The organism is Thermomonas sp. (genome assembly GCF_025993755.1).
GTDB lineage: Bacteria > Pseudomonadota > Gammaproteobacteria > Xanthomonadales > Xanthomonadaceae > Thermomonas.
The window spans coordinates 1-55530 of the sequence record NZ_JAMQHN010000149.1; the positions used below are offsets into that span (position 1 = coordinate 1).

55 protein-coding genes are annotated in these 55530 nt (G+C 68.3%); 25 read left to right on the forward strand and 30 right to left on the reverse strand.

Annotation, left to right across the window (positions count from 1 at the left end; all coding sequences use genetic code 11):
• The 3 genes from pilO to Q0X16_RS10615 form a co-directional block, all read right to left on the reverse strand.
• Nucleotides 1–457 (reverse strand): type 4a pilus biogenesis protein PilO (pilO, locus tag Q0X16_RS10605; RefSeq protein WP_297834003.1); only part of this gene is annotated, 457 nt, incomplete at its 3' end.
• Nucleotides 454–1080: a PilN domain-containing protein gene (locus Q0X16_RS10610; protein WP_297834005.1), complete on the reverse strand. Its 627-nt coding sequence runs from the start codon at nucleotides 1078–1080 to the stop codon at nucleotides 454–456. The genes Q0X16_RS10610 and pilO, both read right to left, overlap by 4 nt.
• Nucleotides 1080–2138: a pilus assembly protein PilM gene (locus Q0X16_RS10615; protein WP_297834007.1), complete on the reverse strand. Its 1059-nt coding sequence runs from the start codon at nucleotides 2136–2138 to the stop codon at nucleotides 1080–1082. Before Q0X16_RS10615 ends, Q0X16_RS10610 begins: the two co-directional genes overlap by 1 nt.
• Nucleotides 2139–2378: 240 nt before the next feature.
• Between Q0X16_RS10615 and Q0X16_RS10620 the strand changes: the two genes are divergently transcribed.
• Entirely contained in the window at nucleotides 2379–4904 is a 2526-nt protein-coding gene (locus Q0X16_RS10620) for a penicillin-binding protein 1A (RefSeq protein WP_297834010.1), read from the forward strand.
• 83 nt (nucleotides 4905–4987) lie between these two features.
• Nucleotides 4988–5650, forward strand: coding sequence for a hypothetical protein (locus Q0X16_RS10625; protein ID WP_297834011.1), 663 nt, complete (start codon nucleotides 4988–4990; stop codon nucleotides 5648–5650).
• Nucleotides 5651–5669: 19 nt separating this feature from the next.
• On the opposite strand, the gene Q0X16_RS10630 is transcribed toward Q0X16_RS10625, so the two are convergent.
• From Q0X16_RS10630 to Q0X16_RS10670, 9 genes are all read right to left on the reverse strand, one after another.
• On the reverse strand, nucleotides 5670–6959 hold the full coding sequence (locus tag Q0X16_RS10630) for a citrate synthase (RefSeq protein WP_297834013.1): 1290 nt from the start codon (nucleotides 6957–6959) through the stop codon (nucleotides 5670–5672).
• A 232-nt stretch (nucleotides 6960–7191) separates the two neighbouring features.
• Nucleotides 7192–7434 carry a type B 50S ribosomal protein L31 gene (locus Q0X16_RS10635; RefSeq protein WP_297834015.1) on the reverse strand — a complete coding sequence of 81 codons (243 nt, stop codon included), beginning with the start codon at nucleotides 7432–7434 and terminating at the stop codon, nucleotides 7192–7194.
• Nucleotides 7435–7564: 130 nt separating this feature from the next.
• Nucleotides 7565–8698, reverse strand: coding sequence for an FAD-dependent oxidoreductase (locus tag Q0X16_RS10640; RefSeq protein ID WP_297834055.1), 1134 nt, complete (start codon nucleotides 8696–8698; stop codon nucleotides 7565–7567).
• 10 nt (nucleotides 8699–8708) lie between these two features.
• Nucleotides 8709–9227, reverse strand: a complete 519-nt coding sequence (locus tag Q0X16_RS10645; RefSeq protein WP_297834058.1) for a sulfur transferase domain-containing protein — start codon at nucleotides 9225–9227, stop codon at nucleotides 8709–8711.
• 27 nt (nucleotides 9228–9254) lie between these two features.
• Nucleotides 9255–9722 (reverse strand): OsmC family protein, encoded by a 468-nt coding sequence (locus tag Q0X16_RS10650; protein ID WP_297834060.1) that lies wholly within the window; start codon nucleotides 9720–9722, stop codon nucleotides 9255–9257.
• Entirely contained in the window at nucleotides 9719–12970 is a 3252-nt protein-coding gene (locus tag Q0X16_RS10655; RefSeq protein ID WP_297834062.1) for an efflux RND transporter permease subunit, read from the reverse strand. Before Q0X16_RS10655 ends, Q0X16_RS10650 begins: the two co-directional genes overlap by 4 nt.
• Nucleotides 12963–14075 (reverse strand): efflux RND transporter periplasmic adaptor subunit, encoded by a 1113-nt coding sequence (locus Q0X16_RS10660; RefSeq protein WP_297834064.1) that lies wholly within the window; start codon nucleotides 14073–14075, stop codon nucleotides 12963–12965. Before Q0X16_RS10660 ends, Q0X16_RS10655 begins: the two co-directional genes overlap by 8 nt.
• 14 nt (nucleotides 14076–14089) lie before the next feature.
• A complete protein-coding gene (locus Q0X16_RS10665; protein ID WP_297834069.1) occupies nucleotides 14090–14308 on the reverse strand; it encodes a DUF2892 domain-containing protein in 219 nt (72 codons plus the stop codon).
• A gap of 50 nt (nucleotides 14309–14358) precedes the next feature.
• Nucleotides 14359–15648 carry an FAD/NAD(P)-binding oxidoreductase gene (locus tag Q0X16_RS10670; RefSeq protein WP_297834072.1) on the reverse strand — a complete coding sequence of 430 codons (1290 nt, stop codon included), beginning with the start codon at nucleotides 15646–15648 and terminating at the stop codon, nucleotides 14359–14361.
• A 179-nt stretch (nucleotides 15649–15827) separates the two neighbouring features.
• Between Q0X16_RS10670 and Q0X16_RS10675 the strand changes: the two genes are divergently transcribed.
• Nucleotides 15828–16142, forward strand: a complete 315-nt coding sequence (locus Q0X16_RS10675) for a metalloregulator ArsR/SmtB family transcription factor (RefSeq protein WP_297834172.1) — start codon at nucleotides 15828–15830, stop codon at nucleotides 16140–16142.
• Nucleotides 16143–16157: 15 nt separating this feature from the next.
• Here the strand turns inward: Q0X16_RS10675 and recG are convergent, their stop codons facing one another.
• The 4 genes from recG to rpoZ all read right to left on the reverse strand — a co-directional run bounded on the left by recG (nucleotide 16158) and on the right by rpoZ (nucleotide 21320).
• On the reverse strand, nucleotides 16158–18245 hold the full coding sequence (recG, locus tag Q0X16_RS10680; protein ID WP_297834074.1) for an ATP-dependent DNA helicase RecG: 2088 nt from the start codon (nucleotides 18243–18245) through the stop codon (nucleotides 16158–16160).
• Between the two features lie 21 nt (nucleotides 18246–18266).
• The gene (locus Q0X16_RS10685) at nucleotides 18267–18665 is read right to left on the reverse strand and encodes a RidA family protein (RefSeq protein ID WP_297834076.1); all 399 of its coding nucleotides are present in this window, start codon (nucleotides 18663–18665) and stop codon (nucleotides 18267–18269) included.
• Between the two features lie 69 nt (nucleotides 18666–18734).
• Nucleotides 18735–20921, reverse strand: a complete 2187-nt coding sequence (locus Q0X16_RS10690) for a bifunctional (p)ppGpp synthetase/guanosine-3',5'-bis(diphosphate) 3'-pyrophosphohydrolase (protein WP_297834080.1) — start codon at nucleotides 20919–20921, stop codon at nucleotides 18735–18737.
• A 99-nt stretch (nucleotides 20922–21020) separates the two neighbouring features.
• Nucleotides 21021–21320: a DNA-directed RNA polymerase subunit omega gene (rpoZ, locus tag Q0X16_RS10695; protein WP_297834083.1), complete on the reverse strand. Its 300-nt coding sequence runs from the start codon at nucleotides 21318–21320 to the stop codon at nucleotides 21021–21023.
• A gap of 244 nt (nucleotides 21321–21564) precedes the next feature.
• On the opposite strand from rpoZ, the gene Q0X16_RS10700 reads away from it, so the two are divergent.
• The 3 genes from Q0X16_RS10700 (at nucleotide 21565) to Q0X16_RS10710 (ending at nucleotide 24288) form a co-directional block, all read left to right on the forward strand.
• The gene (locus Q0X16_RS10700) at nucleotides 21565–22155 is read left to right on the forward strand and encodes a TetR/AcrR family transcriptional regulator (RefSeq protein WP_297834087.1); all 591 of its coding nucleotides are present in this window, start codon (nucleotides 21565–21567) and stop codon (nucleotides 22153–22155) included.
• A 132-nt stretch (nucleotides 22156–22287) separates the two neighbouring features.
• Nucleotides 22288–22941 (forward strand): protein-L-isoaspartate O-methyltransferase, encoded by a 654-nt coding sequence (locus Q0X16_RS10705; protein ID WP_297834090.1) that lies wholly within the window; start codon nucleotides 22288–22290, stop codon nucleotides 22939–22941.
• A gap of 18 nt (nucleotides 22942–22959) precedes the next feature.
• Complete coding sequence (locus Q0X16_RS10710) at nucleotides 22960–24288, forward strand: TolC family outer membrane protein (protein ID WP_297834092.1); 1329 nt, start codon at nucleotides 22960–22962, stop codon at nucleotides 24286–24288.
• Here Q0X16_RS10710 and waaA read toward each other — a convergent pair.
• Nucleotides 24285–25595, reverse strand: coding sequence for a lipid IV(A) 3-deoxy-D-manno-octulosonic acid transferase (gene waaA / locus Q0X16_RS10715; protein WP_297834094.1), 1311 nt, complete (start codon nucleotides 25593–25595; stop codon nucleotides 24285–24287). The genes Q0X16_RS10710 and waaA overlap by 4 nt on opposite strands.
• 41 nt (nucleotides 25596–25636) lie before the next feature.
• Here waaA and lpxL point away from each other — a divergent pair, with 41 nt between their 5' ends.
• Nucleotides 25637–26542 carry an LpxL/LpxP family Kdo(2)-lipid IV(A) lauroyl/palmitoleoyl acyltransferase gene (lpxL, locus tag Q0X16_RS10720; protein WP_297834097.1) on the forward strand — a complete coding sequence of 302 codons (906 nt, stop codon included), beginning with the start codon at nucleotides 25637–25639 and terminating at the stop codon, nucleotides 26540–26542.
• Here lpxL and Q0X16_RS10725 read toward each other — a convergent pair.
• The 6 genes from Q0X16_RS10725 to Q0X16_RS10750 form a co-directional block, all read right to left on the reverse strand.
• Nucleotides 26533–27810 carry an O-antigen ligase family protein gene (locus Q0X16_RS10725; protein WP_297834099.1) on the reverse strand — a complete coding sequence of 426 codons (1278 nt, stop codon included), beginning with the start codon at nucleotides 27808–27810 and terminating at the stop codon, nucleotides 26533–26535. The genes lpxL and Q0X16_RS10725 overlap by 10 nt on opposite strands.
• Entirely contained in the window at nucleotides 27807–28931 is a 1125-nt protein-coding gene (locus Q0X16_RS10730; RefSeq protein WP_297834102.1) for a glycosyltransferase, read from the reverse strand. The genes Q0X16_RS10725 and Q0X16_RS10730 overlap by 4 nt, the downstream gene beginning before the upstream one ends.
• Before the next feature lie 40 nt (nucleotides 28932–28971).
• Nucleotides 28972–29175 carry a zinc-finger domain-containing protein gene (locus Q0X16_RS10735; RefSeq protein WP_297834104.1) on the reverse strand — a complete coding sequence of 68 codons (204 nt, stop codon included), beginning with the start codon at nucleotides 29173–29175 and terminating at the stop codon, nucleotides 28972–28974.
• A gap of 91 nt (nucleotides 29176–29266) precedes the next feature.
• Nucleotides 29267–29971, reverse strand: coding sequence for a pirin family protein (locus Q0X16_RS10740; protein ID WP_297834106.1), 705 nt, complete (start codon nucleotides 29969–29971; stop codon nucleotides 29267–29269).
• Between the two features lie 7 nt (nucleotides 29972–29978).
• Nucleotides 29979–30695 (reverse strand): YceI family protein, encoded by a 717-nt coding sequence (locus tag Q0X16_RS10745; RefSeq protein ID WP_297834109.1) that lies wholly within the window; start codon nucleotides 30693–30695, stop codon nucleotides 29979–29981.
• A gap of 100 nt (nucleotides 30696–30795) precedes the next feature.
• The gene (locus Q0X16_RS10750) at nucleotides 30796–31386 is read right to left on the reverse strand and encodes a malonic semialdehyde reductase (RefSeq protein ID WP_297834112.1); all 591 of its coding nucleotides are present in this window, start codon (nucleotides 31384–31386) and stop codon (nucleotides 30796–30798) included.
• An 82-nt stretch (nucleotides 31387–31468) separates the two neighbouring features.
• Here Q0X16_RS10750 and Q0X16_RS10755 point away from each other — a divergent pair, with 82 nt between their 5' ends.
• Nucleotides 31469–32434, forward strand: coding sequence for a mitochondrial fission ELM1 family protein (locus Q0X16_RS10755; RefSeq protein ID WP_297834114.1), 966 nt, complete (start codon nucleotides 31469–31471; stop codon nucleotides 32432–32434).
• 36 nt (nucleotides 32435–32470) lie between these two features.
• On the opposite strand, the gene Q0X16_RS10760 is transcribed toward Q0X16_RS10755, so the two are convergent.
• The 3 genes from Q0X16_RS10760 to glnE all read right to left on the reverse strand — a co-directional run bounded on the left by Q0X16_RS10760 (nucleotide 32471) and on the right by glnE (nucleotide 36675).
• Nucleotides 32471–32890: a hypothetical protein gene (locus Q0X16_RS10760; RefSeq protein ID WP_297834116.1), complete on the reverse strand. Its 420-nt coding sequence runs from the start codon at nucleotides 32888–32890 to the stop codon at nucleotides 32471–32473.
• Nucleotides 32891–33012: 122 nt separating this feature from the next.
• Nucleotides 33013–33642 carry a hypothetical protein gene (locus Q0X16_RS10765; protein ID WP_297834118.1) on the reverse strand — a complete coding sequence of 210 codons (630 nt, stop codon included), beginning with the start codon at nucleotides 33640–33642 and terminating at the stop codon, nucleotides 33013–33015.
• A 252-nt stretch (nucleotides 33643–33894) separates the two neighbouring features.
• Nucleotides 33895–36675 carry a bifunctional [glutamate--ammonia ligase]-adenylyl-L-tyrosine phosphorylase/[glutamate--ammonia-ligase] adenylyltransferase gene (gene glnE / locus Q0X16_RS10770; protein WP_297834121.1) on the reverse strand — a complete coding sequence of 927 codons (2781 nt, stop codon included), beginning with the start codon at nucleotides 36673–36675 and terminating at the stop codon, nucleotides 33895–33897.
• A gap of 42 nt (nucleotides 36676–36717) precedes the next feature.
• On the opposite strand from glnE, the gene Q0X16_RS10775 reads away from it, so the two are divergent.
• The 3 genes from Q0X16_RS10775 to Q0X16_RS10785 all read left to right on the forward strand — a co-directional run bounded on the left by Q0X16_RS10775 (nucleotide 36718) and on the right by Q0X16_RS10785 (nucleotide 39008).
• Complete coding sequence (locus Q0X16_RS10775) at nucleotides 36718–38205, forward strand: AAA family ATPase (RefSeq protein ID WP_297834124.1); 1488 nt, start codon at nucleotides 36718–36720, stop codon at nucleotides 38203–38205.
• A gap of 99 nt (nucleotides 38206–38304) precedes the next feature.
• A complete protein-coding gene (locus Q0X16_RS10780; protein WP_297834127.1) occupies nucleotides 38305–38808 on the forward strand; it encodes a YetF domain-containing protein in 504 nt (167 codons plus the stop codon).
• Nucleotides 38809–38876: 68 nt separating this feature from the next.
• Nucleotides 38877–39008 (forward strand): entericidin A/B family lipoprotein, encoded by a 132-nt coding sequence (locus Q0X16_RS10785; RefSeq protein WP_297834129.1) that lies wholly within the window; start codon nucleotides 38877–38879, stop codon nucleotides 39006–39008.
• Nucleotides 39009–39044: 36 nt separating this feature from the next.
• On the opposite strand, the gene Q0X16_RS10790 is transcribed toward Q0X16_RS10785, so the two are convergent.
• Complete coding sequence (locus tag Q0X16_RS10790; protein WP_297834132.1) at nucleotides 39045–39920, reverse strand: hypothetical protein; 876 nt, start codon at nucleotides 39918–39920, stop codon at nucleotides 39045–39047.
• Nucleotides 39921–40133: 213 nt separating this feature from the next.
• On the opposite strand from Q0X16_RS10790, the gene Q0X16_RS10795 reads away from it, so the two are divergent.
• The 4 genes from Q0X16_RS10795 (at nucleotide 40134) to xth (ending at nucleotide 44817) form a co-directional block, all read left to right on the forward strand.
• A complete protein-coding gene (locus Q0X16_RS10795) occupies nucleotides 40134–41456 on the forward strand; it encodes a tryptophan--tRNA ligase (protein ID WP_297834135.1) in 1323 nt (440 codons plus the stop codon).
• A 124-nt stretch (nucleotides 41457–41580) separates the two neighbouring features.
• Entirely contained in the window at nucleotides 41581–42729 is a 1149-nt protein-coding gene (queG, locus tag Q0X16_RS10800; RefSeq protein ID WP_297834138.1) for a tRNA epoxyqueuosine(34) reductase QueG, read from the forward strand.
• A gap of 105 nt (nucleotides 42730–42834) precedes the next feature.
• Nucleotides 42835–43989 carry a Fic family protein gene (locus Q0X16_RS10805; RefSeq protein ID WP_297834141.1) on the forward strand — a complete coding sequence of 385 codons (1155 nt, stop codon included), beginning with the start codon at nucleotides 42835–42837 and terminating at the stop codon, nucleotides 43987–43989.
• 24 nt (nucleotides 43990–44013) lie between these two features.
• On the forward strand, nucleotides 44014–44817 hold the full coding sequence (xth, locus tag Q0X16_RS10810; protein WP_297834144.1) for an exodeoxyribonuclease III: 804 nt from the start codon (nucleotides 44014–44016) through the stop codon (nucleotides 44815–44817).
• A gap of 11 nt (nucleotides 44818–44828) precedes the next feature.
• Here the strand turns inward: xth and Q0X16_RS10815 are convergent, their stop codons facing one another.
• On the reverse strand, nucleotides 44829–45077 hold the full coding sequence (locus Q0X16_RS10815) for a GlsB/YeaQ/YmgE family stress response membrane protein (RefSeq protein WP_297834147.1): 249 nt from the start codon (nucleotides 45075–45077) through the stop codon (nucleotides 44829–44831).
• A gap of 176 nt (nucleotides 45078–45253) precedes the next feature.
• Here Q0X16_RS10815 and rsmG point away from each other — a divergent pair, with 176 nt between their 5' ends.
• The 9 genes from rsmG (at nucleotide 45254) to rpmG (ending at nucleotide 51938) form a co-directional block, all read left to right on the forward strand.
• A complete protein-coding gene (gene rsmG, locus Q0X16_RS10820) occupies nucleotides 45254–45901 on the forward strand; it encodes a 16S rRNA (guanine(527)-N(7))-methyltransferase RsmG (protein ID WP_297834148.1) in 648 nt (215 codons plus the stop codon).
• Between the two features lie 54 nt (nucleotides 45902–45955).
• Nucleotides 45956–46750 (forward strand): AAA family ATPase, encoded by a 795-nt coding sequence (locus Q0X16_RS10825; RefSeq protein ID WP_297834151.1) that lies wholly within the window; start codon nucleotides 45956–45958, stop codon nucleotides 46748–46750.
• A complete protein-coding gene (locus tag Q0X16_RS10830) occupies nucleotides 46747–47682 on the forward strand; it encodes a ParB/RepB/Spo0J family partition protein (protein ID WP_297834153.1) in 936 nt (311 codons plus the stop codon). Before Q0X16_RS10825 ends, Q0X16_RS10830 begins: the two co-directional genes overlap by 4 nt.
• 4 nt (nucleotides 47683–47686) lie before the next feature.
• Nucleotides 47687–48418, forward strand: a complete 732-nt coding sequence (locus tag Q0X16_RS10835; protein ID WP_297834156.1) for a glycosyltransferase family 2 protein — start codon at nucleotides 47687–47689, stop codon at nucleotides 48416–48418.
• 20 nt (nucleotides 48419–48438) lie between these two features.
• Entirely contained in the window at nucleotides 48439–48762 is a 324-nt protein-coding gene (locus Q0X16_RS10840) for a lipid-A-disaccharide synthase N-terminal domain-containing protein (protein ID WP_297834175.1), read from the forward strand.
• Between the two features lie 49 nt (nucleotides 48763–48811).
• Nucleotides 48812–50602: a DUF885 family protein gene (locus Q0X16_RS10845; RefSeq protein WP_297834158.1), complete on the forward strand. Its 1791-nt coding sequence runs from the start codon at nucleotides 48812–48814 to the stop codon at nucleotides 50600–50602.
• Between the two features lie 19 nt (nucleotides 50603–50621).
• Complete coding sequence (locus Q0X16_RS10850; RefSeq protein WP_297834161.1) at nucleotides 50622–51356, forward strand: CPBP family intramembrane glutamic endopeptidase; 735 nt, start codon at nucleotides 50622–50624, stop codon at nucleotides 51354–51356.
• Between the two features lie 167 nt (nucleotides 51357–51523).
• On the forward strand, nucleotides 51524–51760 hold the full coding sequence (rpmB, locus tag Q0X16_RS10855; protein ID WP_297171525.1) for a 50S ribosomal protein L28: 237 nt from the start codon (nucleotides 51524–51526) through the stop codon (nucleotides 51758–51760).
• Nucleotides 51761–51773: 13 nt separating this feature from the next.
• Nucleotides 51774–51938: a 50S ribosomal protein L33 gene (gene rpmG / locus Q0X16_RS10860; RefSeq protein WP_114960770.1), complete on the forward strand. Its 165-nt coding sequence runs from the start codon at nucleotides 51774–51776 to the stop codon at nucleotides 51936–51938.
• A gap of 128 nt (nucleotides 51939–52066) precedes the next feature.
• Here the strand turns inward: rpmG and Q0X16_RS10865 are convergent, their stop codons facing one another.
• On the reverse strand, nucleotides 52067–52930 hold the full coding sequence (locus tag Q0X16_RS10865; RefSeq protein ID WP_297834164.1) for an undecaprenyl-diphosphate phosphatase: 864 nt from the start codon (nucleotides 52928–52930) through the stop codon (nucleotides 52067–52069).
• Between the two features lie 200 nt (nucleotides 52931–53130).
• On the opposite strand from Q0X16_RS10865, the gene glnA reads away from it, so the two are divergent.
• Entirely contained in the window at nucleotides 53131–54540 is a 1410-nt protein-coding gene (glnA, locus tag Q0X16_RS10870) for a type I glutamate--ammonia ligase (RefSeq protein WP_297834167.1), read from the forward strand.
• Nucleotides 54541–54561: 21 nt separating this feature from the next.
• Here the strand turns inward: glnA and Q0X16_RS10875 are convergent.
• Nucleotides 54562–55530: GGDEF domain-containing phosphodiesterase (locus Q0X16_RS10875; protein WP_297834170.1), on the reverse strand; the 969-nt coding region annotated here is incomplete at its 5' end.

Below are 55530 nucleotides of genomic sequence, written 5' to 3' on the forward strand. Positions count from 1 at the left end.
ACGCGCCGAACTGGTGGTAGGTTCCGACCATCCGCAGGGTGATGGGCTTTTCGGCGTAGAACTCCTGCTTGGTTTCCGGGCCCGGCTGGAACAGGTCGGTCTGGATGCCGGTCGCAAGAGCGGTCTGGGAAATGTCGACGATCAGGTCGGGCATTTCGGTCTTGCTGGGGAGCTGGCGCAGCATCTGCTGCAGCTGCTGTTCCATCTGCGCAAGCTGCTGCTTGAGCGGCTCGAGATTGGCCGCGCGCCCCTGCTTGGTCTCGAATTGGGACTTCAGGTCGGCTTCCTGCGACTGCAGCTGGCCCAGTTCATCCTGCTGACCGCGGATCACCACCCACCAGCCCAGCAGCACGATCACCACGGCGACGATCGCGCAGAAGCCCAGCTGCGCCTTGCGCGGCCAGCTGCCGATGTTGTTGATGTCCAGTTCGCGCAAATTGATCTTCTTGTCGTTCACGACGCGGACCCTCCTGCAGCCGGTGCCGGCGCGGCGGCGGGCGCCGCATCCCCGTCCTCGCTGTCCTCATCCTTGGGCGCATTGGGATCGGCAAGCGTCACCTTGAGCGTGAACTCGTAAGGCAGGCCGGGATTGCCGTCCTTGGCCTCGATCACGTCGAGGTCCGGATGAGTCATCCAGCCCGAGCTCTCCAGGCTGCGCATGTAGGTCGAGACCCGCGCGTTGGACTGCGAGCGCCCGGTCAGGGTCAGGATGTTGCCTTCCTGCTTGATCGCGGACAGCGCCACGCCGTCGGGAATGGTGCGTACCAGCGAATCGAACAGGTGCACCATCTGCGAGCGGTTGGACTGCAGTTGCTCGATCACCTGCTTGCGCTGCAGCAGGTTGGCCTTCTTGGCGTCGAGCTGCTCGATCTCCTTGATCTGGGCGTCGACCTGGGTGATCTGGTCCTGCAGGTAGGCGTTGCGGCTGTTCTGGTTGGCGATCCGGCCGCTGTACAGCGTGTAGATCAGGCCGGTCAGCAGGATGCCCGCCAGCACCGACAGCACCAGCATGCCGACGAATTCCTTCTGGCGCGCCTTGCGACGCTCTTCGCGCCACGGGAGCAGATTGATCTTTGCCATCAGTCGAAGCTCCTCAGTGCGAGCCCGCAGGCAATCATGAGTGCCGGCGCGTCCTGCGCCAGCGCATGCGCCTGCACGCGCGGCCCCAGCGTCATCTGCGCCAGCGGATTGGCGACCACGCTCGGAATGCCCAGCTGTTCTTCGACCATCGCGGCGATGCCGGGGATCGAGGCACAGCCGCCGGCCAGCACGATCTGGTCGACGCGGTTGAATTCGCTGCCGGCGTAGAAGAACTGCAGCAGGCGGCTGACCTGCTGGACCATCGCTTCCTTGAACGGATCCAGCACTTCGATTTCGTAGCTTTCCGGCAACCCGCCCTGACGCTTGGCCAGACCGGCTTCTTCGTAGCTCAGGCTGTAGCGGCGCATCACCTCGTCGGTCAGCTGCTTGCCGCCGAACACGTTCTCGCGGGTGTACAGGCTGCGGCCGCCACGCAGGACGTTCAACGTGGTCATGGTCGCGCCGACATCCACCAGCGCCACCAGACCGTCGCGCGGCACATTCAGGCTGCCGGCCATCAGCGCGAACGCGTTTTCGATTGCGAACGCCTCGACGTCGATGACCTTGGCGGTCAACCCGCCCAGTTCCAGCGCGGAAGCGCGCATCTCGACGTTCTCCGAGCGCGATGCCGCCAGCAGCACCTGCACCATCTCGGCGTTGCCGGTGACGGGCCCGAGCACCTCGAAGTCGATGTTCACTTCCTCGACCGGATACGGGATGTAGTTCACCGCCTCCAGTTCGATCTGCGATTCCATCTCGTCCTCGCTGAGCGAGCCGGGCATCGTGATCAACTTGGTGATCACCGACGAGCCGGACACCGCCGCAGCCGCCTGCTTGAGCCGGCTGCCGGAGCGGGCGACCGCGCGACGGATGGCTTCGCCCACGGCCTCGACCTGAACCAGATTCTTCTCGACCACCGCGTTCGGCGGCAACGGCTCGACCGCGTAGTGCTCCACGCGGTAGCGATCGCCGGTCCGCGCCAGCTGCAGCAGCTTGACGGCGGTCGAACTGATGTCAACGCCGATCAACGGCGATTGCGTCTTTGTCCCCAGACCCACGGTATCTCCCCTTCCCACGGGTGCTTGCAAGCACCATGCGCTGTATTACATGAATAACGGACTTTTCACGTATTGGCAACCCATCCGGCAAAATTTTCTTGCTCCCGGGTTCCGGACGCGCCCCTTCGCGTCCCGTCCCCGCCCCTTGGAGTCCTGCCGGCGCCCCTATCCTAACCGACTGTCGGCATCACGCCTACTCTATACTCCGCAGCTTCGCCCGCTGCAATCCACCCCGTCCCGATGGCCCGTTTTTTTCGCCTGCTGCGCAGGCTCCTGTTGATCGCATTCGTGCTGGGCCTGCTGGGCTTGGCCGGGGTTGCCGCGCTCGTCTACTCGGTCAACGCCAGGCTGCCGGACGTCCAGGTGCTGCGGCACGTCGAAATGCAGGAGCCGATGTACGTCTACGCGCGCGACGGCAGGCTGATCGGCATGTTCGGCGAGAAACGCCGCTATCCGGTTGAAATGTCGCAAGTTCCACAGCGGGTTCGGCAGGCCTTCCTGGCGGCCGAGGACGCCCATTTCTACCAGCACCACGGGGTCGACGTGAAGGGCGTCACGCGCGCGGTGTGGCTGCTCATCCAGACCGGCGGGCAGGAGCGCGTGGCCGGCGGTTCGACCATCACCCAGCAGGTCGCCAAGCAGTTTTTCCTCAGTTCCGAATACAGCTTCCGCCGCAAGTTCGAGGAAATGCTGCTGGCGATGAAGATGGAGCGCGAGCTCAGCAAGGACGAAATCTTCGCGCTCTACCTGAACAAGAGTTTCTTCGGCAACCGCGCCTACGGCATCGGCGCCGCGTCCGAGTACTACTACGGCAAGCCGCTCGACCAGTTGACGGTCGATGAAGCCGCGACCCTGGCCGGCATCCCCAAGTTTCCGACCAGCGGCAACCCGATCACCAATACCGAGCGCGCCCGCCAGCGCCGCGACAACTACATCCTGCCGCGCATGTTCGAACTGGGTTTCATCACCCGCGCCGAACTGGACGCGGCCCGCGCCGCACCGATGCACGCCGCCCCGCACGAGCGGCCGATCGAGGTCTATGCGCCCTACGTTGCCGAGATGGTGCGCAAGGAAATGATCGACCGCTACGGCGAGGATGTCCTGAACCAGGGCTACCACGTCACCACCACCATCGATCCGGCCCTGCAGGCCGCCGCCCAGGCCGCCGTGGTGGACGGATTGCGCGAGTACGACCATCGCCACGGCTGGCGCACTCCGACCGAGACGGTCACGATCCCGGCCGGCGCCGACGTCGCCGCCATCGGCCTCCTGCTGCACGCCATTCCGCCACAGGGCGGCCTGCTGCCCGCCGTCGTCACCGGCAGCCAAGGCGGCGCGCTCAATGTCGTGCTTGCCGACGGCACGCCGCTGGCGCTGTCCGGCAAGGCGATCGCGTGGACCCAACGATCCGCCTCGGCGCTGGCCAAGCCCGGTGACGTGGTGCGCGTGCGCCGGCTGCCGGCCGCCCAGCCCGATGCGCCGCCGGCGTGGGAGCTGGACCAGCTTCCCGCCGCCCAGTCGGCGCTGGTTTCGCTGGATGCCGACACCGGCGCCCTGCGCGCCCTGGTCGGCGGCTTCAGTTTCGCCGGCAACAAGTTCAACCGCGCCACCCAGGCCCGACGCCAGCCCGGCTCCAGCTTCAAGCCGTTCCTGTACGCGGTGTCTTTCGAGCGCGGATTCAATCCGGCCTCGATCGTGCTGGACGCGCCCGTGGTGTTCCGTGACCGCGGCGGGCGGGTCTGGCGGCCGCAGAACGACGGCGGCTCGTTCTCCGGCCCGATGCGACTGCGCGAAGCCCTGGTGCGATCGAAGAACCTGGTGTCGGTGCGGCTGCTGGACGCGATCGGCGTGGACTACGCGCGCAAGGCGATCACCCACTTCGGTTTCGACGAGGCCAGCCTGCCGCCGAACCTGTCGATGTCGCTGGGCACCGCGTCGCTGACCCCGCTGTCGGTGGCGCGCGGCTACACCGCCTTCGCCAACGGCGGCTTCCTGACCACGCCATGGTTCATCGACAGCGTGCGCGACCGCGACGACAAGGAAATCTTCAAGGCCCAACCGCCGTCCGCCTGCCCGGGCTGCGCCGGCATCGGCTCCGCGGCAGGCGGAGGCCAGCAGCCGACTTCGGCGCCGACACAGATCGATGGCTTCGACCTCAGCCCGGCCAGCCCGGACGCGCCCACCTCCGGCACAACCGCAAAACCCGGCACGGGCAAGCCGGCCAAGACCAGCCCGGACGTCGCTCCCAGCGCGCCGCCGGCGAACATGGTCGTGGCGCCGCTGGCGATCGATCCGCGCGTGGCCTTCCAGATCCGTTCGATGATGCACGACGTGATCCAGCGCGGCACCGCCACCGCCGCCCGGGTGCTCAACCGCGACGACATCGGCGGCAAGACCGGTTCGACCAACAACTACCGCGACGCCTGGTTCTCCGGCTACGGCGGCCCCTACGTGACGACCGTCTGGGTCGGCCGCGACGACTTCAAGACGCTGGGGCGTGGCGAATACGGCGGCCGCGCCGCACTGCCGATCTGGATCAACTTCATGCGCGTGGCCCTCAAGGATCAGCCGCAGCGCGTGGTCGAACCGCCGCCCGGCATGGTCCAGGTCAGCGTCAGCGCCGGCGGGCGGCTGGTTCCCGGCAGCGGCGGGATCACCGAGTGGGTGAAGGTCGAAGACCTGCAGCAGATGGAAAACGAATCCGAAGCCGGCTACGGCGGCGAGGATTCCGCCACGCCCAGCGAAGAGGCGTTCGACATCTTCTGACCGCGGGTTCGGGAAGCGCGGGTGCACGCCCGCCCCGGCTCGGGTACAGTCCCCTACTGTGTGTGGCCACAGGAGGGAGCGCGATGCCGGAAGCCCGCCCGTTCGTCCACGCCCAGGTGCACGCGCAAACCCGGACCCGCGAGCGCCGCCAGCGGCTTGCCCACGAGGCCGCCCGGTTGATGGCCGAGGACGGGATCCGCGACTTCCATCAGGCCAAGCTCAAGGCCGCGCGCCGGCTGGGGTTCCCAGGCGACGCCGCGCTGCCGCGCAACCGCGAGATCGAGGACGCCCTGCGCCAATACCAGCGGCTGTTCCGCGCCGACGACCAGCCCGGCCAGTTGCACCGCCGCCGCGAGGCCGCGCTGCACGCCCTGGAATTCTTCGCGCCGTTCTCCCCGCGCCTGGTCGGCCCGGTGCTGGAGGGCACCGCCGACGCGCACGCGCCGGTCGGCCTGCACCTGCACAGCGACGATCCCGAAGCCGTATCGCGCTGGCTCGCCGAGCACCGGATTCCCGCCGAAGCGCGCAGCCGCCGGCTGCGGCTGGATCGCCAGCGCGACCACGACGCCCCGGTCTGGCTGTTCACCGCCGAGGATCTGAGCTTCGACCTCACCGTGCTGCCGCTGGACTGCCTGCGGCAAGCCCCGCTGTCGGGCATCGACGAGCGCCCGCAGCGGCGCGCCTCGGCGGCGCAGCTGCGCGCGCTGCTGACCGAATCGGAAATCGCCGGCTACGACCGCGGCTGAGCCACAGGGGGTCGCCGCTTCAGCGCCCGTCGATCCCCACGTAGTCGCGCCGGACCGAACCGGTGTAGATCTGCCGCGGCCGGCCGATCCGCGCCTCGGGATCGTTCTGCTGCTCCAGCCAGTGGCTGACCCAGCCCGCCGTGCGCGCGATGGCGAACATCACCGTGAACATCTCCACCGGGATCCCCAGGGCCTTGTAGATGATGCCGCTGTAGAAATCGACGTTCGGGTACAGCTTGCGCTCGACGAAGTAGTCGTCCTTGAGGGCGGCCTCCTCGAGTTTGAGCGCCACGTCGAGCAGCGGGTCGCTGACCTTGAGCGCGCCCAGCACGTCGTGGGTCATCTTGCGCACCAGCGCCGCGCGCGGGTCGTAGTTCTTGTAGACGCGATGGCCGAAGCCCATCAGGCGGAAGCCCGAGGTCTTGTCCTTGGCGCGGTCGATCGCCGACTGCACGTTGTCCGGACGCCCGATCTCGGCCAGCATCTTCAGCACCGCCTCGTTGGCGCCGCCGTGCGCCGGGCCCCACAGCGCGGCCACGCCGGCGGCGACGCTGACGTAGGGATTGGCGCCGGTGGAACCGACCAGACGCACGGTCGAGGTCGAGGCGTTCTGCTCGTGGTCGGCGTGCAGGATGAACAGCAGATCGAGCGCCTTGGCCACGATCGGATTCAGGTTCAGCGGCTCGCTGGGCACTTCCCACATCATGTGCACGAAGCGGTCGGTGAACGGCAGGTTGTTGCGCGGATAGCGGATCGGCCAGCCGACCGAATAGCGGTAGCAGGCGGCGGCGATGGTCGGCACCTTGGCGATCAGCCGGATCGCGGCCAGACGCCGCTGCACCTGATCTTCAAGGTTGAGATCCTTGTGGTAGAAGCTGGCCAGCGAGCCGAGCATCCCGGTCAGCATCGCCATCGGGTGGGCGTCGTGGCGGAAACCGTACAGGAAGGTACGGAACGCCTCGTGCATCATCGTGTGATGCGTCACCTCGCCTTCGAACTCGGCCAGCTGCTGTGCATTGGGCAGTTCGCCGTGCATCAGCAGATAGGCGACTTCGGTGAAGCTCGAATGCTCGGCCAGCTGTTCGATCGGATAGCCGCGGTAGAGCAGCACGCCGGCGTTGCCGTCGATGTAGGTGATCGCCGATTTGCAGCTGGCCGTGGCCCCGAAGCCCGGGTCGTAGGTGAAGCAGCCGGTTTCCTTCGGCAGTTTCGCGATGTCGACGCAGGACTGGCCCAGGGTGGGGTGGAGCACCGGCAAGACCACCGACTTGTCGCCGGCGCTCAGGTTCATCTGATCGAATTCGGACACGTTGCAACTCCTGTGGGGCGCGCCGGCCGGACCGCAGTCCATGCGCCAGCGCATGTTGAACGGGCATTATCGCATAGCGCCCGTGGGCGCCATGTCCGACCAAGGTCCGATGCGCGGAGGCACCGGCCCGGAAAACGCGACGGCCGCCCCATGGGCGGCCGCGGCATTCGACACTCCGGCGGACTTCGGCGCCGACGCCCGACATGGGGCGGCAGCCGCACCAGAACCGGGATTACTTCTGGTAGCGCTTGCGGAACTTGTCCACCCGACCGGTGGTGTCCACGATCTTGTGCTGCCCGGTGTAGAACGGGTGGGTCGAAGACGACACTTCCACCTTGATCAGCGGGTATTCGTTGCCGTCTTCCCACTTGATCGTGTCCTTGCTGGACATGGTGGAACGGGTCAGGATCTTGAAGTCCGAGGTGACATCCTGGAAAACGACGTCGCGATACTCGGGGTGGATGCCGGCTTTCATGGTGTGCAACCTGCGTTGAAGCGGTAGTGAGCCGCGTATTCTAGCCACTCGACGGCCATCAGTGCAAGCTGCTGCTGAGCCTCTTCGGCTCTGGGCCGGGATGTGCCCCGACGCACCGCGCGGCGCAAAGTCAGCGATAGCGGCGCAGGTAGCGCTTCTCGAACGCCGCCTTGGCCCAGTGCGCGAACACGGTCGGCCGCATGGCCCGGGTCCGGCCTTCCTTGCGCGACACCAGCAGACCTCCATCGAGCGAATCGATGATGCACAGCAGTTCCGACTTGAAGGTCTCCTCGACCGGCTCGCCGGCCAGCGCGCGCAGCAGGTTGCGCGCCGCGACCTCGGCCTGCAGGTCGGCCTGGTGGGCCTGCTTGGGCATCCAGTCGGGACCGGGGAAACTGCCGCCGTCGCCGGCGACGAACGTGCAGGAGACCCCCGGCACCCGGCACTGGGCATCGCCCTGCACCAACCCGCCGGACGAACGCGGCAGTGCGGTGTTGTCCAGCCACGCCGGTCCGGTCAGTCCCGGCATGAACAAGGTCAACTGGCTCTCGATCCGGGTGCGTTCCAGCACCACGGCGTCGGCATCGATCCGCTGCGGTTTTTCGCCGAGCACGGTGTCGATCCCGCGCCGGCGCATCTCGTCAAGGATCATTTCCACCGCGCGCTCGCCCAAGCGCTGGCCTGGCGCCTGCGAGCGGCTGAAGAACACCAGCCGGAACCGGTCGCGGCGCTTCTGCCGGCGCAGCAGGGTATCGATGCCGAATACGTACTCGAACACCGGGCCGCCGCGCATGGCGATCGGCTCGTTGGGATTGGTGCCGAAGCCGAAGCAGAGGGTGCCGCCGTCCAGCGCGGCCAGCCGGTCGCGGATCGCCTCGCCGGCGGCGACGCCTTCGCAGGGAATGACGGCATGCTCGATGCCGGGCAGCTTGCGCAGGAAACGCGCGCCGCTGGCGATGATCAGGCCGTCGTTTTGGACATCGCCCGCGTCGGTGCGGAGCAGGCGCCCGTCTTCCGAAAGCCCGGTGGCACTGGCCTGGTGGAAACGGATCCGGTTGCGGCGCAGGAAGTTGTCCAGCGGCAGGATCAGGTCTTCCCGGCGGCGCTTGCCCGAGGGGATCCAGATCGTGCCCGGAAGGTAGTGCAGCTCGGCCCTGGGTGCGACCAGGGTCAGCTCGACCTCGCGCGATTGCTTGCGCAGGGCGCGCAGCGCGGTCAGTCCGGCAAAGCCGGCACCCACCACCGTGATGCGATCGGTCCCCATCCCGCCTCCCTCAGGGCGCAATGCCCAGCGCGCGCTGCAACACCGGTTCCATCTTGGTGACGCCAGCCCTGCGCCCCAGTTCCAGCGCCGCCTGCGGCGCCAGTCCGTCGAAATCCGCCTGTTCCAGGGCCAGCAGCGCACCGGCGCGGTTGCCGCTGGCGCAATGCACCAGCACGCCGCCACCGTGACCGGGAGCGAGCGCCGCGTGCAGCAGGCGCGCGTTGTCCACGTTGATGGCGGCGGCATCGGCCACCGGAATGTCGAGATAGCGCATCCCGGCGGCGCGCACCTCCGTCGCCTCGTCGCGGCCCGCCTCTTCCTCCGGCGCGCGCAGGTTGATCACGGTGCGCACGCCCAGCGCGCGGATCGCGGCCCAGTCGGCCGCAGCCGGTTGGCCGGCGGTGTACAGCCCCGGCAGCGGCTGCATCAGCTTGACCGCGGGCGCGACGGCCGACGGCGACGGCGCATGCGCGCAGCCGGCTGCCAGCATGGACAGCAGCAGGGCAGCAGCGGTCGTGATCCGGCGCACGCGGGGTCTCCTGTCGAAATGGTGCATTCAACCACTCGCGCCAGCCGGGTGCGCAACGCCGTTGCCGTCGATGACCTCCACTTCGACGGCGATGCCTTCGCGCACGCTCTGGGTGACGGTGCAGAACTGCTCGAATTGCGCCAGCACACGGTCGAACCGCTCGATGCCCGCGGCCGGCTCGGCAAGGCGGATCGACACCCTGGCGCGCGGAATGCGCAACCGGCCCTCGGCATTGCGCTCGGTGGCGGCGCTGATCTCGGCGCGGATCGGCGCCGGCGCATTCTTGAATTTGCGCAGGGCGAACAGCAGGCTGGCCGACAGGCAGTTGGCAATGCTGGCCAGCAGCAGTTCGCTGGGATTGGGGCCCTCGCCCGCGCCCAGCGGCGGCGCCTCGTCGCTCCGCAGCGACGCAAAGGCGGCGCCCTCGAAATCGATCCGGAACGCGTAGGGGCCCTGCTGTTCAAGAACGACGTGCAGCGGGTGTTCACCACTCATGTTTCAGCCTCCCGATGGCCGCCCCGCAGGCGCGAGAGCAGCGTGACGTACAGCAATGGAATCACGACCAGCGTGAGGATCGTGCTGACGAGGATGCCGAAGATCAGCGAAATGGCCAAGCCATTGAAAATTGGGTCGTCGAGAATGAACAGCGCGCCCAGCATCGCCGCCACGCCGGTGAGCACGATGGGTTTGGCGCGCACCGCGCAGGCGTCGATCACGGCATCGACCAGCGGCACGCCGCGCGCGGTCTCCTGCTGGATGAAATCCACCAGCAGGATGGAGTTGCGCACGATGATGCCCGCCAGCGCGATCATGCCGATCATCGATGTGGCGGTGAACTGCTTGCCCAGCAGCGCGTGCCCGGGCATGACGCCGATCACCGTCAGCGGAATCGGCGCCATGATCACCAGCGGCACCAGGTAGCTGCGGAACTGCGCCACCACCAGCAGGTAGATCAGCACCATACCGGCGCCATAGGCGATCCCCATGTCGCGGAAGGTTTCGTAGGTGATCTGCCATTCGCCGTCCCACTTCACCGCATAGCCGCTGGTATCGTCGGGCTGGCTGATGAAGGTTTGCGCCAGATGTTGTCCAGCCACCGCGTGATCACGCAACTGCGCGACGATGCTGAACATCCCGTACAGCGGGCTGTCGAGCTTGCCGGCCTCGTCGGCCATCACATAGACCACCGGCAGGCCATCCTTGTGCTGGATCGCGCCTTCCCAATGCGCCTGCTCGACGGTCACCAGTTCGGACAGCGGCACCAGCGCCCCGTGCGCCGAAAGCACCTGGAGCGCCAGCAGCGACGACAGCGCGGCCTGGTCCTGCGCCGGCAGGCGCAGCCGCACCGGGCGCGGGTATTTCGAGGCGCCATCGTGGACATAGGTGGCATCCAGTCCGGCTACGCCCATCGCGACCGCGTCGGCAATGTCTGACGACGACACGCCCAGCCGCGCGGCGCGATCGCGGTCGATCACGATGTGTTCGCGCGGCGCATCGGCCTCCACGCTGGTATCCAGATCGACGATCCCGGGCGTGGTGGCGAAACGCTCGCTGGCCAGTGCCATCGCCACCTTGCGCTGGCCGGCGTAGTCCGGACCGTAGACTTCGGCCACCAGCGGCGAGAGCACCGGCGGGCCGGGCGGCACCTCCACCACCTTCACCGAAGCGCCGTATTTCCTGCCGATCTGCGCCAGCATCGGTCGCATCGCCAGCGCGATCTCGTGGCTCTGGCGCCTGCGCTGGTGCTTGTCCACCAGATTGACCTGCAGGTCGCCGACGTTGTTTCCGCTGCGCAGGAAATACTGCCGCACCAGCCCGTTGAAATTGATCGGCGCAGCGGTGCCGGCATAGCCCTGATAGTCGAGCACTTCCGGCACGGTATCGACCTTGGCCGCCAGTTCCATCAGCAGCGCGTTGGTCTGCTCCAGCGTGCTGCCCTCGGGCATGTCGACGACCACCTGCACTTCCGACTTGTTGTCCAGCGGCAGCATCTTCAGTACCACCAGCTTGAACACCGCCAGCGAGGCCGCCAGCACCACCAGCGCGGCCATCCCCGCAAACAGCAGCCCGCGCCTGCGGCCCGCCCGCTTGCCGGCGAGGAAGGGCGTCATCAGCCGTTCGAACAGCCGGTGCAGCCGGCTCGCCTGCTTTTCCTCGGCGCCGTGCCCATGCTCGCCCTCGCCGGCGCTGCCGTGCCGCGCCAGCAGCTTGAGCGACAGCCACGGCGTGACGGTCAGCGCGATCCCCAGCGACAGCAGCATGCCCACCGACGCATTGATCGGGATCGGCCGCATGTACGGGCCCATCAGCCCGGACACGAACGCCATCGGCATCAGCGCCGCGATCACCGTGAAGGTGGCGAGGATGGTCGGCCCACCGACCTCGTCCACCGCCGGCGGAATCGCCTCGAACAGGGTCTTGCCGCCGCGCGCCATGTGTCGGTGGATGTTCTCGACCACCACGATGGCGTCGTCCACCAGGATGCCGATCGAGAAAATCAGCGCGAACAGCGAGACGCGGTTGAGCGTGAAGCCCATCATCTTCGAGGCGAACAGGGTCACCGCCAGCGTCAACACCACCGCGCTGCCAACGACAATCGCCTCGCGCCAGCCCAGCGCGAACAGGACCAGCAGCACCACGCTGAAGGTCGCGAAGACCAGCTTCTGGATCAGCTTCTGCGCCTTGTCGCTGGCGGTGACGCCGTAATCGCGCGTCACGCTGACGTTCACGCCCTGCGGGATCAGCTCGCCCTTGATCCGGGCGAGGCGGCGGGACACGGCGGCGGTGATGTCCGAGGCGTTGCTGCCCGGTTTCTTCGCGATCGCGATCGTGACGGCCGGCGCGACACCCGCGGCAGGACCTGCGCGTCCAGCCGGCGCGCCGTACCAGACGTACTGGCTGGGCAGGTCGCCGCGCGCCTCGATCCGCGCCACATCCGACAGCAGGATCGGCTTGCCTTCACGGCTGCCGATGACCAGGCCGGCGACATCGTCGGCGCTGGCCAGGTAACTTCCGGCGGTCACCGGGATCGCGCGGCCGCTGGCATCCACCCGTTCGCCCGGCTGGTGCACGAGATTGGCGGCCTGCAGCGCCTGCGCCAGATCGTTCGCACCCAGGCCATAGGCCGCCAGCCTGGCGGCGTCCAGCGTCACCAGCACGCTGCGGTCCGGCGCTCCGAGGGTGTAGATGTCGCGAGTTCCCGGAATGCGCTTGAGGTCGGCTTCCAGCGTGTGCGCCACTTCCGCCAGCGCGGTGGCGTCGATGTGTGGATCGTCGCTCCACAGCGTCAGCGCCATCACCGGAACGTCGTCGATGCCTTTGGGCTTGACGATCGGCTGGCCGACGCCGGCGAGCGGGGAAATGAAATCCGCGTTCGAGAACACCTGATTGTACAGACGCACCAGCGCCGGCTGGCGGGCCACGCCCACCTCGAACTCGACGGTCAGCACCGCCATGCCCGGGCGGCTGATCGAATAGACGTGCTTGACGCCCTCGATCTCGGCCAGCTTCTGTTCCAGCGGCGTGGCCACCCACTGCTCGACGTCGCGGCTGCTGGCGCCATCGAACGGGACGATGACGTTGGCCATGGTCACGTCGATCTGCGGCTCTTCCTCGCGCGGCGTGATGGCCACGGCCAGCAGGCCCAGCAGCAGGCCCATGATCGCCAGAATCGGCGTCAACGGATTGCGCTGGAACGCCGCCGCCAGCCGGCCCGAGATGCCGAGGCGCGCGGCGTCAGTCACGCCCGCCCTCCGCCGCGCGGCGCTGGGCCGCGATCGCTTCGGTCGCCGCCACCGGATCTCGCGCCACCACGTCACCCGGTTCGAGCCCGGAAATGACCTCCACGGTTCCGCCGCTGCTTCCGCCCAGACGCAGCTGGCGCAGCAAAAGCCGGCCGTCCTGCACCACGTACACGCCGGTCAACTCGCCGCGCCGGGCGATGCTGGAGAATGGAATGCGCAGGGCGGCCGGCGAGGTCCCACCGGCGCCGCCGGAGCCGGCATCGCTGCGGGGGTCCGCGGCGAACTCCACCTTGGCGGTGGTGCCGGGCGCCGGTTGCGGATCCAGCGCCGGCAGCCGAACGCGCACGTTCACGCTGTGGCTGGCCGCATCGGCGGCCGGGAACACGGTCACCTCGGCCGGCGCCACTTCGCGGCCGTCCGCCAGCCGCACTCTGGCCGCGGGATTGCGGCGGATCGCGTCGGCCCGCGTCTGCGGCACCGCCACCTCGATCCGCAGCGCATCCGGGGCGTACACGCTCAGCAGCGGCGCACCTGGCGCGACCGTTTCGCCCGGCTCGACCTCGCGCCGCGCCACCACGCCGTCGAACGGCGAACGCACCACGGTGTAGGCGATTTGCTGCGCCGCCTGCGCCAGATTGGCGGACGCGGCGTTACGCGCCGCCACCGCCGAATCCCGCGCCGCGCGCGCCTGATCGATTTGCGCCTTCGACACAAACTGCCCGTCGGCCAGCGCCGCATAGCGACGATAGTTCTGCTCGGCCTCCGTCGCGGTCGCCTGCGCTGCCGCCAGCTGCGCGCGGGCGGCATTCGCGCCGGCGTCCTGTTCGACCGCGCTGATCCGCAGCAGCACGTCGCCGGCGCGGACACGATCGTTGACGTCCACCGACACAGCGCTGATCCGGCCCGCCGTCTGTGCCGCCAGGTCGGCGCGCTGCACCGCTTCAAGCACGCCGTCCCAGCCGCGACCCTGGAGGGAGCCGTCGGCCCGCGCCACCGTGAAGGTGGTCAGGTCGGACGGCAGTGCGGGGATCGCGTTCGGCTTGTCACTGCCGCAGGCGGCCAACGCCAGAAGCGCGGTCAACAGCAGGGGTCGCAGGTGGCGCATCGCGAAGCTCCGTCTCAGCAGCGATTGCAGGAAGCGTCGCCGCCGTCGCGACCGATGCCGAGTTTCTTCATGATCTTCGCCGCCGGGCAGATGCCGGTGAACGAGGACTGGATCAGGTTGAAGCCGATGAACACGGTCAACCAGACGAAGTGAGGACTGACGAAATAGGTCAGTGCCAGGCTGATCAGCACCATCGTGCCAGCAAAAGCGCGTACCGCATTGTCGAGGGTCATGGAAGTTCTCCTTTGGATGGATCGATCGGTATTGCAGGCTGGAACAACGATCAGGACGATCGCTTCACGTCCTTCAGCCGCTCGATGCCGAGCAGGCCGAGGATGTGTTTTTCGTAGATGGGCTCGGAGGTGCCATGTCGCATCTTGTAGAGGAAGTATTTCTCGAAGCCGATCTTGGCCAGGTGCACCCACTTGCCGATCTTCGTCCACGTCACGTTGCGCGGCGGGATCTGCGGCAGCGCCACGAAGGCGGCACCGGTATCGCCCATGTCGGCCAGGCACACGGCATTCCAGGTGCCCTCGAAATCGGGCGTTTCGCCCTTCAATTCGGCCTGGATGTTGCGGACGATGGTGGTGACCATCGACTCGATCATGAAGCCGGTCTTGGGCGCGCCGGTCGGCACCGGGGTGGCCTCCACCGGCGGAATCGCCACGCACACGCCGGCCGAGAAGATCTTCGGGTACTTCGGGTTGCGCTGGTGCTTGTCCACGATGACGAAACCGCGCGGGTTGCACAGGCCCTCGACAGCCGCCACCGCATCGACGCCCTTGAACGCCGGCAGCAGCATGGCGAACTTGAACGGCAGCGCGTGCGACTCGCCCGGCTGGCCCCTGCCATCGTGCTCGATCACGGTCATCTCGCCGTCGCGCACCTCGGTGACCTTGCTGTTGACGATCCACTTGATGTGGCGCTGGCGCAGTTCGGCTTCCATCAAACCCTTGGAATCGCCGACCCCGCCCAAGCCCATGTGCCCGATGTAGGGCTCGCTGCTCACGAAGGTCATCGGCACCTTGTCGCGCAGCTTGCGCTTGCGCAGGTCGGCATCGACGATCATCGCAAACTCGTAGGCTGGCCCGAAGCAGCTGGCACCCTGCACGGCGCCCACGACCACCGGCCCCGGGTCCTTCAGGAATTCCTGATAGGCCTCCCAGGTCTCGGCCGCGTGCGGCGTCGTGCACACCGACTGGGTATGACCTCCGTTCGGGCCGGAACCGGGCACTTCCTCGAAGGCGAGCTTGGGACCGGTGCAGATCAGCAGATAGTCGTAGTCGATGCGCTCACCCTTGCCGGTGACGATCGCATTGCCTTCAGCATCGATGCGCTCCACGCCGCTGCCGTCGTAGCGGATGCCGCGCTTGCCCACGTGCTTCGCAACGTCGACGCTGATCTCGTCCTGCTTGCGCCAGCCCACCGCCAGCCAGGGATTGGACGGCGTGAAACCAAAGCTCTCGCCCTTGCCAACCAGCACGACCTCGTGCGCCTTCCCCAGCGTTTCCCGCAATTCGTAGGCCGCGCTCATGCCGCCCAGCCCCGCGCCCATCACCACGATCCTGGCCATCGTCTTGCCCCCTCGCTCCGGATTTGACTGCCTGTGGCGTTATATTAGCGCTTGCTTATATTCATGTCAACTAATATATTGCCCACATGAGCACGTCGACACACACCCGACCCGTGGCGCGCAGGACGCCCAATCCAGACAAAACGCGCACGCGCCATCTCGCCACGCCGTCCCCGGCCATGGATCCGGAGTCGATGCGCTCGCATGTTGGCGAAGCCACCCAGCTGCTGCGGGCGCTGGCCAACGACAAGCGCCTGATGCTGCTGTGCCTGCTGGCGGACGGCGAGCATTCGGTGAGCGAACTGAACGAGAAGCTCGACCTCAGCCAGTCGGCGCTGTCGCAGCACCTCGCCCTGCTGCGCGCGGACGGCCTGGTGACGACCCGCCGTGAAGCGCAGTCGATCCGCTATCGCCTGGCCGACGGCCCGGCCCGCCGGGTCATCGAGACCCTGCACGGCATCTATTGCGGCAAGATGCCCGCCTGCAAGTCCTGACCGCCGATTCCCGACTCAGGCCGCGGCGTAGCGGGCCGCACCGCCGACCCAGCGGTCGACGATGCGCTCGGCGCGATCGGGGCAGTCGCGCAGCAGTTGGTCGGCCAGCGCATGCACCTGCGGCAGCAGGTCGGCATCGCGGGCCAGGTCGGCGATCCGGAATCCGGCCAGTCCGGTCTGGCGGGTGCCCAGCAGTTCGCCGGGTCCGCGCAACTGCAGGTCCTTTTCCGCGATCGCGAAACCGTCGCTGGTTTGCCGCAAGGTGTCCAGCCGCTGCCGCGCCAGCGTCGACAGCGGGTGCTGGTAGAGCAGCACGCAACTGGAGGCCGCGCTGCCGCGGCCGACACGCCCTCGCAGCTGATGCAACTGCGCCAGCCCGAGGCGCTCGGCATTCTCGATCACCATCAGCGACGCGTTGGGCACGTCCACGCCGACCTCGATGACGGTGGTGGCCACCAGCAGGTCGAGCTTCCCGGCCTTGAACGCGAGCATCGTTGCCTGTTTTTCCGCCGCCTTCTGGCGGCCGTGGACCAGCCCCACGCGCACGTCGGGCAAGGCCGCCTGCAGCGCTTCGAAGGAGGACTGCGCGGCCTGCGCCTGGACGTCGTCCGATTCGTCGATCAGCGTGCAAACCCAATATGCCTGCCGTCCGTCGGCGCAGGCGACGCGGATGCGTTCGACCAGTTCGTCGCGGCGCCGGTCGGGCAGCGCCACCGTCATCACGGGTGTGCGCCCCGGTGGCAGTTCGTCGATGGCGGACACGTCGAGATCGGCATAGGCGCTCATCGCCAGCGTGCGCGGGATCGGGGTGGCGGTCATCACCAACTGGTGCGGCACGCCATTGCTGCCCTTGTCGCGCAGCGCCAGCCGCTGGTGCACGCCGAAGCGGTGCTGCTCATCGACGATGGCCAGCGCCAGATCGGCGAACGCCACGCCCTCCTGCATCAGCGCGTGGGTACCGACGACCACCTGCGCTTCGCCCGAAGCGACCTCTTTGAGCGCCCTGGCCCGCGCCTTGCCCGTCACCTTGCCGGCCAGCCAGCAGATCCGGACGCCCAGCGGCTCCAGCCAGCCGCGCAGGTTGTTGCAATGCTGCTCGGCCAGCAGCTCGGTCGGCGCCATCAACGCCGCCTGCCGTCCGTCGGCCACCGCCAGCAGCGCGGCCATCGCCGCCACCACGGTCTTGCCGCTGCCGACGTCGCCCTGCACCAGCCGCAGCATCGGCCGCGGCCGCAGCAGGTCTTCGCGAATCTGCGCGTACACCCTCTGCTGCGCGCCGGTGAGTTGAAACGGAAGCGCCGCCAGCAAGGCCTCGACCAATCGCGCATCGCCGCTCAGCGGGCGCGCCCCTTCGCTTTGCAGCGCCAGCCGCTGGCGGCGCAGGCCGAGCTGGTGCGCCAGCATTTCCTCAAGCGCCAGCCGCCGCTGCGCCGGGTGCAGGCCGATTTGCAGCAGCGCGACATCGGCATCGCGCGGCGGCGCATGCAGCAGCAGGATGGCCTCGCGCAGCGAAGGCAGCTGCTGCTTGTCCAGCCACGCCTGCGGCAGCAGTTCCAGCGCGGACTCCTCGGGCAGGCACCGCAACGCCTGCGCGATCAATTTGCGCAGGCTGGCCGGACCCACGCTCTCGATGGCCGGATAGACCGGATCGAGCGCTTCGCCCAGCGGCTGCTCGCCGGCGCCGAGGATGCGGTAGCTGGGATGGACGATCTCCAGGCCCTGCTGGCCGGGTCGCGGCGTGCCGAATGCGCGCACCCGCGCGCCGACGGCGAACTGCGCGACCTGCTGTGCGCGGAAATGGAAGAAGCGCAGCACCAGGGTGGCGCGCGAGGCATCGGAAATTGCCACCCGAAGCATCGGCCGGTAGCGGAAGCCGCGTTCCACCGCCTCCACCCTGCCCTCGACCTGCGCCGCCTCGCCCGACCGCAAGTCGCGGATCGCGGTCAGCGCCGTGCGATCCTCGTAGCCGCGCGGCAGGTGCAGCCACAGGTCCTGCAGCGTCGAAAGCCCGCGCGCGGCCAGCTTTTCGCGCAGCGCGGGGCCCACGCCGGTCAGGGCGGAAAGCGGCGTCCGAGCACCCGCAAGCGCGTGGGTTGCCGGCATTGCGCGCAACCGCGCCGGAACTCAGTCCGTCACCATCACCGCATCGACTTCGAACGCCACGCCCTTGGGCAGCGCCGACACTTCGATGGTGGAACGCGCCGGATACGGCTGCGCAAAGTATTCGCCCATCACCGCATTGACCGCCGCGAACTGCGACAGGTCGGTGAGGTACAGGCCGACGCGCACGATGTCGTCCATCGTGCCGCCCGCCGCTTCGCAGACCGCCTTCAGGTTGTCGAAGGCACGCCGCGCCTGCACGGTGATGTCGCCTTCGACCAGCGCCCCGGTCGCGGGGTCGAGCGGGATCTGGCCGCTGAAGAACACCAGGTTCCCGGCACGGGCCGCCTGCGAGTACGGGCCGATCGCGGCGGGCGCGCGGTCGCTGTGGATGGCGGTGCGGGGCAATGCGGTACGTGCCATTGGTCTCTCCAGGGCGTGCTGCCGGATCGAAAATGCGATTCTACTGCGCCGCCGCGCGCGGATACGGCTTCAGGCGCGCTGGACCTGCTGCACCACGTGCAGCTTGCGCACGCCTCGGATGACCTCGTCGAGGTGGCGCCCGTCGGTCACTTCGATGGCAAAGCGCAGCACCGCGATGTTGCTGTCGCGTTCGAGGTACTCCACTCGCTCGATGTTGGAACCGGCGTCGGCGATGGCCGCCGCGACCTGCGCCAGCACGCCGGGATGGTTGTCCACCTCGATCCGGATGGCGACGTTGAAGTCGCCCGACACCTGCCGATCCCAGGCCACCGGCACCCAGCGTTCCGGAGACTTGCGGTAATCGGCGACGTTCGGGCAGTCCAGGCGGTGCACCACCACGCCCTTGCCGGCGCTGTGGTAGCCCATGATCTCGTCGCGCGGAATCGGCATGCAGCACTGGGCGAAACTGATGACGCCGCGCTGCGAGCCGGAAATCAGGATCGGCTCGCGCGCCACGCTGACCGGCGGGGTCTTGCGGCCTTTCCCTTTCTTCCGCCCAACCTCGGCTTCCTGCCCCAGTTCCTCGGCCACCTGCTGCGGCATCCGGTTGCCCATCGCGATGTCGGCCAGCAGCGCCTCCAGCCGCGGATAGCGGTTGTCGGCGAGGAATGCGTCGATCCGCGCCATCGGCACGCGGTCGAACGAGGAGCCCATCGCGACCAGGGCGCGGTCGAGCATGTAATGCCCCAGCTGCACGGCATCCTCGTGCTGGAGTTGCTTGAGCGCCTGGCGGATGGCGGTGCGCGCCTTGCTGGTCGCAACGAATTCCAGCCACTGCGTGCTCGGCGCGGCCGCGTTGGCGGTGATGATCTCCACCGTCTGCCCGCTGACCAGCTTGGCCCGCAGCGGGGCCAGTCGCTTGTCCACGCGCGCGGCCACCGCATGGTTGCCGACATCGGTGTGCACGGCGTAGGCGTAGTCGAGCACGGTGGAATTGCGCGGCAGCGAGAGGATGTCGCCCTTCGGGCTGAACAGGTACACCTCGTCGGGAAACAGATCGACCTTGACGTTTTCGAGGAACTCCAGCGACGAGCCTGTGCCGCGCTGGCTCTCGACCAGATTGGCGATCCACGCCGCGGCCCGAGTCTGGGCGCTGTTTCCGGTTTCGGTGCCGAGTTTGTAGGCCCAGTGCGCGGCGACGCCGCGCTCGGCGATCAGGTGCATCTCGCGGGTGCGTATCTGGACTTCGATCGGCGAGCCGTACGGGCCGAACAGCACCGTGTGCAGCGACTGGTAGCCGTTGGCCTTGGGGATGGCGATGAAATCGCGGAAGCGGCCGTCGAGCGGCTTGTAGACCGAATGCACCACGCCCAGCGCGTGGTAGCAATCGGCCACGCTGTCGACCACCACCCGGAACCCGAACACATCCATCACCTGCGCGAAGCTGCGGCGCTGGGCGACCATCTTGCTGTACACGCTCCATGGCGCCTTGATCCGGCTGACCAGCTCGTGGTCGAGCTTTTCCAGCGCCAGCCGCTGGGCGAGCCGGGTTTCGATCTGCGCCAGCGATTCGCGGCGCGCCTGCGGCCGGCTGGCGATGCGTTTCGCGATCACCGCGTGTCGCCACGGATGCAGGGCGCGGAAACCCAGGTCCTGCAATTCCGCGCGGATCAGGTTCATGCCCAGCCGTTGCGCGATCGGAGCGTAGATGTCGAGCGTCTCGACGGCGATCCGGCGCCGCGATTCCGGCGATTTCGCGCCCAGCGTTCGCATGTTGTGCAGCCGGTCGGCCAGCTTGATCAGGATGACGCGCAGGTCGCGCGACATCGCCAGCAGCATCTTGCGGAAACTCTCGGCCGCCGCCTCCTGGCGATTGGCGAAGCGCAGCTTTTCCAGCTTGGTGACGCCATCGACCAGTTCGGCGACCGTTTCCCCGAACTGCGCCTCGACGTCGACGCGGGTGACCGGCGTGTCCTCGATGGTGTCGTGCAGGATCGCGGCGACCAGGGCTTCCACGTCGAGCCCGAGGGTGGCCAGGATGCGCGCCACCGCGACCGGGTGGGTGATGTAGGGCTCGCCCGACTGCCGGGTCTGCCCGGCGTGGGCCGCGGCGCCGACCTGCCACGCCTTCCGCAGGAGCGCAAGTTGCTCCGGCTTCAGGTAGCAGGCCTCGCGCTCCAGCGCCTGCACGTAGTCCGGCACCGCGTCCGCTTCGGGCACGGTGGACTGGACGATCGCATGGTCGCCGGAATTCATCCGTCGAGACTAACCGCGCCCCCTTGCTCCCGCAAACGGTACCGCGAACAAAAACGGCCCCGAAGGGCCGTTTCGTTCATTCCAAGGCGTGCAAGCCGGTCAGTCGTCGCCCTTCATGTCGTCGTCGCCGGCCACCACGTCGGCGGCCGCCCACTCCAGCGCCTCGCGCTCCTTGCGTTCGCGCTCGGCCTTCTCGACCGCGTCCACGAATTCGGCGTCGATGGCCTGGGCGGCGATTTCACGCAGCGCCAGCACCGTCGGCTTGTCGTTGGTTTCGCTGTTGTCCAGCTTCGGCTCCACGCCGCCGGCAAGCTGGCGCGCACGCTTGGCGGCCATCATCACGAGCTCGAAGCGGTTGTCGACCACCTGAAGGCAGTCCTCGACGGTAATACGGGCCATGGGCATCCTGCGGCCGCGGGGCCGCGAAAAAGATCGAGTGAACCGTTGATTTTAGCGATTCGCAAAGACCGGATCAAGCTGCTGTTGCCATTTGCGAGGCGGGAAGACGCGAACGCTGGGCCGCTCCACCGTAATTGAACCGGTCAGTATGGTATAGTTGCAGCATCGCATTGATCCGGTTCGTTCCAGCCGCATGCCCAAAGCCACGCGCCCCAGGTCCGGCACGCCCGGACGTCCCAAGGACATGAAGAAGCGCGCCGCGATTCTCGCGGCCGCGACCCGGCTGTTCCTGCAGGACGGGTTCGAGCGGGTCAACATGGACCAGATCGCCGCCGCCGCCGGCGTGTCCAAGCTCACCGTATACAGCCACTTCGGCGACAAGGACCGGCTGTTCACCGAAGCAGTGCGCGCCCACTGCGAACAGGGCATGCCGGACCGGCTGTTCCAGCCAAGACCCGCGCTGCCGCTGCGCAGGCATCTGATGGAAATCGGCAACGCCTTTTTCGCCATGGTGATGACGCCGGAAGCGATCGCCGGTTTCCGGACCCTGTGCTCGCCGCAGGCGGTGGGCAGCGGGCTGCCTCTGCTGGCCTGGGACGCCGGCCCCAGGCGCATGCAGGAGGCCTTCGTCGAACTGCTGGAACGGCGGATCGCCGCCGGCGAACTGGAGATCGCCGATCCGGCGTTGGCCGCCGCGCATTTCTTCACCCTGCTCAAGGGCGAGCCGCACGCCCAAGCGGTTCTCGGGGTGTGCTGCGACCCGCGCGCACCCACGCCGAAGGCGCACGTGACCAGCGTCGTGGATTTGTTCCTTCGCGCCTATGGCAAAGACTGAACGCCAGCCGCACCCGCCGCGGACTGCGGTGACTTCCGGCACTGCGTGCTGGTGTATCAGCACGGTCAGACTGCGCGGCAACAAGCGGTCTCCGACTAGAATTGACGGTTCTCCGCAGGGATTTTTCCGGACATGAACATCGACTTCGCCCGCGCTCGCGAAAACATGGTGGAACAACAGGTGCGTCCCTGGGACGTGCTGGACGTGCGGGTGCTCGAAACCATCGGCAGCCTGCCGCGCGAGGCCTTCGTCGCCCCGGCGCTGCGCGGCCTGGCTTATGCCGATTTCGAGCTGCCGATCGGCCACGGCGAAACCATGATGAAGCCGGTGACGGAAGGCCGCCTGCTGCAGGCGCTGCTGCCCGATCCGGAAGACAGCGTGCTGGAAATCGGCACCGGCAGCGGCTACCTCACCGCCTGCCTTGCCCGCCTCGCGCGCGAAGTGGTGAGCCTGGAACGCCACGCCGACCTCGCCGATGCCGCGCGCGCGCGGCTGGCCGCGCAACAATTCGCCAACGTCACCGTCCACGCCGCCGACGTGTTCTCCGGCACGCCTGACCGCCGCTTCAACGTCATTTGCGTGACCGGAGCGGTGGCCGAGTTTCCGGCCCGCTTCATCGACTGGCTGGAGCCGGGCGGTCGCCTGTTCGCCGTGCAGGGCGTCGCGCCGGTGATGGAAGCCATCCTGGTGCGGCGCGACGTCAACGGAACGCACACCGAAACGCTGTTTGAAACCGACCTGCCCTATCTCGCCGGCGCCGAACCCGTGCCCGCGTTCACCCTGTAAATTCCAAGGAATCGCACCATGTTGCGTCGATCACTCGCCATCGCCCTCGCTCTTGCCCTCGCCCCGCTGGCGGCACAGGCGGACGACCTGCTGCAGAGCTATCAGAACGCGCGCAACAACGACCCGCAATTCGCGCAGGCGGAGTCGTCCCGGCTGGTCGCCGCCGAACGCCCCGTGCAGGCACGCGCGATCATGCTGCCCAGCCTTGGCGGCTCGGTCGGCACCACCCGCGTCAGCACCGGCGCCGGCAGCTCCCGCACCGGCAGCTGGGGGGTCAGCCTGAACCAGACCCTGTTCGACTACGGCAACATCACCGCCCTGCGCGGCGCCAAGGCGCAGGACCGCGCCGGCGGCTACACTCTGGCCGCGGCGGGCCAGAACCTGATCACCCGCACATCGGGCGCCTACTTCAACGTGCTGGTGCAGATGGAAACCCTCAGCGCCGCCGAGGCCGCGGAAGCCGCGGCCAAGAAGCAGTTCGACTATGCCAGCAAGCGGCTCGAGGTCGGGCTGGCGCCGATCACCGACGTGCACGAGGCGCGCGCCCAGTACGACGGCGCCCGCGCCAACACCCTGCTTGCGCGCAACGCCGTGCAGGACGCCTATCAAGCGCTGCTGGAAATCACCAATGTGCCGGTCGCCACGCTCAAGGGCCTGCCGGACGACTTCAAGCCCACGCTGCCCTCCGAACGCAGCGCCACCGACTGGATCAACGAGGCGCTGGCCTCCAACCCCACCTTGCAGGCACAGCAGGCCAATCTGGAAGCCGCCGAGGCCGCGGTCGCCACCGCGCGTTCCGGGCACTACCCCACGCTCGGCCTGCACGCCAGCTACGGCAAGGCGATCACCGGCCTGTACGACCCGCCTTTCCTCGGCTCCAACCACGCCACCACCAGCGTCGGCCTGACCCTGGACATCCCGATCTTCTCCGGCTTTGCGGTGCAGTCCGGCGTGCGCACCGCGCTGGCGCAGCGCGACAGCGCCGCTGACCAGGTCGAGCAAACCCGGCGTTCGATCGAACGGAGCACCCGCAGCGCCTACCAGGCCGTCGTCACCGGCATCAGCGAAGTCGAGGCGCGCCGGCTGGAAGTGGTGTCGGCGCAGAGCGCCTACGACGCGTCGCTGGTGGGACTGGAAGTCGGCACCCGCACCGTGCTCGACGTCCTCAACAACCAGCGCACGCTGTTCTCCGCGCAGCAGTCCTACGCACAGTCCAAGTACAGCTTCCTGCAAAGCCGCCTGCTGCTGGAGCAGTCGGCCGGTTCGCTGGATGTCTCCGACATCGAGGACATCAACCGCCTGCTGACTTCCGACAAACCGATCGAAGCCGCGCTGACTTCCCCCTAAGCCCCCGCCCCGGCCGCCTGCTGCGGCAGCACCGGCGCGATCAGCGCCAGCGTGCGGTCCAGCGCGCCACGTCCGTCCTCCAGCAGGCGCGCCGCGTTCGCGGCCATCGCCTCGCGTGCGTTCGCATCGTCGAACAGCGCGGCCAGCGCCTGCGCCAGCGAGGCCGCATCGTCCACCATCCGCATCGCCTGCGCCTCGCGCAGGCGGTGTGCGATGTCGACGAAGTTGTGCAGCTGCGGTCCGCTGAGGATCGCGGTGCCGGTCGCAGCCGGCTCCAGCAGGTTGTGCCCGCCGATCGGCTGCAGGCTGCCGCCAACGAAGGCGACGCTGGCGCAGGCGTAGAAGCTGGTCAACTCGCCCAGGGTGTCGATCACGAACACGTCGGTGTCGGGCGGCGGCCAGACGTCCGCGCTGCGGCTGGCCACCCGGAAGCCGGCCTCGCGCGCGCGCTGCGTCACCGCGCGGAAGCGCTCGGGATGGCGCGGCGCCCACAGCAGCAGCGCGTCGGCGTGGCGCTCGCGCAGCAGCCGGTGCGCCTCCAGCACCGGCGCTTCCTCGTCCTCGTGGGTGCTGGCAGCGATCCAGATCGGGCGCGGCTGGGCCAGCGCCGCATCGAACGCCCGGACAAAGCCGCCGGTTTGCGGCGGGGGAATGTCGAACTTGAGGTTGCCGGTGACGCGGATGCGCTCCGGTGCGGCGCCGAGGCGCTCGAACCGGCGCGCATCGTCCTGCGACTGCGCGGCGACCAGCCGCACCGTCGCCAGCGCACGCCGGATCAGCGGCGCCAGCACCCGGTAGCCGCGCAGCGAACGCGCCGACAGCCGGGCATTGAGGATGTGGGTGGGAATGCCGCGGTCGCGGCAAACGAACAGCAGGTTCGGCCACAGTTCGGTTTCGACGATCAGCGCCAGCGTCGGCTTGAACTGATCCAGGAAACGCGCCACCGCGCCCGGCAGGTCGTAGGGAAGATAGACGTGGGTGACGTCGTCGCCCCACAGCCTGCGCACGCGCTCGGAGCCGGTTGGCGTGATGGTCGTCACCACCACCCGCAGGTCCGGGCGCTGCGCGCGCAGCCGATCGACCAGCGGCGCGGCGGCGTTGACTTCGCCGACCGAAACCGCGTGCAGCCACACCGGCGCCGGCGCGCCGGCCGGTGCATAGCTGGCATAGCGCTCGTCCCAGCGCTGGAAATAAGCGCGCTGGCGGAACCCGCGCCAGATCAGGTGATACAGCGTGATCGGCACCAGCAGGTACAAGGTGGCCGAATACAAGGCCCGCAGCACGCGTTCGATGGGATCGGCCCGCATCCGCCAAGGATAGCGGAGCGGCGGCCGTTAGAATCACCGGCATGTCCGCCGCGCCGTCGCGCCCCTCGTTCGCCCCCCGCCACTGGCCGACCTGGCTGGGGGTAGGCCTGTGCGTGGCGCTGGCGCACCTGCCCTGGTCGTTGCAGCGCGCGTTCGGCGCCGTGCTGGGCGGGCTGGCGCTGCGGCTGGCGCGTTCGCGCCGGCGGGCGGCGGAAATCAATCTGTCGCTGTGCCTGCCGGAACTCGATGCCGGCGAACGCGCAACGCTGCTGCGCGCCAATTTCCGCGACGTCGGCATCGGCCTGTTCGAATTCGCCCGCGCCTGGTGGGGGCGGATCGAGCCGCTGCGCAAGGACGCGACCCTCGAAGGGCTGGAGATCCTGCAGCGGCTGCGCGCCGAGAAGCGCGGTATCCTGCTGGTGTCCGGCCACTTCATGACGCTGGAAATCTGCGGCCGGTTGCTGTGCGACCACGTCCCGCTGGCCGGCATGTATCGGCGCTACGAGAATCCGGTGCTGGAGTGGGCGGTGCTGCGCGGCCGCCTGCGCTATGCCTTCGCGATGTTCGGCAACCGCGACACCCGCGCTGCGCTGCGACACCTCAAGAACGGCGGCGTGCTCTGGTACGCGCCCGACCAGGACATGCTCGGCAAGGACACGGTGTTCGCGCCCTTCTTCGGCGTTCCCGCCGCCACCATCACCGCCACCCACCAGTTCGCCCGACTCACCGGCTGCGCGGTGGTGCCGTTCTTCCACCGCCGCGAGGGCGGCCGCTACATCCTGCGCATCGGCGCGCCGCTGGACCCGTTTCCGACCGCGGATGCGGTCGCCGACAGCGCCCGCGTCAACGCGGCGATCGAGGCCATGGTCCGGCAGGCGCCCTCGCAATACCTGTGGCTGCACCGCCGCTTCAAGCGCCTGCCCGATGGCGTTCGGCATTACGACTGAGGCGCGGTCGCCTCGTCGATCCGCCCCCACAGCGCGCCGGCATACAGGCCGGCAAGCAACAGCAGCGCGCTGCCCCACAGGCCCGCATACACCGGCAGGCTGGCATTGAGCGGGAACAGCAGGGCCAGCAGCGCCTGCAGCGCCGGCCAGGCGCGTGCGCGCGCCGCGGTATCGGCATAGCGCCAGGCGCGCCACGCCAGGGCGATGCCGGCCAGCCAGAGCAGCAAGCCGGCCGCGCCGGTTTCCGCGAACACTTCCAGCGGCAGCGGCAGGGCGCGAATCCCGCTGGCATCGTCCGTTCCGGCCACCGACGGGCAGTCGCGCAGCGCCGGTTCCAACCCGCCGGCACCCACGCCATTGAGCGCATGCCCGCGTGCCACGCAAAGGGCGTCGCGCCATTGTCCGGCCGTTGCCTCCAGCGCGGTTTGCGCGTGGGCTGCGCTGATCCGTGGTTGGCCCGCATTCGCCGGGGCCCGCGTGGCCAGCAGCGCGGCCAGTCCGATTCCCAGCGCGGCGGCCGCAAACAGCAGCACTCCCTGTTGCCACTTGGGCCGGCGCCGCAGTTCCAGCAACAGGACGCAGGCGCAAGCGATCCAGGCCATCACCGCCGCCGACAGCGCAACCGCCGCCGTCATGACCAGCGCAACCGTCAGCCAGGCCAGGTGGCCGCGGCGCGCGCCCGCAGCCAGCGCAAACGGCGACAGGCAGGCCAGCGCCAGCCCCTGCCACGCGCCGCAGCCGGCAAAGGCGGAAAGCGGCATCGCGCCCGGCGTCGCCTCCGGTGGGCACTGTGCCAACCCGCCGGCAAATGGCGCCAGGCGGGCATACAGGCCATGCAGCAGGCTGCCGCCCGATGCGGCGGAAATCAGCAGGTCGAGCGCCCACGCCAGCGCGACCAGCGCCAGGCCGGCGAACACCCGGCGGCGTCCGCCCGGATCGGCCACCGCCGCCGCGGCCAACCACAGCAACGGCAACAGGCGCAGGTCCACCAGCACCGCGCGCCAGGCGACCCAACCCCCTTCGGCATCGAGCGCGGCCACCGCCTCGGGCAGCCAGAACGCACAAAACAGCACGCTGGTCAGCGCCCAAGCCGGTCCGCTGAGCAACGCGCCGCTGCCGCTGGATCGGCGCAGCAACAACCAGCCCGCGCCCGCCAGCGCGCCCACGGACAACAGCGCCTGCGCCGCCATCGGCAGCGGCCACAGCGCCACCAGCGCCGCCGCCCACAGCGGCGCCCAACGCAGCGTGGGTGCCTGCGCAGCGTTCAATCCAGCGCCCCCAAGCTGCGATACACCGCCAACGTCGTCTCCTGCATTGCCTGCAGCGAATAAGGCATCGTAGCCGGCGGCGGTGGCGGATTGTGCAGCAGCGCGTGCGCGCGCCGAGCCAATGCCCCGGCATCAAACGGCGCCACCGCCCCTTCCGGCTGCAACTGCGCCAGCAGCTCCCCGACCCCGCCGTGCGCCCAGCCCAGCACCGGTCGCCCGACGCACAGCGACTCGACCATGGTGCGCCCGAACGCCTCCGGCTTGCGCGACAGCTGCAGCACCAGATCCGCGGCGGCATAGGCATCGGGCATTTCCGCTGTGGCCACAGTCAGTGCCAGCTTCGAGCGCACGCCACGCGCCTTCGCATGCGCTTCCAGTTCGGCCAGATAGCGCGCGCGTCCGGTTTGCACCGCACCCGGCAACCACAGCCGCGCATCCACGCCATCCCCCTGCAGGGCGGCCAGCAGGTCGATGGCGTCCGCATGGCCCTTGAGCCGCGTCCCCCGCCCCGGCAGCAGCAGCAGCGGGCCGTCGCCGCCCAGTTCCGGATACCGCCGCGCCCACGCCAGGCGGGCCTGCCGGTCCACGCCATCGACGCGCGGGAAGGCCTTTGGATCCACCCCGCGCGGAATCACGACGAGCTTTCCCGGATCGACCTCCGGGTAGTTCCCCAGCACGTGCGCGCGCACGGTTTCGGACACGCAGATCACCCGCTGCCCGCGGGTCAGGATCGCGCTGTAGCGCGAAGGCGAGTTCAGGCCGTGCACGGTGGTGACGAACCTTGGGCGCGCCCCTGACGGCATCCCGCGCAGCGCCAGCCAGCCGATCCAGGCCGGCAGCCGCGAGCGCGCGTGGACGATGTCGGCCTGCGCGAACAAGCGGCGCAGCGTGCGCGCATGGCGCAGGGTCAGCGGCGACTTCCGGCCGATGTCCAGCCGCACGTGCTCGGCGCCGGTCGCCAGCAGCTGCGGCAGCAGGCGCCCGCCGGCGCTGACCACGACCGCGCGCTGCCCGGCTGCCGTCAGCGCGGCGGCGATTTCCAGGGTCGAGCGCTCCACGCCTCCCGAATCGAGCGCGGGCAGCAGTTGCACCACGCAAGGCGGGCGTCCGGATCGGATCATGCCGGCGCCGTCCCTCGCGCGCGCAAGGGTCGCGGTCCCGTCAGTCCACCAGCACGTACAGGGCGCTGCAGTACGGGCAGCGCGCGCTGCCGCCGTTGGTCTCGAGCGGCAGATAGACGCGCGGATGCGAATTCCACAGCGACATCGACGGCGTCGGGCAGCTCAGCGGCAGGTCGGCGCGATGCACCTCGTAACGCTTCTCGGCATTCGGCGGCAGCGGGGCGGTGGAAGTCTGATCGGCCATGGAAACGGCAGTCCTGCGGAACCGTGCAAGTTTACTTCATGGCCATCGCAGTCGCTAACGCCCGCTTGGGCAATCGCGGGAGCGCTCTGCCTCAAGGCAGCTCGAACAGCAGCACGTCGGTGGTCGCCGCGCGGCCGGCAAGGGCCAGCACTCCGGATTCCCCGACGAAGCCGAGGGCATCGCCCGCGCCCAGCATCCGCCCGTCGAGGCTCGCCTCACCGCGGGCAACGTGCAGCCAGTAGCGACGGTCCGCGACAAGCTCCCGCTGCACCGCATCGCCTGCCTCCAGCCGCGTTGCCCACAGCCGCGCCTGCTGGCGGATCGCCAGCGAGCCGTCGGCGCCGTCGGGACTGGCCAGCAGCGCCCAGCGCGCGCGCCGCGCGTCGAACGCGAAGTGCTTCTGGGCGTAGGCCGGTGGCGCGTTCAGCCGATCGGTCTGGATCCAGATCTGCAGGAAATGCACCGGCTCGGTCTGCGAATCGTTGAACTCGCTGTGCTCGATGCCGTGGCCGGCGCTCATCCACTGCACGTCGCCGGGACGGATCACGCCCTTGTGGCCGGCGCTGTCCGCGTGCGCCAGCGCGCCGTCCAGCACGACGCTGAGGATTTCCATGTTGGCATGGCGATGCGGCGCGAAGCCGCCGCCCGGCGCCACGGTGTCGTCGTTGATGACGCGCAGCAGGCCGAAGCCCATCCAGTCCGGGTCGTGGTAGTGCCCGAACGAGAAGGTGTGGCGACTGTGCAGCCAGCCCAGCTTGACGACGCCGCGCGCGGCGGCCGGACGTTCAATGATCATGTCGGGCTCACGGGTGTGCCGCGGCGCCGGCGTCCTGCGCCGACTCCGGCGCGCCGGGAATCGAGCCTTCCGCCGTGATGCGAAGTTCCACTGCATCGCTGACGCTGGGCGTGAACGCATCGACGCCGAAGTCGCTGCGCTTGATCTGCCCTGTCGCGGAGAATCCGATCGACTCCAGGCCGGACATGGCGTGCTTGCCGGCGCCGTTGAGGGTGACGGTCAGGGTGACGGGATGGGTCTTGTCCTTGATCGTCAGATCGCCGACCACGGTGTACCGGTTCGGCCCTGCCGCCTGCACGCGGGTGCTCTTGAAGGTGGCGTTCGGATACTTGGCGATGTCGAAGAAATCGGCCTGCTTCAGGTGTTCGTCAAGGGCCGGAACAAACGTGTCGATCGAAGCGATCGGCAGCGTCACCTCGACGGTGGACCGACTCGGGTCGTCGGCGTTCCAGACCAGGGTGCCGGCGCCGATGCGGAAATGCGCGCTCGGCTGCGAGAAGCCGAAATGGCTCCACTGCGCCAGCACGCCGGTGTGATCGGGATCGAGCCGGTAGCTGCCGGCGGCCGGCTTGATCTCGGCCACGGCGGGTGTCGCTGGCGCAGCGGCCTCGGCCGCAACCGGCGCGGCAGCGGGCGCTTCGGCCGCGGGCGCGGCCGGCTGGCTGCAGGCGGCCAGGACAAGGGCGAGGGCCGCGCTCAGCGGCAGCGTGCGGATCATGTTCATGGGTGGCTCCTGCGGGTCGTCCGCGGCGTGCGACAAAGTGGGCGGAATGTAGACGCGAATGCGTTTCGGTGTTGTGGAGCGGGCGCGGGCCCGCCTATGTTCATTCGATGCGGCAGGCCTCGTCGAAACCGAGCCGCGGCGAACGCGGGTAGATGCTGGCCGGATCGCCAACGCCCAGGTTGACCAGGATGTTGGAACGGATCGAGGTGCCGGCGAAGAACGCGGCATCGACCTTGGCGTTGTCGAACCCCGACATCGGCCCGCAGTCCAGCCCCAGCGAACGCGCGGCGAGGATCAGGTAGGCGGTCTGCAGGGCGCTGCTGCGCATCGCCACCCAGGCCAGGTTGTCCGGCTCGCGGTGCTCGAACCACGCCTTGGCATCGGTGTGCGGGAACAGCACCGGCAGCTTGTCGTAGAACTTCAGGTCGTAGCCGACGATGGCCACGCACGGCGCGGCCATGGTCTTCTTGTAGTTGCCTTCCGACAGCGCCGGACCGAGCTTGGCCTTGGCCTCGGGCGACTTCACGAACACGAAGCGCGCAGGCGTGGTGTTGGCTTCGGTCGGCCCGAACTTGAGCAAATCGTAGAGCGTGCGCAGGGTGTCGTCGGACACCTCGCCGCTGAACGCGTTGTAGGTACGGGCAGTGCGGAAGAGTTGGTCGAGGGCGGGTTCGGCAAGGGGCTCGTGCATGGCATCATCGCTGGGTTGGACGGGAATTGAGCGTAGTGTATCGTTCTGTTTACGTCTGCAATCAAGTAATTCCGGAACGGATATGCCCGTTTTTGCAACAATTGATCGACAGCGCCTGACCGCCTGCCACGACGGTCGCGCCGGCAATGCGCGCCAATCCATGGCGCTGGCGCACGCGCTGTCGAGCCGGGTCGCCGAATGCGTGCTGCAGCCCGACCTGCTGGCGCGGGTGTTCGCGCCGCGTCGCTGGCCGCACCTGCGACACCCCTTCGGCACCGCATTCGACGTACATCTGACGCAGCCGCCGCAGGTCGCGATCGGCTGCGGCCGCCAGGCCGCGCTGGCCACCCGCCTGTTGCGCGAACGCGGTGCGCAGGCCGTGCAGATTCTCGATCCGCGACTCGATCCACGGCTGTGGAACCTCGTGATCGTACCGGAACACGACGCCCTGCGCGGGGAAAATGTCCTGACCCTGCGCGGAAGCCTGCACCCGATCGACGACGATTACCTGATGCGCGCGCTGTCGGCCTTCCCATCGCTGGCGCTGCTGCCGGAACCGCACAATGTGGTATTGGTCGGCGGCCCGACCCGACACGCACCGTTCGAGCTTCCGGCATTCATCGGCTTGCTCCGGCAGGTGGCCGAATGCACCCGCGCCGAAGCCGGCAGCCTGAGCATGATTGCCTCCCGCCGCACGCCGCCGACATGGCGGCAGGCGTTGTACGAGACCGCAACCGACCTGCCCGGCGTGCGCTGGCGCGACACCGGCGACGGCGCCAATCCCTACGCCGGACTGCTGGCCTACGCCGACCGCCTCATCTGCACGCCCGATTCCGTCAACATGCTCAGCGAAGCGGCCGCAACCTGGGCGCCGCTCTACCTGTGGTCGCCCGGGACGGTCGTCGGTCGCCCCCGCCACCTCATCGACACGCTGCTGGCCAGCGGTCGCGCCCGCGCACTTGACGACGCGCCGGAACGGTTCGACGTCGAACCGCTGCGCGAAACCGCCCGAATCGCGGACGCGGTGCGGGCGAGGCTGCTCGCATGACACGGGCTTGCGATGGACTTCAGGCTTGATGCGCGATCAAAGACACGCCCTAAGTTCACGAATGACGCTACCCAGATCAAGGCCACGCTGCGCCGCGATGTCGGCCTCCGGCGGCATGTCCGCTCCATAACGCAGGCTTGCCGACATGATCCATCCCTTCACGTCAACAAGCGTCTTGTCCATCCGCTCAAGTCTGGATCGAACCTCCGGCGGCGGGTTTGCCCCTGCTTCCTTTTCTTTTTGCAAATAGACCGCTTCCATGCGGTCATAGCGCTCCATGGCTACCGCCAGGACAGCACGACAACGCGCTATTCCGGCTGCATCCGTCTTGACCTCGGCGCGGGCGGGGATGGAACAGAGCAACAAGACAAGGGCCGTTGTCGTTATCGTGTACTTCGTCATGATGGTCTCTGAATGCTGTGTGGGGACATGGAAACTCACGCCGACGGTTGCCATGCTGATCCCGCCGCAAGGGGCGCGCAATCCCCCATCTGCGAGGGGGACGAGGACCTCTGCATCGCAATAACGGTACCGGAGACAATTATTGCTTCTACGACAGCGACGGTTTGCGGGCCGGATCAATCATTGCCTCTGGCACCGTTTTTATCCCAGATCCGCAACGGATTGACCTTGCCGTCATAGGTCGGATCAACGTCATAAGTCACCAGCCCGTATTCGCCCCCGATCAGCCGGTATTCGCCCGTGCTTGAGACATCGCCGATGCCACGCCCCCAGGCGATGCTGCGGATCGTTCCGGTTGCCGCATCGACCTCGGTATTGCTCAGCCGGAACACCGTGCCGAACCCCTGGATGACGATCTCCCGGACCGGCGTCGTGTCGCTGGCCGGCGTGTTCGCACTGCCTTCGTAGATCACCCGATAGACCGGCACCGCAAATTGCAGCGGCACGATGCCGTCTTCGGTCACGGAAAAAAACACGTGCCCGACGTTGTAAGCCCCGATCCGGCAGCGATACCGATAGAGGCGCAGCTCGCCGGGCGGATCGCCCTCGGCCTTCCACGCGCTGCGATAGGTGAAGGAATAGACATCCGGCGGATAGGCCGGCCCGCCGTCTTCGAGGAACAGGTCGCACTGGGTGCTGTAGGTCGCGAAGAATGCGGCATTGACGTCATCGATCTCCGCCGCAGCCGCCGTCCGGGCGGACAGCGCGGCGGCGAGGGCGATGGAAACGGCGATGGCGAAACGCATGCGGTTGGCCCTCTCTGGATAATGGCGCCGGGGACAATCGAAACTGCCCCTGACGCCATTATTGACATTCAACCATCGGCCTGCGTTTCACGCACGATGCAAAACTGCACGAAGCGACCCGGATTCCCGGCCCTTTCCGCGAAATCAAGGAGGAGACGGCGGTGAAGTCGCCGTCGGGGGACATTCGCGGAAAGGGCCGGGAGTCCGGGCAGCACGCGAAACAACAGGAATATTTGCCACTGGGCACGCCCATTAGAACATCAGCCCCTGCGCGCGCTCTGCCGTGCGAATCGCAGCACGGGCGCCCTCGATGCGCGCATCGCGGGCGGCGCGGCGCGGGCGGCGATCGAGGGTGCAGCGCAGGCCGGCATCCAGCAGGTCGGCATGCGCCTGCGCCAGCGCGGCGTAGGTGGCGACATCCAGGCAACCCGCTTTCCGCGCGGCTGCCAGCAGCGATGGCGTGGCGCGCGGCCGCAACAGATCGGGATGCGTGGCGGCATCGCGCAGCACGAGACTTTGCAGCAGGAACTCCAGATCGACCAGCCCGCCCTCGCCCTGCTTGAGGTCGAACAGGGCGTCATCGCTGCGATCCAGTTCGGCGCGCATCCTGGCGCGCATCCCTGCAACATCGGCCCGCAATTTTTCGGCATCGCGTGGCAGCGCCAGGACCTCGGCACGCACCGCCTCGAATGCGGCCAGCAATCCGGCATCGCCGGCGATCCCGCGCGCCCGCACCAGCGCTTGGTGCTCCCAGGTCCAGGCACGCTGGTGCTGGTAATCGGTGAAGCTGGCCAGGGTCGACACCAGCAGGCCTTTGGCGCCGTCCGGGCGCAGCCGCACGTCGACATCGAACAGCCGGCCGGCGCTGGTGGGCACGCCGAGCAGGGACACGATCTTCTGGCCCAGCCGCGCGTACCAGCGCGGCGCGTCCAGCGGCCGCGCTCCGTCCGAAACCGCGTCCAGCGGCGCGTCGAACAGGAACACGAGGTCGAGGTCGGAGCCGAAGCCCAGTTCCTCGCCGCCGAGCGTGCCGTAGCCAAGCACGGCGAAACGCCCCTCGGCGATGCTGCCATGGGCGGCGCGCAGCTCGCCATCGGCCAGCTCCAGCACGCAGGCCACCACCGCCTCGGCCAGCCACGCCAGCCGGCGCGCGCAATCCTCCGCGGTCATGCGCGCATCCAGCAGCGCCAGCGCGAAGCGGAAACTCAGCGCCTGACGCACTTCGTTGAGGGCGTCCAGCGCCGCCTCGACGTCGTTGTCCCGCAACGCCCCGCGGCACTGCGAAAGGATCTCCGCACGCTCCGGCAGTTCGCCGCTCACGCGCACGTCCAGCAGTTCGTCCAGCAGCAGCGGATGCGCCGCCAGCCGTTCGCCCAGCAGCGCGCTGCGCGCCAGCGTGTCGGCCAGTCGCGCCAGCGCCGCCGGCTGTTCGTCCAGCAGCGCCAGATAACTGGCGCGGCGCAGGAGGGTGTGCAGCAGCGGCAGCACCCGCCGCAGCACCGCGCCCGGCTGCGCGGAGGCGGCGGCATGTTGCAGCAGCGCCGGCAGCACGCGGTCGAGGCGCGCACGCGCGGCATCCGACAGTTCGCGTACGCCCGGCGTGCGCGCGAAGTCGCACAGGCTGACGTGCAGCGCAGCGGCGTCATCGAAGCCTGCCCCTGCAAGCGTATCCGCCGCGCCCGCATCCGGCAGCGCGCGCCAATAGGCGGCGAGGCCGCCGGTGTCGGCCTGGCCACGCTGGCGCGGCGCCAGCAGCGCGGAAAACTCCGCGGACACCCGCGTGCGGTGCGTCGCGAGCCGCTGCTCCAGCAGCGTCCAGTCGCACAGGCCAAGACCCGCCGCAATGCGCGCCCGCGCCAGCGGATCCTCCGGCAGTGCATGGGTCTGGGCATCGCCCAGCATCTGCAGGCGGTTTTCCAGCTGCCGCAGGAAACGGTAGGCCTCGCCCAGCGCCGCCCCGGCGTCCGCCTCGATATGGCGTGCATCCACCAACGCCCGCAGCGCGACCAGCAGGTTGCGCCTCCGCAGCGCCGGCTCGCGTCCGCCGCGAATCAGCTGCAGCGCCTGGGCGAGAAACTCGATTTCGCGGATGCCGCCCGGCCCGCGCTTGATGTCGTCGGCCCGGTCCTTGCGTGCGACCTCGGCGGCGATCATCGCCTTCATCGTACGCAGTCCGTCGAGCGCGCCATAGTCGAGATAGCGCCGATAGACGAACGGGCGCAGCGTTTCGAGCAAGCGCATGCCGGCCTCGGCATCACCGGCCACCGGCCGCGCCTTCTGCCAGGCGTAGCGCTCCCAGTCGCGGCCCTCGCGCTGGAAGTACTGCTCCATCGCGGCAAACGACAGCGCCACCCGCCCGGCGCTGCCGAACGGCCGCAGCCGCAGGTCGACGCGATGGCAGAAACCATCGACGGTCACCTCGTCCAGCAGCCTGGCCAACTGCTGCCCCAGCCTCGCGAAATACTCCTGCGCGGCGAGCGTGCGTGCGCCATCGGACTCGCCTTCGTTTTCGTAGGCGTACACGAGGTCGATGTCGGAGCTGAAGTTCAGCTCGCGCCCGCCGAGCTTGCCGAGCCCGAACACCACCAGCCGCTGCGCCTGGCCCGCGCCGTCGCGCACCTGCCCGTAGCGCTGCGCGAATTCGGTTTCCAGCGCCGCCAGCGCCAACTGCAGGCAGGCCTCGGCCAGCGCCGTGCTTCCGGCAAGGATTTCCCCGACCGGCGCGCCGTCGACCACATCGCGCCACACCAGCCGGGTGGATTCGGCATGGCGATGGCGACGCAGGCGCCGCGCCCACGCATCGCGATCGTCGGCCTCCAGCGTCGGCACCGGCAACACCGTCGTCGCATCGGCCAGCAGGCGCGGCAGCAGCTCGGGTTGCGAAACCAGCGTGTCGATCGCGAAGTCGCTGGCCAGCGCCAACCGCGTCAGTGCCGGCTCCGCGTCGGTCGGAACCGCGCAGCCGGCCGCCCGCAGGCGCTGCAGTGCGCGCTGCGCGTGGGCGTCGAGAGCGTCCGGGCCTGTCGGTTCCATCCCTTGATTGTGGCATCCCGGGCAGGCCGCTATCGTTGCGGCATGAGCGAGCTGCAAGACCTCGTCGCGCTGATCCGCGCGAACACTCCGCTGCTGGTCATCGAGACCCCCGACGAGGCGCGGGTGATGGACCTGTTCCGGCAGTCGCTGATGCACGCCTGGCGCGCGCTGTGGCGCTGGAGCGTGACCGAGGGCCTGCGCCGGATCGACATAGACAGCGAGGAAGCCAGCGGGATCGCGCCCGACCTGAGCGCCACCCTGCAGGAGATCCGCGCCGCCGGCCAGCGCGGCATCTATGTCCTGCTCGACGCCACCCCCTACCTCGGCTACGCCAGCTATCAGCGCGCCTTGCGCGACCTGATCGAACGCCGCGACTGCCAGCCGCACGTGATCGTGCTGGCCGGCGCCAGGGTCGAGCTGCCGGCGGCGCTCGAACCCTTCGCGGTGCGCTTTTCGCTGCAGCTTCCGGACGCCAGCGACCTGCTGAAGATGGTCCGGGAGGAAGCCGTCGACTACGCACGCCAGAACGGCGGACGGCGGGTCGAAGTCGATCCGGACGCCGCCCGGCAGATCGTGCGCAACCTGCATGGCCTGAGCATGACCGACGCGCGCCGGATCGCCCGCCACCTGATCTGGCGCGACGGCGCGCTCGGCCCGCACGACCTGCCCGAACTCGACCGGCTGAAGTTCGAACTGCTCAACAAGAGCGGCCACCTGCATTACGAATACGACACCGCCCGCTTTGCCGACGTCGGCGGCGCGCAGCGGCTCAAGCGCTGGGTCGAGCAGCGTCGTCCGGTGTTCGTCCAGGATCCGCCCCCGCCCGGGCTGGAGCCGCCCAAGGGCCTCCTGCTGCTGGGCGTGCAGGGCTGCGGAAAATCGCTGGTGGCCAAGGCCATCTCGGGCGGCTTCGGGGTGCCGCTGGTGCGGCTGGACTTCGGCACCCTGTACGACAAGTACCAGGGCGAAACCGAGAAGAACCTGCGCGAGGCGCTGGCCTCGGTCGAACAGCTCGCGCCCTGCGTGCTGTGGATCGATGAAATCGAGAAATGCCTGGCCACCGACTCCGGCGAAACCGACGGCGGCCTGTCGCGACGCGTGCTGGGCTACCTGCTGACCTGGATGGCCGAGCGCACCTCGCGCGTTTTCCTGGTCGCCACCGCCAACCAGGTCCAGCAGCTTCCGGCCGAACTGCTGCGCAAGGGCCGCTTCGACGAAATCTTCTTCGTCGACCTTCCAGACGCCGCCACCCGCGAACAGATCTTCGCCCTGCACCTGGATCGCCGCAAGCTGCCGCGCGAGGGCATCGACCTGGCGGCGCTGGCCGCCGCCGCCGAGGGCTTCTCCGGCGCCGAAATCGAGCAGGCGATCGTCAGCGCGCTCTACACCGTCCACGCCGACGAAACCGGGCTGGACACGGCCGCGCTGCTGCAGGCCATTCGCGACACCCGCCCGCTGTCGGTGCTGATGGCCGAGCAGGTCGAAGCGCTGCGCGCCTGGGCCCTGCCGCGCACCGTGCCGGCGAACTAAGGCACCAGGCCGGCCTTCCGGCGTTTCCCCCGCCCGCCTTTACCGGCCCCGCAAATGCGCCGACAGTGGCGGGCGTTCGCGCGATCCCCGGAGGTTCCGATGCAAGCCCTGTTCGAATTGTCCGCGCCGTGGTGGGTTTTCGTGCTGCGCGCGAGCGTCATCTACCTGATGGTCATGCTGCTGGTGCGCGCTTCGGGAAAACGCGCGATCGGCCAGTTGACGCCGCTGGATCTGGTGCTGCTGATCCTGATCGGCAACGCGGTGCAAAACGGCATCAACGGCGGCGACAACTCGCTGACCGGCGCGGCGATCATGGCCACCACCCTGATCGTGCTGAACTACGGCGTCGCCTTCGCGACCTCGCGCAGCCGCCGCGTGGAACGGCTGGTGGAAGGCGAGCCGGTGGTGCTGGCCCGCAACGGCAAGGTGTTCGACAACGTCCTGCGCCGGGAACTGGTCAGCGAACGCGACTTCCAGGAGGCGCTGCGGATGGGCAACGTCACCCGGACGGATCAAGTCGGTCTGGCCCTGCTGGAAACCAACGGGCACATCACCGTGATTCCAAGACGCCACGACGACGATACCGGAGGTTCAGCCGGCTGAATTACCATTGCCGGCAGGGGAAAGGCCGGACGGAAGTCCGGCGCAGTCCATCCAACGAGGATCGAGGCATGAAGAATCTGGCGAAGACGGCGGTAATCGCGCTGATGTGCATGGGCTTTCTGGCCGCCTGCAACACCATTGCCGGCGCCGGCAAGGACATCAAGCGGGCCGGCGAGAAGATCGAAGGCGCGGCGAAGTAATCCGTCGCGCCTCGATCCACGCCGCCACGGCCTGTTTCACCATCCCGCCGGCGGGTCGGGCACGAAGTCGTTCGGGAACGCGTCCGGGCGGCGGTCGCCGCGACGCCAGTCGCGGCGCGGGATCACGCCCAGCGCCACCAGCGCGCGGGTGCTGTCGTAACGCAACTGGCTGACCTGCGCCGGCTGCGCGCTGGCGCGGGTGAACTCGGTCTGGCCGATCGGCGACCATTCGCGCTGGCCGTGGCCGGTGCCCAGCTGCTGCGGCGCGGCCTCGGCCTCCATGGCGCGGCGGTCGCCGGTGCCCGCACTTGCGGAAGGCGGCGGCGCCGGACGGGCGCGCGCGGCATCGGCGCCGGCGATCGGCGCCTGGCGCAGCGGCGGTCGGTAGCTGCGCTCGCGGAACACCGCGATGCCCACCACGCCGACGTTGTCCGGACGGCCGGTGCGGGCGGCGTAGCTGTCCTGCAGGTCGGTGAACACGAACTGGGCGATGTCGTCCAGCGACTTGCGCCAGCCGGCGATTTCCGCCGTTTCCCACGGGTCGAGCACATAGCCGGCCTGCGACGGCGCGGCGGTCTGGCCGGTGACGGCATTGACGCCATCGACCGACAATACAACCAGCACGCGCCCGCCGGTGGTATTGGTCAGGCGCACCGCGTAGCGATGGCCCGGCGTGCCGGGCACCCAGTCCTGGCCGCGGTGGCGGTATTCGGGCAGGACCTGCCCGCTGTCGCGATCGACCAGATCGATCTGCACCGGCTGGGCGCTGCGCGGCGGGATCGGCGCGCAGTCGGGGCGCCGGATATAGGTGTGACCCTCGCTACGGCACAGGACGTCGGCCTGGGCGGGCATGGAAGTCGCGGTCGCGGTGGCAAGCGCGAGAGCAAGTGCGGTCAGGGCGGTGCGGATCATGGCGGTCTCCGGAGCGCGGGGATCGCGCTTCATACACGTCAACGCACCACGGTCCGGAACGGGGTTGCCTCGCAGATGCCGCCGGGGCAGCGCCTGTTCAGGCGGCGTTGATCCTGCCGGCGTTGCCTTGAGGCACGTCCATGTGCCGCAGGCAACGCTGACTTTTTCAGCGTTGCCTTAAGATGGCGTTCGTCCGCGATTCGGAATCACGTCTTGGCCACGCACCCCCCCCGCGTCCTTACCGGCATCACCACTTCGGGCACGCCGCACCTGGGCAACTACGTCGGCGCCATCCGTCCCGCGCTGGCCAGTGCGCACGCGCGCGACGAGGAAAACTTCTACTTCCTGGCCGACCTGCACGCGCTGGTGAAGTGCGGCGATCCGGCGCGAGTGCAGCGCAGCACGCTGGAGATCGCCGCGACCTGGCTGGCCTGCGGTCTGGATGCGGACAGCATCTGGTTCTACCGGCAAAGCGACATCCCCGAGATCCCCGAGCTGACCTGGTTCCTGACCTGCGTGGCGGGCAAGGGCCTGCTCAACCGCGCCCACGCCTACAAGGCGGCGGTGGACCGCAACCGCGCCGAGGGCGAGGACGACGATGCGGGCATCAACGCCGGGCTGTTCATGTACCCGGTGCTGATGGCGGCCGACATCCTGATCTTCAACGCCGACAAGGTGCCGGTGGGGCGCGACCAGGTGCAGCACATCGAGATGGCGCGCGACTTCGCGCAGCGCTTCAACCATCTCTACGGCGAGCACTTCGTGCTGCCCGAGGCGGTGATCGACGAAAACGTGGCCACTCTGCCGGGGCTCGACGGCCGCAAGATGAGCAAGAGCTACGACAACACCATCCCGCTGTTCGCACCGCGGGCGGAGTTGAAGAAGCTGATCGCGAGCATCGTCACCGACTCGCGGGCGCCGGGCCAGCCCAAGGACACCGAAGGCTCGGCACTGTTCCAGATCTACCAGGCCTTCGCCACGCCCGAGGAAACCCGCGCCTTCGCGCAGGCCTTTGCCGACGGCATCGGCTGGGGCGAGGCCAAGCAGGTCCTGTTCGAGCGCATCGATCGCGAAGTGGCACCGCTGCGCGAGAAGTACGAGGCGCTGATGGCCAGACCCGCCGAGATCGAGGCGCTCCTGCGCCGGGGTGCCGCACGCCTGCGCGAAACCCACGCCACACCGACGCTGGCGCGCCTGCGCGAGGCGGTGGGGCTGCGCGACCTGTCCACCGGCGCGTCCACCGCGCGCGCGCCGAGCGCGAGGAAGGAGACCGCCGCGCTGCCTGCCATCAAGCAGTACCGCGAGGCCGACGGCAAGTTCTATTTCAAGCTGGTGCTGGGCGAACGCGTGCTGCTGCAGAGCGTGGGCTTCGACTCTCCGCGTGACGCCGGCGTGCGGGTGGCGGCGATCCGGCATGGCGAGATCGGCGATGCCGAAAGCGATTTCCGCCTCGGCGACGGCGTGACATCCGACGAGGTCAACGCCGCGCTGGCCGCGTTCGTGGCGGCACAGCTGGATGCCGGCGACGGCAAGTAGGCGCGTCGGACGGACTGCCGGGCTTTTCCGGCATTGCCCGCGAGCACGTCCGGACCTGTGCCGGACGTGCGACTGCCGATCAAGGCCAGGATGGACTTGATCGGCATTGTCATAGACTGTCGCCATGCCTGACTCTCCGGCACCGATCGACTACGCCGCACTCGCCGCCGACATCAAGCGCTGGGCGCGCGACTTCGGGTTTGCCGACATCGGCATCGCCGACATCGACCTGCGCGAGGCCGCCGAAGGACTGCAGGAATACCTCGACGCCGGCCACCACGGCAACATGCGCTGGCTGGCCGAGCGCGCCCACATGCGCACCCATCCGGAAGATCTGCATCCGGGCACCCTGCGCGTCATCAGCGTGCGCATGGACTATGCCCAGCAGGACATCAGGCAAAGCTGGGACGTGCTGAACGACGACGCCCTGGCCTACATCTCGCGCTACGCGCTGGGCCGCGACTATCACAAGCTGATCCGCCGCCGGCTGCAGAAATTCGCCGACCGCATCCAGTCCGAAGTCGGCGCGTTCGGCTACCGCGTGTTCTGCGATTCCGCTCCGATCATGGAAAAACCGCTGGCGCAGAAGGCCGGCCTCGGCTGGCGCGGAAAGCACACGCTCACCCTCTCGCGCACCGGCGGCTCGTATTTCTTCCTCGGCGAAATTCTCACCGACCTGCCGCTGCCGGTCGATGCGCCGGTCGAGGACTACTGCGGCAGCTGCACCCGCTGCATCGACGTCTGCCCGACCGGCGCGATCATCGCGCCCTACAAGCTCGACGCCCGCCGCTGCATCACCTACCTCACCATCGAGCACAAGGGTTCGATCGACGAGGAACTGCGCCCGCTGATGGGCAACCGCATCTTCGGCTGCGACGACTGCCAGCTGGTCTGCCCATGGAACAAGTTCGCCAAGGTGACGGTCGAGGCCGACTTCGCCCCGCGCCACCGGCTCGACCACGCCAGGCTGGTCGAACTGTTCGCATGGGACGAGGCGACCTATCTCGAAATGACCGAAGGCATGGCGATCCGCCGCGCCGGTTACGAGAGCTGGCTGCGCAACATCGCGATCGCGCTGGGCAACGCCAGGCACACGCCCGAGGTCGTGGCCGCGCTGCAGTCCCGCGCCGACGATCCCTCGCCGGTGGTGCGCGAACACGTGCAGTGGGCGTTGGCGCAACACTCGAAAAAGCGTGCGGACGGCGACGCGGCGGACGCAGGGCTGGGGGCTGGGCCTTCGCTCAAGCCGCACCGGCAGCTTTCGGGGGAATGATCAAAAGGGCGGCAAATTGATACACGACATGCAATTTCCGACCTGAGAATTGCATTTACATTCAATAAATGCAATTCTAGCGACCGAAATTGCAGATTGCCGAACATGAAACGCGGGCTCACCGGTCACTACGTTCCCATTTCCACGCTGGGTGAAGCCTGTCGGGCCTTCGTGCCCCGCCCTCTGCCACCCGAGCCGCCCCTGCAACTGGACGAGCGCCTGCAATCGCTGGCGCAGGACGCCGCCCTGGCCTTGGGGCGTCTGGATGCGCTGGCCACCCTGCTGCCCGATCCCCAGGTGTTTCTTTACTCCTATGTCCGCAAGGAAGCCGTGCTGTCCTCGCAGATCGAGGGCACGCAGTCTTCGTTGTCCGACCTGCTGTTGTTCGAGTCCGAAGGCAGCCCCGGTGTGCCGCTGGACGACGTGCGCGAGGTTTCCAACTACGTCGCCGCGCTGGAATTGGGCATCGCCCGCATGCGCGAAGGTTTCCCGATCTCGCTGAGGCTGATCCGGGAAATCCACGCCGTGCTTCTGCGCGACGGACGCGGCGCCGCCAAGGCACCTGGCGAGTTTCGCCGCAGCCAGAACTGGATCGGCGGCACCCGCCCCGGCAACGCCCGCCATGTACCGCCACCGCCCGATCTCCTGCTGGACTGCATGGGCGCGCTGGAGCGCTTCCTGCACGGCCAGCCGGTGGCCACGCCGGTGCTGATCCGCGCCGCGCTGGCGCATGTGCAGTTCGAAACCATCCATCCGTTCCTGGACGGCAACGGTCGCCTCGGCCGCCTGCTCATCGTCTTCCTGCTGCATGCCGAAGGCGTGTTGCAGCAGCCCTTGCTGTACCTCTCGCTGTACTTCAAGCAGCACCGCAGCCGCTATTACGAGCTCCTGCAATCGGTGCGCAACCAAGGCGACTGGGAGGAATGGATCGCGTTCTTCCTTGAAGGCGTGATTGAGGTGGCCACGGGCGCCGTGGAGACCGCGCAGCGTTTGCTGGCCATGTTTGCCCAGCACCAGCAGCAGGCGCGCGGTTTGGGGCGCACCGCCACTTCCGCCTTGCGCGTGCTCGATCACCTGCAACGCCACCCGATCACCACCGCACCGGCCGTGGTTGCCGCCACCGGCATGAGTTTCCACACCGCGCAGAAGATGTTCGGCGCGCTTGGTGAGCTTGGTATCGTTGCCCCCGGCGACGAGCGTAAATACGGCAAGTTCTACACCTACGCGGGCTATCTGGCCCTGCTCAACCGCGACGCATAGCGTGCAATCCGCAGGACCTGCCCCATGAAAATCGCGACCTGGAACGTCAACTCCCTCAACGCGCGGCTGCCGCATCTGCTGCAATGGCTGCGGGAGTTCACTCCGGACGTGGTGGGCTTGCAGGAAACCAAGCTGGAGGATCACCGCTTCCCCGACGATGCGCTGGCGGAGCTGGGGTATCGCAGCGTGTTCCACGGGCAGAAGACCTACAACGGGGTGGCGATCCTGGCACGCGGGCAGGCGCCCGTGGACACTCAGGCGGGGATTCCGGGATTCGAGGATCCGCAGGCGCGGGCGATCGCGGCGACGGTGGGCGCTTCCGGATCGCCGGATCCGGAACAGGCGATCCGCATCGTCAATCTGTACGTGGTCAACGGCCAGGACGTCGGCACCGACAAGTACGACTACAAGCTGCGCTGGCTCGATGCCGTGCACGGCTGGCTGGCCGATGAACTGCAAAGACATCCAAGGCTGGTGGTGCTGGGCGACTTCAACATCGCGCCGGACGACCGCGACGTGCACGACCCGGCCACCTGGAACGACGACCACATCCTCACCTCCACCGCCGAGCGCGCGGCGCTGAAGCGCCTGCTCGCGCTGGGCCTGCACGATGCGTTCCGGCTACGGGTCGATGCGGCCGAACATTACAGCTGGTGGGATTACCGGCAGGCGGCATTCCGCCGCAACCTCGGGCTGCGCATCGACTTGACGCTGGTGTCGACTGTTCTGAAAGACGCGGTGCGGGATGCCGGCATCGACAAGACCCCGCGCACGCGGGAGCGCCCCAGCGACCACACGCCGGCGTGGGTCGATCTCGCCATCGCCTGAGGCAACGACCCTCAGCGCACCCGGCCGCGCCGGAACAGATTGGCGATCCCGAGCAGGACGACCGCGCCGATGAATGCCGACACGTAAGCCATCATGCCGCTGCCGCCGATCACCGGCGCGATCAGCCAGCCGCCGATCCACGAGCCGACGATGCCGACCACGACGTTGAGGACGATGCCCTGCTGTGCGTTCGTCTTCATGACGATGCTGGCCAGCCAGCCGATGATGCCGCCGATGATCAACCAGATGATGACGTGCATGGTTTCAACTCCTGTCGCGATGGATTGGGCCAACACGTATCGCACCGATTGCGAGCCGCCCGACCTGCCTTTCCATCCTATCGAGTGCGGCATGAACCCTGCGTGGCTGCGCCGTTCCGGCAGGATCGGCCCACGCCACGCGCAAACCGCCGCCGCGAAGCGTTCATACTTCGCCCATGTCCGACGACGTCGCCTCCCTGCGCCCCGAGCTTGAATCCGGCCTGGCGCAACTTGCCCTCGCCCCGACGCTGGCCGCGCCGCTGCTCGACTACCTCGCGCTGCTCGCGCGCTGGAACGCGACCTACAACCTGACGGCGATCCGCGCCCCGCGCGAAATGCTGACCAAGCACCTGCTCGACTCGCTGGCGATCGCGCCGTTCCTGCGCGAGATCGCGACGCTTGCCGATCTCGGCACCGGGCCGGGGTTGCCGGGCATTCCGCTGGCGATCGCGCTGCCGTCGCTGCAGGTGACGCTGGTGGAGAGCAACGGCAAGAAGGCGCGCTTCCTGCGCGAGGCGGTGCGCCGGCTCGGCTTGCCCAACGCCGCCGTGTTCGAGGGCCGGATCGAAGCGCTCGCGCCGGCGCAACCGTTCGACGCCATCACCGCGCGCGCGCTGGCAACCCTGCCGCTGATCCTCGAACTGGGAGGCCACCTGCTCAAGCCCGAGGGGCGGTTGCTGGCGATGAAGGGCGCCGACTTCGAAACCGAAATCGCCACCCTGCCCGCGGACTGGCGCGTGCGTGCCATCCATCCGCTGCGGGTGCCGGGGCTGAATGGCCAGCGCCACCTGCTGGACATCGCCCGGGCCGGGCTTGCGGCATAATCAGCGGTTCCCGCGCCGTTCCGGCTGCGGCCATCCCCCAGGAAACGCAGCCGCATGGCCCGCATCATCGCCATCGCCAACCAGAAGGGCGGGGTCGGCAAGACCACCACCACCGTCAACCTCGCCGCGGCGCTGGCGCGCACGCCGCAGCGGGTGCTGCTGGTCGATCTCGATCCGCAGGGCAATGCCACCATGGGCAGCGGGATCGACAAGCGCGAACTCGACGCCTCGGCCACCGACGTCCTGCTGGGCGAAGTGCCGATCGCCAAGGCCATCGTCCACACCGAGGAAGGCTACGACCTGCTGCCGGGCAATATCGACCTGACCGCCGCCGAGATCCAGCTGATGGACCTGGATCATCGCGAACTGCGGCTGAAGCACGCCCTGGAAATCTCCCGCAACAAGTACGACTTCATCCTCATCGACTGCCCGCCGGCGCTGTCGCTGCTGACGCTCAACGCGCTGACCGCCGCCGATTCGGTGCTGGTGCCGATGCAGTGCGAGTATTACGCGCTGGAGGGCCTGAGCGCGCTGCTGCAGACCATCGACGCGCTCAAGGGCCGGCTCAACCCCGGACTGGAGATTGAGGGCGTGCTGCGCACCATGTTCGACATCCGCAACAACCTGGCCAACGCGGTGTCGGCGGAATTGACCCGGCATTTCGGCGAGCTGGTGTTCCGCACCATCATCCCGCGCAACGTGCGGCTGGCCGAAGCGCCCAGCCACGGGCGCAGCATCGTGAACTACGACAAGTCCAGCCGCGGCGGAATCGCGTATCTTGGGCTGGCAGGGGAAGTGTTGCGCCGCCAGCGCGAGCGCACGCAGGCAGCGAAGGAGAAGACGGCATGACGGCCGACACGGCGCAGGGCAAAGGCGCGGCGAAGAAGCGCGGACTCGGGCGCGGGCTGGAAGCGCTGCTGGGCGGCAAGATCGCCGCACCGGCGCTGGAAGCCCAGCCGGGCGATGCTCTGCGCACCCTGCCGGTGGACGCGATGGTGCCCGGCAAATACCAGCCGCGGCGCACGATGAACGACGCCAAGCTGGAAGAACTGACCGCCTCGATCAAGGCGCAGGGCGTGATCCAGCCCATCGTGGTGCGCGAGCGCGTCGGCTCTGACGGCAAGGGCAAGCGCACCTACGAGATCATCGCCGGCGAGCGCCGCTGGCGCGCCTCGCAGCGCGCCGGGCTGCGCGAAGTGCCGGCGGTGGTGCGCGAAGTCGACGACCGGACCGTGGTCGCGATCGCCCTGATCGAAAACATCCAGCGCGAAGACCTCAACCCGCTGGAAGAGGCGCAGGCGCTGCAGCGCCTGATCGACGAATTCGACCTCACCCACGCCGCCGCCGCCGAAACCGTGGGCCGTTCGCGCGCTGCGGTGAGCAACCTGCTGCGCCTGCTGGAACTGCCGGAAGCCGTGCGCACCCTGGTGCGCGAGGGCGCCATCGAAATGGGCCACGCCCGCGCCCTGCTGCCGTTGGCGGAACCCATGGCGGTGGCGCTGGCGAAACAGGCCGCTGCCGAAGGCTGGTCGGTGCGCCAGGTGGAATACCGCGTGCAGGAGCTGGCCGCCGGCAAGTTGCCGACGCCGCCGAAGAAGGCCGCGCCGAAATCGCGCGCGCCGCAGGCCGACATCGCCGCGCTCGAGCGCGAGCTGTCGGAAACGCTGGGCAGCAAGGTCAACGTCCTCAACGGGCGCGGCAACAGGGGCAAGCTGGTGATCCACTACGCCAGCCTCGACGCCCTCGACGGTGTGCTGGAGCGGCTGCGCCGGAATCGCTGAGAGCATGAACGCGGACGTGCAGCTCGCGGTGGTGGTGCCGGTGTGCAACGAGGAAGGCAACGTCGCGCCGCTGGTTGCGGAGATTCTCGCCGCGCTGCGTGGGCGCATTGCCTTCGAGATCGTCTACGTCGATGACGCCTCGCGCGACGCCACGCTCGCGCGGCTGCGCGAGTTGCAGGCCGTCACGCCGGAGCTGCGCGTCGTCCGTCACCTGGCCAACGCCGGCCAGAGCACCGCCGTACGCAACGGCGTCAAGGCCGCGCGCGCGCCGTGGATCGCCACCCTCGACGGCGACGGCCAGAACGATCCGGCCGACATCCCGAAGCTGCTCGAACAACGCGATGCCGCCGCGCCCGACGTGAAGCTGTTCGCCGGCTGGCGGGTGCACCGCCAGGACTCCGGCAGCAAGCGCTGGGCCTCGAAATGGGCCAACGCCATCCGCGCCCGGCTGCTGCGCGACGCCACCCCGGACACCGGCTGCGGCATCAAGCTGTTCGAGCGCGACGCCTTCCTCGACCTGCCGTATTTCGACCACATGCACCGCTATCTCCCGGCGCTGATGCAGCGCGCCGGCTGGCAGACCGTCAGCGTGCCGGTCAACCACCGCCATCGCACGTCCGGGGTTTCGAAATACAACAACCTCGGCCGCGCCCTCGTCGGCATTCGCGATCTGCTCGGAGTGTCGTGGCTGATCGCGCGCAACCGCGTCACCGCGACCGAGGAATTGGTGCCGTGATGCTCGCGCCGCCCGGCATCATGGATGCGCCGATCGCCGTGCTGGCCTGGACCGGCATCCACATGACGCCGTGGAAGCTGATCGGCCTGACCGGAGCGCTGATGTTCGGCAGCCGCTGGCTGGTGCAGTTCCTCGCCAGCCGGCGCCACGGCAAGCCGGTGATCCCGCGCCTGTTCTGGTACATGAGCATCGTCGGCAGCCTGATGACGCTGGCCTACTTCGTGTTCGGCAAGAACGACGCGGTGGGCATCCTGCAGAACCTGTTCCCGGCGTTCACCGCCGCCTACAGCCTGTATCTGGACATCCGCCACCGCGGCTGGAACGGCGAGCGCGCCGGCTATTGACCGGCGCCGCGGTGCTACGCTCCGCCTGCCTCGTACCCGGAGCGTTTTCGTGAAACTCCTGTTTGCCGCGGGCCTGCTCGCGCTTGTGCTGTCGCCCGCCGCCGCTCCCGCCTGGACGCCACCGCCCATGCCCACCCCCGATGCCGCAACAGACAGCGCCGATGCCGCTTTCCGCGCGATCTACGAAGACGAGTGGGCGTGGCGGCGCGCCCAGCCCGTCGACTGGGGCGAAGACAGCGACGACAGCCTCGGAACGATGGATCGGCAGCTGCGCGACGTCGGCCCGCAGGCGCAGGCGGCGCGGCTGGCCTATCTGCAAGGCGTGCTGACCCGGCTCGACGGCATCGATCCGCGCACGCTGTCCCCGGCGCAGCAGGTCAACTACGCGGTCTATCGCCCGCAGATCGAACACAAGGTCGCCGCGCTGCGCTTCCGCGACTACGAAATGCCGTTCAATTCCGACAGCGCGTTCTGGTCCAACCTCGATTACATGGCCGACGTCGCGCTGCCCGACGCCGACGCCTATCGTGCCTATGCCTCCCGCCTGCGCGACGTGCCACGCCATTTCGAGCAGCAGATCGCCAACATGCGCGCCGGCCTGGCGCGCGGCTTCTCGGTGCCGCGCGTGGTGCTGGCCGGACGCGACGGCTCGATCGCGATGACCGCCGAGCTGACCGATCCGGAAGCCTCCGCGCTGTGGGCACCGTACAAGACGATGCCCGCCACCATCCCGGCCGCCGAGCAGGAAGCCCTGCGCGCCGAGGGCCGCGCCGCGATCCGCGATGCGGTGATCCCCGCCTACAAGACCCTGCTGCGCTTCTTCCGCGATGAGTACGTCCCCCATGCGCGCACCACCCTGGCGGCCGAAGCGATGCCCGACGGCGTGGCCTGGTACCGCGAGCAGATCCGCGCCTACACCACCCTCGACCTGACGCCGGACGAGATCCACGCCATCGGCCTGCGCGAAGTGGCCGCCACCCGCGCCGAGATGGACGCCATCATCGAAAGGCTCGACTTCCAGGGCCGTTCACCGCAGACACGCTTCGCCGACTTCCTGCACTTCCTGCGCACCGACCCGCAGTTCTACGCCAAGACGCCGCAGGAACTACTCGACCGCGCGGCGTGGATCAGCAAGCGGGTCGATGGCGAGATCGGCAAGATCATCGGCACCCTGCCGCGCGGGCGCTTCACCATCAAGCCGGTGCCGCCGGCCATCGCCCCGTACTGGACCGCCGGCCGCGGCGGCGCCGACACCTACTGGGTCAACACCTGGGACCTGCCCAGCCGCCCGCTCTACAACCTGCCGGCGCTGACCCTGCACGAGTCCGCCCCCGGTCATTCTCTGCAGCAGTCGCTGGTGCTGGAACAGGGCGCGCTGCCGGGCTTTCGCAAGGAGTACATCAGCGCCTACGGCGAGGGCTGGGGCCTGTACAGCGAATGGCTGGGCAAGGAAATGGAGGTCTACGAGACCCCGTACGAGGAATTCGGCTACCTGACCTACTCGATGTGGCGCGCCTGCCGGCTGGTGATCGACACCGGCCTCCACCACATGGGCTGGACTAGGCAGCAGGCGATCGACTACCTGAAAGGCAATACCGCGCTGTCCGAACACGAAGTCGAAACCGAAGTCGACCGCTACATCAGCTGGCCCGGGCAGGCCCTGTCCTACAAGCTCGGCGAGCTGACCCTGCGCCGCCTGCGCCGCGAGGCCGAAGCCGCGCTAGGCCCGAAGTTCGACGTCCGCGCCTTCCACGACGTCGTGCTGGCGCAAGGCTCGGTGCCCCTGCCGGTGCTGGAGGCGCAGGTGCGGGCGTGGGTGACGGCACAGCAGGCGAAATGACGGTTCCCGGGGAAGAGCGATGAACAAACGCGTGCTGCCAGGTTTCCTGCTGCTGCTGGTCGTCTATCAGGCATCGGAAGGCCTGCAAACCGTGTTCGCGCCCGGCAACCCGCTGGGGCCGGCGTTGATGCTACTGGCGTTGCTGCTGGCATGGCCGGTCGGGCGCTGGATCGACGGCAGCGGCTTTCACGCGTTCGGGCTGGTGCGCGCGCGCTGGCCTGGCCTGCTGGTCGGCGGACTGGCGCTTGCGATCCTGGCGAAATTCGCCGCGGAAGCCGTGACGCTGGGGTTGGGCATCGAACGCCTCGTCCCGATGGAGGCGCTTCCACTGTCGGCACTGGGCCTGCTGGCTCTGACCACCTTCATTCCGTCGCTGGCCGAGGACATCCTCACCCGCGGGTTTCTGTTGCACTTCACCCCGAAGCCACTGGGTTTCTGGGCCTACGTGCTGGCCTCGGCACTGCTCTATACCGCCAACCACATGTGGCGCTTCGACTGGGGCCTGACCGAACAGCTGCGCCTGTTCTGCCTCGGCCTGGCCTATGCCGCCGCAGCCTACCGCTTCCGCTCGCTGTGGGCCGCCGTGGGCCTGCACTGGGGCTGGAACTTCGCCGGTTCGGCGCTCTCGCAAGCCTGGCCCGGCCCGGTCGACGATGTCGCCGCCGGACGCCTTGCGTCCGCCGCCGTGCATCTGGTGATTTTCGCCGTGATCGTGGGCTGGGTGCGGAACAGGAATACCGAGGGCAACGGCTGAGGGGCTTCCGGCGGCTGACCCGCGGCCGGTGCCAACTTTTTGCATTGCAAGGAAAATTCATCCATAATGCGCGGCTCGCTGCTTCCTGCAGCGCCTTCCCGCTGTCGTCAGCGGGGCCGCCGTCACCCGGGCTACGGGCGACAACCACACACCAATCGAGGTGCCCAGTGTCCAAAGTCTGCCAAGTCACCGGCAAGCGCACGACGACCGGCAACAACGTCTCGCATTCCAATCGCAAGACGCGTCGTCGCTTCCAGCCCAACCTCCACGAGCGCCGTTTCTGGGTCGCCTCGGAGAACCGTTGGGTCAAGCTCCGTGTTTCCAATGCCGCGCTGCGCACCATCGACAAGAACGGCATCGACGCCGTCCTCGCCGACCTGCGCAAGCAGGGCGAGAAGGTCTGAGGAGGACTGAATCATGGCCAGCAAGCGCGACAAGATCCGTCTGATTTCCTCGGCCGGCACCGGGCATTTCTACACGACCGACAAGAACAAGAAGAACACCCCGAACAAGATGGAGGTCAGCAAGTACGACCCCGTCGTTCGCAAGCACGTGATGTACAAGGAAGGCAAGATCAAGTGATGCGATGGCGCCGCGCCCCGTGCGCGGTTCGCCGGCTCATCCCGATCCCGTCATCCCGATTCCGCCTTTCCCCGAAAGCCCGCAGCAATGCGGGCTTTTGCTTTGTGTTTGCGCCGGTTCCCCCCGAATCACGAGCCCGACGGCAACCACAGCAACAGGGCCAGCCCGAAGGCGATGCGATAGACCGCAAACCAGGTGAAGCGGTGGCTCTGGATGTAGCGCAGCAGCCACTTCACGGCAACGAACGCGGTTGCCAGCGCGGCGGCGAAGGCCACGCCCAGCGCGGCCCAGTCCTCGTTGCCGATCTGGCCATGACGGGCCAGCGACAGCAGCTCATAGCCGGTGGCGGCGAACATGGTGGGGATGCCGACGAGGAAGGCGAATTCGGTGGCGGCGACCCGGCTGGTGGTGCCCGCCAGCAGGGCGATGAAGATGGTGGTCGCGCTGCGCGAGGTGCCGGGAAAGACGCCGGCCACGACCTGCGCGATGCCGACCAGGATCGCGATGGTCCAGCTCACGGCAGTGCGCTCGCCGTCGCGCGCCGCGCGTCGCGCCGCGAGGTATTCCGCCGCGATCATCCACAGCGCACCGATCACCAGCGCCCACGCCACCGGGCGTATTTGATCGGGCAGTTCCCAGCCCAGCTTCTTCACCAGCAGGCCGAGCACGGCGGTGGTCAGGAACGCGGCGATCAGCTTCCACGCATAGCCGCGTGCCGATGCCGGACTGGCGTCGGCAGCACGCGCGTCCGCAGCCGCAGCCTCCGGCGCCGGGCCGCGCCCGAGGAAGGCCAGCAGCATCGTCCACAGCCGCACGCGGTAAATCAGCACCACCGCCACGATCGCGCCAGCCTGGATGGCGATGTTGAACAGTTCGCTGCGCGCGCCCAGCCAGCGTTCGGCGATCAGCAGATGCCCGGTGCTGGAGATCGGCAGGAATTCGGTGATGCCTTCGATGATGCCCAGCAGTAGCGCGGCGAGGAGATCGTTCATTCAGGGGACCGGGACCGGAAGGCGCAGACGCAAGATTACCTGATTCCGCATGCACAATATATGTGCATTTAATAATGAAATCGCGCATTTTCAGTGCATTTTTAAAATCACTTGACAGTTTTCTTGTTGTAAATCAGCCAGGTGGAATTTGGCATGGAAGATGCTTTGAATTCTCCGCCTACCCAGCCAGAGCCCCGCCCATGTCCCTCGACCACATCGAATCCCTGCTCAAGACCCACAAGATCGAATTCGTCGATCTGCGTTTTGCCGACATGCGCGGCGTGCAGCACCACGTCACCTTCCCGGCCTCGATCGTCGACGCCAGCCTGTTCGAGGACGGACGGATGTTCGACGGCAGTTCGATCGGGGGCTGGCGCGGCATCCAGAACTCGGACATGGTGCTGTTGCCGGACGCCTCCACCGCCTATGTCGACCCGTTCACCGCCGATCCCACGCTGGTGCTGGTGTGCGACATCCTGGACCCGGCCACCATGCAGGCCTACACCCGCGATCCGCGCGGCGTGGCGCGCCGCGCCGAGGCCTTCCTGAAATCCAGCGGGATCGCCGAGCAGGCCTTCTTCGGCCCGGAGCCGGAGTTCTTCATCTTCGACTCGGTGCGTTTCGCCAACGAGATGGGGCACACCTTCTTCCAGATCGATTCGGAGGAGGCGCACTGGAATTCGGCGCGCGAATACGCCGGCGGCAACAGCGGCTACCGTCCGATGGTCAAGGGCGGTTATTTCCCGGTGGCGCCGCTGGATTCGCTGCACGACTTGCGCGCCGAGATGTGCAAGACGCTGGAAAAAGTCGGCATCGAAGTGGAGGTCCACCACCATGAAGTCGCCAACGCCGGCCAGTGCGAGATCGGCACCCGCTTCGACACGCTGGTGAAGAAGGCCGACGACCTGCTGACGATGAAATACGTCATCAAGAACGTGGCCCACCGCAACGGCAAGACCGCCACCTTCATGCCCAAACCCATCGTCGGCGACAACGGCAGCGGCATGCACGTCCACCAGTCGCTGGCCAAGGGCGGCGTCAACCTGTTCTCCGGCGACGGCTACGGCGGCCTGTCGCAGACCGCACTGTGGTACATCGGCGGCATCTTCAAGCACGCGCGCGCGATCAACGCCTTCGCCAACGCCACCACCAACAGCTACAAGCGGCTGGTGCCGGGTTTCGAAGCGCCGGTGATGCTGGCGTATTCGGCGAGCAACCGCTCCGCGTCCTGCCGCATTCCCTACGTCTCCAACCCGAAGGCACGGCGCATCGAGATGCGTTTCCCCGATCCGATGAACAGCGGCTACCTGACCTTCGCCGCCTTGCTGATGGCGGGACTGGACGGCATCAAGAACCGGATCGATCCGGGCGAGGCCAGCGACAAGGATCTCTACGACCTGCCTCCCGAGGAGGAGAAGAACTTCCCGACGGTCTGCCACTCGCTGGACCAGGCGCTGGAGGCGCTCGACGCCGACCGCGATTTCCTCAAGGCCGGCGGCGTGTTCACCGACGATTTCATCGACGCCTACATCGGGCTGAAGATGAAGGAGGTGACGGCGTTCCGCGCCGCGACGCATCCGCTCGAATACCAGCTGTACTACACGATCTGAGGATGTCGGTTTCGCCCTTCGCTACCCGGCCGCCTTCGCCCGCGCCAGCTCGATGAACGCCTCGTTGGGCACCGCCTGCGACCACAGGTAGCCCTGTCCGGTCTGGCAGTCCAGATCGCGCAGGCGCTGCAAGGTGGCCTCATCCTCGATGCCCTCGGCCACCACCGTCAGGCCCAGGCAATGCGCCATCTCGATGATCGCGCGCACCAGCGCCTCGTCGTTGGGGTCGTTGCAGATCCCATCGACGAATGAGCGGTCGATCTTGAGCCGATGCACGGCCAGTCGGCGCAGGTAGCCGAGGTTGGAATAACCGGTCCCGAAGTCGTCGATGGCGATCCGCACGCCGCGACGGGTCATCCGCTGCAGCAGTTCGGCGAGGTCGCGGGTGTCGGCCACCAGCGAGGACTCGGTCAGCTCCAGCTCCAGCGCCTTGCCCGACAGTCCGGCGGCAGCAAGCGCGCCGGCCACCATCACGTCGAAATCGTTGCGGCGCAGCTGCAGTGGCGACACGTTGACCGCCACCGTCAGTTCGCCCAGCCCGGCCGCACGCCAGCGCTGCGCATCGCGGCAGGCCTGCTGGAGGACCCAATCGCCGATCTCGTGGATCAAGCCGCTGCGCTCGGCGATCGGGATGAAGACGGCAGGCGGGATGAACCCTTGCTCCGGATGCCGCCAGCGCAACAGGGCCTCGGCCCCGACGATCCGTTCGCCCGCCAGATCGAGCTGGGGCTGGTAATACACCTGCAGTTCGCCGTTGGTCAGGGCGGTGCGCAGGCCGGCCGCGATGCGCAGCTGCTCGGCGACGCTTTCGTTCATGCCGGCATCGAAGAAGCAGAACGTGTTGCGGCCGATCGCCTTGGCCTTGTACATCGCCAGGTCCGCGTTCTTGAGCAGCACGTCGATATCCTCGCCGTCGCGCGGCGAGACCGCGATGCCCATGGACACGGTGACGAGTACCGGCATCCCCTCGATCGAGAACTCCTCGCGGAA

Coding starts and splice junctions, on each gene's coding strand:
- Q0X16_RS10610 (WP_297834005.1), bottom strand. CDS start 1,080: ATGGCAAAGATCAATCTGCTCCCGTGGCGCGAAGAGCGTCGCAAGGCG.
- glnE (WP_297834121.1), bottom strand. CDS start 36,675: ATGGAACCGACAGGCCCGGACGCTCTCGACGCCCACGCGCAGCGCGCA.
- Q0X16_RS10705 (WP_297834090.1), top strand. CDS start 22,288: ATGAACATCGACTTCGCCCGCGCTCGCGAAAACATGGTGGAACAACAG.
- Q0X16_RS10675 (WP_297834172.1), top strand. CDS start 15,828: ATGGATCCGGAGTCGATGCGCTCGCATGTTGGCGAAGCCACCCAGCTG.
- Q0X16_RS10750 (WP_297834112.1), bottom strand. CDS start 31,386: ATGCACGAGCCCCTTGCCGAACCCGCCCTCGACCAACTCTTCCGCACT.
- Q0X16_RS10865 (WP_297834164.1), bottom strand. CDS start 52,930: ATGAACGATCTCCTCGCCGCGCTACTGCTGGGCATCATCGAAGGCATC.
- Q0X16_RS10775 (WP_297834124.1), top strand. CDS start 36,718: ATGAGCGAGCTGCAAGACCTCGTCGCGCTGATCCGCGCGAACACTCCG.
- rpmG (WP_114960770.1), top strand. CDS start 51,774: ATGGCCAGCAAGCGCGACAAGATCCGTCTGATTTCCTCGGCCGGCACC.
- Q0X16_RS10835 (WP_297834156.1), top strand. CDS start 47,687: ATGAACGCGGACGTGCAGCTCGCGGTGGTGGTGCCGGTGTGCAACGAG.
- glnA (WP_297834167.1), top strand. CDS start 53,131: ATGTCCCTCGACCACATCGAATCCCTGCTCAAGACCCACAAGATCGAA.
- Q0X16_RS10620 (WP_297834010.1), top strand. CDS start 2,379: ATGGCCCGTTTTTTTCGCCTGCTGCGCAGGCTCCTGTTGATCGCATTC.
- Q0X16_RS10625 (WP_297834011.1), top strand. CDS start 4,988: ATGCCGGAAGCCCGCCCGTTCGTCCACGCCCAGGTGCACGCGCAAACC.
- Q0X16_RS10760 (WP_297834116.1), bottom strand. CDS start 32,890: ATGGCAACCGTCGGCGTGAGTTTCCATGTCCCCACACAGCATTCAGAG.
- Q0X16_RS10815 (WP_297834147.1), bottom strand. CDS start 45,077: ATGCACGTCATCATCTGGTTGATCATCGGCGGCATCATCGGCTGGCTG.
- Q0X16_RS10840 (WP_297834175.1), top strand. CDS start 48,439: ATGGATGCGCCGATCGCCGTGCTGGCCTGGACCGGCATCCACATGACG.
- Q0X16_RS10685 (WP_297834076.1), bottom strand. CDS start 18,665: ATGGCACGTACCGCATTGCCCCGCACCGCCATCCACAGCGACCGCGCG.
- Q0X16_RS10805 (WP_297834141.1), top strand. CDS start 42,835: ATGAAACGCGGGCTCACCGGTCACTACGTTCCCATTTCCACGCTGGGT.
- Q0X16_RS10730 (WP_297834102.1), bottom strand. CDS start 28,931: ATGATCCGATCCGGACGCCCGCCTTGCGTGGTGCAACTGCTGCCCGCG.
- Q0X16_RS10740 (WP_297834106.1), bottom strand. CDS start 29,971: ATGATCATTGAACGTCCGGCCGCCGCGCGCGGCGTCGTCAAGCTGGGC.
- Q0X16_RS10780 (WP_297834127.1), top strand. CDS start 38,305: ATGCAAGCCCTGTTCGAATTGTCCGCGCCGTGGTGGGTTTTCGTGCTG.
- queG (WP_297834138.1), top strand. CDS start 41,581: ATGCCTGACTCTCCGGCACCGATCGACTACGCCGCACTCGCCGCCGAC.
- Q0X16_RS10785 (WP_297834129.1), top strand. CDS start 38,877: ATGAAGAATCTGGCGAAGACGGCGGTAATCGCGCTGATGTGCATGGGC.
- Q0X16_RS10665 (WP_297834069.1), bottom strand. CDS start 14,308: ATGACCCTCGACAATGCGGTACGCGCTTTTGCTGGCACGATGGTGCTG.
- rsmG (WP_297834148.1), top strand. CDS start 45,254: ATGTCCGACGACGTCGCCTCCCTGCGCCCCGAGCTTGAATCCGGCCTG.
- recG (WP_297834074.1), bottom strand. CDS start 18,245: ATGCCGGCAACCCACGCGCTTGCGGGTGCTCGGACGCCGCTTTCCGCC.
- Q0X16_RS10765 (WP_297834118.1), bottom strand. CDS start 33,642: ATGCGTTTCGCCATCGCCGTTTCCATCGCCCTCGCCGCCGCGCTGTCC.
- Q0X16_RS10745 (WP_297834109.1), bottom strand. CDS start 30,695: ATGAACATGATCCGCACGCTGCCGCTGAGCGCGGCCCTCGCCCTTGTC.
- Q0X16_RS10635 (WP_297834015.1), bottom strand. CDS start 7,434: ATGAAAGCCGGCATCCACCCCGAGTATCGCGACGTCGTTTTCCAGGAT.
- waaA (WP_297834094.1), bottom strand. CDS start 25,595: ATGCGGGCCGATCCCATCGAACGCGTGCTGCGGGCCTTGTATTCGGCC.
- lpxL (WP_297834097.1), top strand. CDS start 25,637: ATGTCCGCCGCGCCGTCGCGCCCCTCGTTCGCCCCCCGCCACTGGCCG.
- Q0X16_RS10700 (WP_297834087.1), top strand. CDS start 21,565: ATGAAGAAGCGCGCCGCGATTCTCGCGGCCGCGACCCGGCTGTTCCTG.
- Q0X16_RS10640 (WP_297834055.1), bottom strand. CDS start 8,698: ATGGGGACCGATCGCATCACGGTGGTGGGTGCCGGCTTTGCCGGACTG.
- Q0X16_RS10690 (WP_297834080.1), bottom strand. CDS start 20,921: ATGAATTCCGGCGACCATGCGATCGTCCAGTCCACCGTGCCCGAAGCG.
- Q0X16_RS10825 (WP_297834151.1), top strand. CDS start 45,956: ATGGCCCGCATCATCGCCATCGCCAACCAGAAGGGCGGGGTCGGCAAG.
- Q0X16_RS10755 (WP_297834114.1), top strand. CDS start 31,469: ATGCCCGTTTTTGCAACAATTGATCGACAGCGCCTGACCGCCTGCCAC.
- Q0X16_RS10650 (WP_297834060.1), bottom strand. CDS start 9,722: ATGAGTGGTGAACACCCGCTGCACGTCGTTCTTGAACAGCAGGGCCCC.
- rpoZ (WP_297834083.1), bottom strand. CDS start 21,320: ATGGCCCGTATTACCGTCGAGGACTGCCTTCAGGTGGTCGACAACCGC.
- Q0X16_RS10850 (WP_297834161.1), top strand. CDS start 50,622: ATGAACAAACGCGTGCTGCCAGGTTTCCTGCTGCTGCTGGTCGTCTAT.
- xth (WP_297834144.1), top strand. CDS start 44,014: ATGAAAATCGCGACCTGGAACGTCAACTCCCTCAACGCGCGGCTGCCG.
- Q0X16_RS10830 (WP_297834153.1), top strand. CDS start 46,747: ATGACGGCCGACACGGCGCAGGGCAAAGGCGCGGCGAAGAAGCGCGGA.
- Q0X16_RS10670 (WP_297834072.1), bottom strand. CDS start 15,648: ATGGCCAGGATCGTGGTGATGGGCGCGGGGCTGGGCGGCATGAGCGCG.
- Q0X16_RS10660 (WP_297834064.1), bottom strand. CDS start 14,075: ATGCGCCACCTGCGACCCCTGCTGTTGACCGCGCTTCTGGCGTTGGCC.
- Q0X16_RS10790 (WP_297834132.1), bottom strand. CDS start 39,920: ATGATCCGCACCGCCCTGACCGCACTTGCTCTCGCGCTTGCCACCGCG.
- Q0X16_RS10735 (WP_297834104.1), bottom strand. CDS start 29,175: ATGGCCGATCAGACTTCCACCGCCCCGCTGCCGCCGAATGCCGAGAAG.
- Q0X16_RS10710 (WP_297834092.1), top strand. CDS start 22,960: ATGTTGCGTCGATCACTCGCCATCGCCCTCGCTCTTGCCCTCGCCCCG.